The organism is Mycolicibacterium sichuanense (assembly GCF_033741125.1).
Taxonomy (GTDB): Bacteria; Actinomycetota; Actinomycetes; order Mycobacteriales; family Mycobacteriaceae; genus Mycobacterium.
The window spans coordinates 570,527-627,827 of sequence record NZ_JAWQPU010000002.1 but is presented as its reverse complement, the minus strand read 5'-3'; the positions used below and the strand labels follow the sequence as shown (position 1 = coordinate 627,827).

General features: G+C 69.5%; 53 protein-coding genes (2 of these 53 cut by a window edge). 15 read left to right on the top strand and 38 right to left on the bottom strand.

Translation table 11 applies throughout. The features are described from left to right. Together radA and disA are read left to right on the top strand one after the other, a co-directional pair. On the top strand, window positions 1-804 hold the 3' portion of the coding sequence (gene radA / locus SBI80_RS09880) for a DNA repair protein RadA (RefSeq protein WP_318974273.1). The gene continues 600 nt to the left of window position 1, outside the view; only the last 804 of its 1,404 coding nucleotides appear in the window; the start codon falls outside the window, past its left edge; its stop codon occupies window positions 802-804. Next, window positions 804-1,922: a DNA integrity scanning diadenylate cyclase DisA gene (gene disA / locus SBI80_RS09875; protein ID WP_318974272.1), complete on the top strand. Its 1,119-nt coding sequence runs from the start codon at window positions 804-806 to the stop codon at window positions 1,920-1,922. The genes radA and disA overlap by 1 nt, the downstream gene beginning before the upstream one ends. An 18-nt stretch (window positions 1,923-1,940) precedes the next feature. Here disA and SBI80_RS09870 read toward each other — a convergent pair whose 3' ends face one another. Next, a complete protein-coding gene (locus SBI80_RS09870; protein ID WP_318974271.1) occupies window positions 1,941-2,723 on the bottom strand; it encodes a hypothetical protein in 783 nt (260 codons plus the stop codon). A gap of 59 nt (window positions 2,724-2,782) precedes the next feature. Beyond that, a complete protein-coding gene (locus SBI80_RS09865; RefSeq protein WP_318974270.1) occupies window positions 2,783-3,403 on the bottom strand; it encodes a carbonic anhydrase in 621 nt (206 codons plus the stop codon). Window positions 3,404-3,431: 28 nt separating this feature from the next. On the opposite strand from SBI80_RS09865, the gene SBI80_RS09860 reads away from it, so the two are divergent. Then, entirely contained in the window at window positions 3,432-4,313 is an 882-nt protein-coding gene (locus SBI80_RS09860; RefSeq protein ID WP_318974269.1) for an iron-sulfur binding domain-containing protein, read from the top strand. Window positions 4,314-4,349: 36 nt separating this feature from the next. Beyond that, window positions 4,350-5,699 carry a bifunctional lipase/adenylate cyclase LipJ gene (locus SBI80_RS09855; RefSeq protein WP_318974268.1) on the top strand — a complete coding sequence of 450 codons (1,350 nt, stop codon included), beginning with the start codon at window positions 4,350-4,352 and terminating at the stop codon, window positions 5,697-5,699. A 13-nt stretch (window positions 5,700-5,712) separates the two neighbouring features. On the opposite strand, the gene SBI80_RS09850 is transcribed toward SBI80_RS09855, so the two are convergent. Beyond that, a complete protein-coding gene (locus tag SBI80_RS09850) occupies window positions 5,713-6,684 on the bottom strand; it encodes a helix-turn-helix domain-containing protein (protein ID WP_318974267.1) in 972 nt (323 codons plus the stop codon). A gap of 71 nt (window positions 6,685-6,755) precedes the next feature. Here SBI80_RS09850 and SBI80_RS09845 point away from each other — a divergent pair, with 71 nt between their 5' ends. Beyond that, window positions 6,756-6,977, top strand: a complete 222-nt coding sequence (locus SBI80_RS09845; RefSeq protein ID WP_318974266.1) for a hypothetical protein — start codon at window positions 6,756-6,758, stop codon at window positions 6,975-6,977. Here the strand turns inward: SBI80_RS09845 and SBI80_RS09840 are convergent. Continuing rightward, window positions 6,951-7,721: an alpha/beta fold hydrolase gene (locus SBI80_RS09840; RefSeq protein WP_318974265.1), complete on the bottom strand. Its 771-nt coding sequence runs from the start codon at window positions 7,719-7,721 to the stop codon at window positions 6,951-6,953. The genes SBI80_RS09845 and SBI80_RS09840 overlap by 27 nt on opposite strands. 57 nt (window positions 7,722-7,778) lie before the next feature. Between SBI80_RS09840 and mhuD the strand changes: the two genes are divergently transcribed. Together mhuD and SBI80_RS09830 are read left to right on the top strand one after the other, a co-directional pair. After that, window positions 7,779-8,090 (top strand): mycobilin-forming heme oxygenase MhuD, encoded by a 312-nt coding sequence (gene mhuD, locus SBI80_RS09835; protein WP_318974264.1) that lies wholly within the window; start codon window positions 7,779-7,781, stop codon window positions 8,088-8,090. A gap of 71 nt (window positions 8,091-8,161) precedes the next feature. Further along, on the top strand, window positions 8,162-9,469 hold the full coding sequence (locus tag SBI80_RS09830) for a serine hydrolase (protein ID WP_318974263.1): 1,308 nt from the start codon (window positions 8,162-8,164) through the stop codon (window positions 9,467-9,469). Between the two features lies 1 nt (window position 9,470). Here the strand turns inward: SBI80_RS09830 and SBI80_RS09825 are convergent, their stop codons facing one another. The 6 genes from SBI80_RS09825 to lysS form a co-directional block, all read right to left on the bottom strand. Further along, complete coding sequence (locus tag SBI80_RS09825) at window positions 9,471-10,022, bottom strand: histidine phosphatase family protein (protein ID WP_318974262.1); 552 nt, start codon at window positions 10,020-10,022, stop codon at window positions 9,471-9,473. Then, window positions 10,019-10,813, bottom strand: coding sequence for a CbtA family protein (locus SBI80_RS09820; protein WP_318974261.1), 795 nt, complete (start codon window positions 10,811-10,813; stop codon window positions 10,019-10,021). The genes SBI80_RS09825 and SBI80_RS09820 overlap by 4 nt, the downstream gene beginning before the upstream one ends. Before the next feature lie 23 nt (window positions 10,814-10,836). Further along, window positions 10,837-11,052, bottom strand: a complete 216-nt coding sequence (locus tag SBI80_RS09815; protein ID WP_318974260.1) for a CbtB domain-containing protein — start codon at window positions 11,050-11,052, stop codon at window positions 10,837-10,839. Between the two features lie 225 nt (window positions 11,053-11,277). Continuing rightward, window positions 11,278-13,824, bottom strand: a complete 2,547-nt coding sequence (clpC1, locus tag SBI80_RS09810) for an ATP-dependent protease ATP-binding subunit ClpC (RefSeq protein WP_318974259.1) — start codon at window positions 13,822-13,824, stop codon at window positions 11,278-11,280. A 266-nt stretch (window positions 13,825-14,090) separates the two neighbouring features. Next, window positions 14,091-14,432 carry a histone-like nucleoid-structuring protein Lsr2 gene (lsr2, locus tag SBI80_RS09805; protein WP_318974258.1) on the bottom strand — a complete coding sequence of 114 codons (342 nt, stop codon included), beginning with the start codon at window positions 14,430-14,432 and terminating at the stop codon, window positions 14,091-14,093. A gap of 109 nt (window positions 14,433-14,541) precedes the next feature. Beyond that, a complete protein-coding gene (gene lysS, locus SBI80_RS09800) occupies window positions 14,542-16,080 on the bottom strand; it encodes a lysine--tRNA ligase (protein ID WP_318974257.1) in 1,539 nt (512 codons plus the stop codon). Between the two features lie 23 nt (window positions 16,081-16,103). Here lysS and SBI80_RS09795 point away from each other — a divergent pair, with 23 nt between their 5' ends. After that, entirely contained in the window at window positions 16,104-17,348 is a 1,245-nt protein-coding gene (locus SBI80_RS09795) for an alanine racemase (RefSeq protein WP_318974256.1), read from the top strand. Here SBI80_RS09795 and SBI80_RS09790 read toward each other — a convergent pair. From SBI80_RS09790 to ftsH, 18 genes are all read right to left on the bottom strand, one after another. After that, window positions 17,345-18,154, bottom strand: a complete 810-nt coding sequence (locus SBI80_RS09790) for an IclR family transcriptional regulator (protein WP_318974255.1) — start codon at window positions 18,152-18,154, stop codon at window positions 17,345-17,347. The genes SBI80_RS09795 and SBI80_RS09790 overlap by 4 nt on opposite strands. Before the next feature lie 11 nt (window positions 18,155-18,165). Beyond that, on the bottom strand, window positions 18,166-19,962 hold the full coding sequence (locus SBI80_RS09785) for a putative nucleotidyltransferase substrate binding domain-containing protein (RefSeq protein ID WP_318974400.1): 1,797 nt from the start codon (window positions 19,960-19,962) through the stop codon (window positions 18,166-18,168). 35 nt (window positions 19,963-19,997) lie between these two features. Next, window positions 19,998-21,551 carry a GMC family oxidoreductase gene (locus SBI80_RS09780; protein ID WP_318974254.1) on the bottom strand — a complete coding sequence of 518 codons (1,554 nt, stop codon included), beginning with the start codon at window positions 21,549-21,551 and terminating at the stop codon, window positions 19,998-20,000. Then, a complete protein-coding gene (locus tag SBI80_RS09775; protein WP_318974253.1) occupies window positions 21,551-23,086 on the bottom strand; it encodes an APC family permease in 1,536 nt (511 codons plus the stop codon). Before SBI80_RS09775 ends, SBI80_RS09780 begins: the two co-directional genes overlap by 1 nt. A 26-nt stretch (window positions 23,087-23,112) precedes the next feature. Then, complete coding sequence (locus SBI80_RS09770; protein WP_318974252.1) at window positions 23,113-24,618, bottom strand: aldehyde dehydrogenase family protein; 1,506 nt, start codon at window positions 24,616-24,618, stop codon at window positions 23,113-23,115. Window positions 24,619-24,621: 3 nt separating this feature from the next. Further along, a complete protein-coding gene (locus tag SBI80_RS09765) occupies window positions 24,622-25,791 on the bottom strand; it encodes an aromatic ring-hydroxylating oxygenase subunit alpha (RefSeq protein ID WP_318974251.1) in 1,170 nt (389 codons plus the stop codon). Window positions 25,792-25,808: 17 nt separating this feature from the next. Continuing rightward, entirely contained in the window at window positions 25,809-26,948 is a 1,140-nt protein-coding gene (gene solA / locus SBI80_RS09760; RefSeq protein ID WP_318974250.1) for an N-methyl-L-tryptophan oxidase, read from the bottom strand. A 28-nt stretch (window positions 26,949-26,976) separates the two neighbouring features. Continuing rightward, window positions 26,977-29,460 (bottom strand): GcvT family protein, encoded by a 2,484-nt coding sequence (locus SBI80_RS09755; RefSeq protein WP_318974249.1) that lies wholly within the window; start codon window positions 29,458-29,460, stop codon window positions 26,977-26,979. Between the two features lie 134 nt (window positions 29,461-29,594). Beyond that, complete coding sequence (locus tag SBI80_RS09750; RefSeq protein WP_318974248.1) at window positions 29,595-30,410, bottom strand: type III pantothenate kinase; 816 nt, start codon at window positions 30,408-30,410, stop codon at window positions 29,595-29,597. A 5-nt stretch (window positions 30,411-30,415) separates the two neighbouring features. Then, window positions 30,416-31,360: a pantoate--beta-alanine ligase gene (panC, locus tag SBI80_RS09745; protein ID WP_318974247.1), complete on the bottom strand. Its 945-nt coding sequence runs from the start codon at window positions 31,358-31,360 to the stop codon at window positions 30,416-30,418. Next, the gene (locus tag SBI80_RS09740; protein WP_318974246.1) at window positions 31,357-32,289 is read right to left on the bottom strand and encodes a Rossmann-like and DUF2520 domain-containing protein; all 933 of its coding nucleotides are present in this window, start codon (window positions 32,287-32,289) and stop codon (window positions 31,357-31,359) included. The genes panC and SBI80_RS09740 overlap by 4 nt, the downstream gene beginning before the upstream one ends. Before the next feature lie 80 nt (window positions 32,290-32,369). Then, window positions 32,370-33,839: a DUF6779 domain-containing protein gene (locus SBI80_RS09735; RefSeq protein WP_318974245.1), complete on the bottom strand. Its 1,470-nt coding sequence runs from the start codon at window positions 33,837-33,839 to the stop codon at window positions 32,370-32,372. Between the two features lie 76 nt (window positions 33,840-33,915). Continuing rightward, window positions 33,916-34,389, bottom strand: a complete 474-nt coding sequence (locus tag SBI80_RS09730; protein WP_318974244.1) for a DUF3180 domain-containing protein — start codon at window positions 34,387-34,389, stop codon at window positions 33,916-33,918. After that, window positions 34,389-34,904, bottom strand: a complete 516-nt coding sequence (gene folK, locus SBI80_RS09725) for a 2-amino-4-hydroxy-6-hydroxymethyldihydropteridine diphosphokinase (RefSeq protein ID WP_318974243.1) — start codon at window positions 34,902-34,904, stop codon at window positions 34,389-34,391. Before folK ends, SBI80_RS09730 begins: the two co-directional genes overlap by 1 nt. Continuing rightward, complete coding sequence (gene folB, locus SBI80_RS09720) at window positions 34,901-35,281, bottom strand: dihydroneopterin aldolase (RefSeq protein WP_318974242.1); 381 nt, start codon at window positions 35,279-35,281, stop codon at window positions 34,901-34,903. The genes folK and folB overlap by 4 nt, the downstream gene beginning before the upstream one ends. Continuing rightward, window positions 35,274-36,119 carry a dihydropteroate synthase gene (gene folP, locus SBI80_RS09715; RefSeq protein WP_318974241.1) on the bottom strand — a complete coding sequence of 282 codons (846 nt, stop codon included), beginning with the start codon at window positions 36,117-36,119 and terminating at the stop codon, window positions 35,274-35,276. Before folP ends, folB begins: the two co-directional genes overlap by 8 nt. Before the next feature lie 8 nt (window positions 36,120-36,127). Continuing rightward, complete coding sequence (gene folE / locus SBI80_RS09710) at window positions 36,128-36,763, bottom strand: GTP cyclohydrolase I FolE (protein ID WP_318974240.1); 636 nt, start codon at window positions 36,761-36,763, stop codon at window positions 36,128-36,130. A 19-nt stretch (window positions 36,764-36,782) separates the two neighbouring features. After that, window positions 36,783-39,152 (bottom strand): ATP-dependent zinc metalloprotease FtsH, encoded by a 2,370-nt coding sequence (ftsH, locus tag SBI80_RS09705; RefSeq protein ID WP_318974239.1) that lies wholly within the window; start codon window positions 39,150-39,152, stop codon window positions 36,783-36,785. Window positions 39,153-39,312: 160 nt separating this feature from the next. Between ftsH and SBI80_RS09700 the strand changes: the two genes are divergently transcribed. After that, complete coding sequence (locus SBI80_RS09700) at window positions 39,313-40,305, top strand: alpha/beta fold hydrolase (protein WP_318974238.1); 993 nt, start codon at window positions 39,313-39,315, stop codon at window positions 40,303-40,305. A gap of 29 nt (window positions 40,306-40,334) precedes the next feature. Continuing rightward, window positions 40,335-41,069 (top strand): SIMPL domain-containing protein, encoded by a 735-nt coding sequence (locus tag SBI80_RS09695; RefSeq protein ID WP_318974237.1) that lies wholly within the window; start codon window positions 40,335-40,337, stop codon window positions 41,067-41,069. A gap of 6 nt (window positions 41,070-41,075) precedes the next feature. On the opposite strand, the gene SBI80_RS09690 is transcribed toward SBI80_RS09695, so the two are convergent. Genes SBI80_RS09690 through dacB form a run of 5 tightly spaced genes read right to left on the bottom strand, consistent with a single transcriptional unit; the run spans window position 41,076 to window position 47,393 of the window. After that, window positions 41,076-43,310 (bottom strand): molybdopterin-dependent oxidoreductase, encoded by a 2,235-nt coding sequence (locus SBI80_RS09690; protein WP_318974236.1) that lies wholly within the window; start codon window positions 43,308-43,310, stop codon window positions 41,076-41,078. Window positions 43,311-43,342: 32 nt separating this feature from the next. Then, a complete protein-coding gene (gene hpt / locus SBI80_RS09685) occupies window positions 43,343-43,930 on the bottom strand; it encodes a hypoxanthine phosphoribosyltransferase (RefSeq protein ID WP_413232684.1) in 588 nt (195 codons plus the stop codon). Between the two features lie 45 nt (window positions 43,931-43,975). Continuing rightward, window positions 43,976-44,950, bottom strand: a complete 975-nt coding sequence (tilS, locus tag SBI80_RS09680; protein WP_318974234.1) for a tRNA lysidine(34) synthetase TilS — start codon at window positions 44,948-44,950, stop codon at window positions 43,976-43,978. Next, window positions 44,929-45,981, bottom strand: coding sequence for an Rv3626c family coenzyme F420 biosynthesis-associated protein (locus tag SBI80_RS09675; protein WP_318974233.1), 1,053 nt, complete (start codon window positions 45,979-45,981; stop codon window positions 44,929-44,931). Before SBI80_RS09675 ends, tilS begins: the two co-directional genes overlap by 22 nt. Continuing rightward, window positions 45,978-47,393: a D-alanyl-D-alanine carboxypeptidase/D-alanyl-D-alanine endopeptidase gene (gene dacB / locus SBI80_RS09670; RefSeq protein ID WP_489685601.1), complete on the bottom strand. Its 1,416-nt coding sequence runs from the start codon at window positions 47,391-47,393 to the stop codon at window positions 45,978-45,980. Before dacB ends, SBI80_RS09675 begins: the two co-directional genes overlap by 4 nt. Before the next feature lie 136 nt (window positions 47,394-47,529). Here dacB and SBI80_RS09665 point away from each other — a divergent pair, with 136 nt between their 5' ends. From SBI80_RS09665 to alc, 3 genes are all read left to right on the top strand, one after another. Then, the gene (locus tag SBI80_RS09665; protein ID WP_318974231.1) at window positions 47,530-48,018 is read left to right on the top strand and encodes an inorganic diphosphatase; all 489 of its coding nucleotides are present in this window, start codon (window positions 47,530-47,532) and stop codon (window positions 48,016-48,018) included. 82 nt (window positions 48,019-48,100) lie between these two features. Next, window positions 48,101-48,616, top strand: coding sequence for a 2-oxo-4-hydroxy-4-carboxy-5-ureidoimidazoline decarboxylase (locus SBI80_RS09660; protein ID WP_318974399.1), 516 nt, complete (start codon window positions 48,101-48,103; stop codon window positions 48,614-48,616). A 23-nt stretch (window positions 48,617-48,639) separates the two neighbouring features. Continuing rightward, entirely contained in the window at window positions 48,640-49,668 is a 1,029-nt protein-coding gene (alc, locus tag SBI80_RS09655; protein WP_318974398.1) for an allantoicase, read from the top strand. A gap of 125 nt (window positions 49,669-49,793) precedes the next feature. On the opposite strand, the gene lhgO is transcribed toward alc, so the two are convergent. Next, window positions 49,794-51,005 carry an L-2-hydroxyglutarate dehydrogenase gene (lhgO, locus tag SBI80_RS09650; protein WP_318974230.1) on the bottom strand — a complete coding sequence of 404 codons (1,212 nt, stop codon included), beginning with the start codon at window positions 51,003-51,005 and terminating at the stop codon, window positions 49,794-49,796. Window positions 51,006-51,033: 28 nt separating this feature from the next. After that, window positions 51,034-52,323, bottom strand: a complete 1,290-nt coding sequence (locus SBI80_RS09645; protein WP_318974229.1) for an acyltransferase family protein — start codon at window positions 52,321-52,323, stop codon at window positions 51,034-51,036. 386 nt (window positions 52,324-52,709) lie between these two features. Here SBI80_RS09645 and SBI80_RS09640 point away from each other — a divergent pair, with 386 nt between their 5' ends. Continuing rightward, entirely contained in the window at window positions 52,710-53,690 is a 981-nt protein-coding gene (locus SBI80_RS09640) for a 2-hydroxyacid dehydrogenase (protein ID WP_318974228.1), read from the top strand. On the opposite strand, the gene SBI80_RS09635 is transcribed toward SBI80_RS09640, so the two are convergent. The 3 genes from SBI80_RS09635 to SBI80_RS09625 all read right to left on the bottom strand — a co-directional run bounded on the left by SBI80_RS09635 (window position 53,687) and on the right by SBI80_RS09625 (window position 57,045). Next, complete coding sequence (locus tag SBI80_RS09635) at window positions 53,687-54,937, bottom strand: HNH endonuclease signature motif containing protein (protein WP_318974227.1); 1,251 nt, start codon at window positions 54,935-54,937, stop codon at window positions 53,687-53,689. The genes SBI80_RS09640 and SBI80_RS09635 overlap by 4 nt on opposite strands. A gap of 39 nt (window positions 54,938-54,976) precedes the next feature. After that, the gene (locus SBI80_RS09630; RefSeq protein ID WP_318974397.1) at window positions 54,977-56,533 is read right to left on the bottom strand and encodes an aldehyde dehydrogenase (NADP(+)); all 1,557 of its coding nucleotides are present in this window, start codon (window positions 56,531-56,533) and stop codon (window positions 54,977-54,979) included. A 116-nt stretch (window positions 56,534-56,649) separates the two neighbouring features. Beyond that, the gene (locus SBI80_RS09625; RefSeq protein WP_318974226.1) at window positions 56,650-57,045 is read right to left on the bottom strand and encodes a hypothetical protein; all 396 of its coding nucleotides are present in this window, start codon (window positions 57,043-57,045) and stop codon (window positions 56,650-56,652) included. 153 nt (window positions 57,046-57,198) lie between these two features. Here SBI80_RS09625 and SBI80_RS09620 point away from each other — a divergent pair, with 153 nt between their 5' ends. Beyond that, on the top strand, window positions 57,199-57,301 hold the start of the coding sequence (locus SBI80_RS09620; protein ID WP_318974225.1) for a Pls/PosA family non-ribosomal peptide synthetase. It continues 3,821 nt past the right edge of the window; 103 of the gene's 3,924 nt are visible here — the first part of the coding sequence; it begins with the start codon at window positions 57,199-57,201; its stop codon lies beyond the right edge, outside the window.

Genomic DNA, 57,301 nt, shown 5'->3' with positions numbered 1-57,301 from the left:
GCGGCCCTGACGATGGCCGCCAAGACCACCGGGGTGGCAATCATCCTCGTCGGCCACGTCACCAAGGACGGCGCCATCGCCGGACCACGGTCGCTCGAACACCTCGTCGACGTGGTGCTGCACTTCGAGGGTGACCGCTCGTCGGCGCTGCGCATGGTGCGCGGGGTCAAGAACCGCTTCGGCGCCGCCGACGAAGTCGGCTGTTTCCTGTTGCACGACAACGGAATCGAGGGCGTGGCCGATCCGTCCGGACTGTTCCTCGACCAGCGGCCGCAACCGGTGTCCGGCACGGCCGTCACGGTGACCCTCGACGGCAAGCGGCCGCTGATCGGGGAGGTACAGGCGCTGGTCGCCGTGGCCTCCACCGGCATCCCACGGCGGGCCGTCAGCGGCATCGACTCCGCCCGCGCGGCGATGATCACCGCGGTGCTGGAGAAGCGCGCCAAGATGAAGATCGGGCAGAACGACATCTACCTCTCGACGGTCGGCGGCATGCGTCTGACCGATCCGTCGTCGGATCTCGCGGTCGCGTTGGCCATCGCCTCGGCGTACGCCGACATCCCGATGCCCACCACGGTCGTTGCCATCGGCGAGGTCGGCCTGGCCGGCGACCTGCGACGGGTGACCGGCATGGACCGCCGCCTGGCCGAGGCCGCGCGCCTCGGCTTCACGTGCGCCGTCGTGCCGCCCGGGGTGAAGGACGTCCCGGCGGGTTTGACGGTCAGGTCGGCAGACGACATCTCGGGGGCGTTGCGGGTGCTGAGGGCCATCGCGGACAATGGCGGCCGAAGCAAGGAGGCGTGATGGCCGTGAAGGCTGCCAGAACGGGGCGGGGAAACGTCGTGCAACTCGCCCGGCCGACGCTGCGGGAAACCTTGGGCCAGCTGGCGCCGGGTACCGCCCTGCGCGACGGGCTGGAGCGCATCCTGCGCGGCCGGACAGGTGCGCTGATCGTGCTGGGCTACGACGACGCCGTCGAGGCGATCTGCGACGGCGGCTTCGTCCTGGACGTCGCGTACGCACCGACGCGGTTGCGCGAGCTGTCCAAGATGGATGGCGCGGTGGTGTTGTCCAGCGACGGCACCCGGATCCTGCGCGCCAACGTGCAGCTGGTTCCCGACCCGTCGATCCCGACCGACGAATCGGGCACGCGGCACCGCTCAGCCGAGCGCACCGCCGTCCAGACCGGTTATCCCGTGGTCTCCGTTAGCCATTCGATGAGCATCGTGACCGTCTACGTCGACGGTGAACGGCACGTGGTGCCCGACTCGGCCACCATCCTGTCCCGCGCCAACCAGACCATCGCCACCCTGGAGCGCTACAAGGCGCGCCTCGACGAGGTCAACCGGCAGCTGTCGACCGCCGAGATCGAGGACTTCGTGACGCTGCGGGACGTGATGACGGTGGCTCAGCGGCTGGAGATGGTGCGCCGCATCAGCCTCGAGATCGACGCCGACGTCGTCGAGCTCGGCACCAATGGTCGCCAGCTCAAGCTGCAGCTCGAGGAACTCGTCGGCGACAACGACACCGCGCGTGAGCTGATCGTCCGCGACTACCACGCCAACCCCGATCCACCGTCCGCCGAGCAGGTGACGGGGACGCTGGACGAGCTGGACACGCTGAGCGACAACGAGCTGCTCGACTTCACCGCGCTGGCCAGGGTGTTCGGGTATCCCTCGACGCTGGAGGCCCAGGACTCGGCCATGAGCTCGCGCGGATACCGCGCCATGGCCGGCATCCCGCGCCTGCAGTTCGCCCACGTCGACCTGCTGGTGCGTTCGTTCGGTTCCCTGCAGGGCGTGCTGGCGGCCAGCGCCAATGACCTGCAATCAGTCGACGGGATCGGTTCGATGTGGGCCCGCCACATCCGCGAGGGGTTGTCACAACTCGCGGAGTCGACGATCGCGGATCAGCTGGCCTGACCCTCGCCTACGGCGTGGTCATCCCGCCGGGGCGGGAGCCGGGGTCTCCGCGGCCGGAGGTGACCCTGCGGGCGCCTCGCCCGCAGGCGGCGCGGCGGCCGCGGCGAGGACGAACGGAACCGGCGCGGAACGCAGATTCCCCAGCTGAACGACCAGGTTGTAGGTGCCAGGCCCAATGGGCTGACGCGGAAGCGGGCAGTTGGCGGCGGAGCCCATCCCGGTCCAGGTGACCTCGGTGGTCACCTGCTCGCCCGGGTTGAACGTCTTGACCAGCGTCTCGTTGGACGGTGCGCAGTCCAGATTGGACCAGAGCCGGTTGTTGTCCAGCCCGTAGACGTAGGCCGCCAGCACTGCGGCACCGACGTCGCGCTTGCACGCGACCAGCCCGATGTTGGTGACGACCATGGTGAACTTCGGCTGATCACCGACCACGTAGTCCGGCTGACTGGTGATGCCCTTGACCGCCAGGGTGGAGTCGGGGCAGTCGTCGCCCTCCTTCAACACCGGCGGCGGCGCGACTGCCTGCACCGGTGTGGGAGTCGGCGTGGGCGTCTGCGAGGCGGGAGGCAGGATCGGCGTCTTGACCTGAGGGTTCTCCCCCGGCAGCGCCGACGGCGGGGCGGCGCTGGCCGTCGAGGCCGGCGCGGCGTTGGTCGCGTCACTGCCCGTGCTGTTGCTTGCCACCACGATGACCACGACGATCACGATGACCAGGACGAGCGCTGCGACCCCGAGCGCAAGGAACCGCCTGCGCCGGTAGATCTCCGGCGGCAGGGGTCCATGCGGTTCTGTCTCTAGCACAACTCCACGGTAAGGCGAGGCCACGTCATGTCGTCCGACCCCGCTCGGCGTGTCGCCGGTTAGCTCACGCCGATGTCGCCGACGTGCTCGCGGAGCACCGCCCGGCCGTCGGCGAGGTGGTAGGTCACACCGGCGATCGCCAGCGCACCCGACTCGATGGCGTCGGAGACGGCCTTGGACCGGCTGACGAGCTGCTTGGCGGTCTCGGTGACGTGCCGCGCCTCGAACTCGTCCACCCGGGTGAGGCCCTCGTTGCGGCCGAGCAGGATCGACGGCGTCACGCGTTCGACGATGTCGAGCACGTACCCGCCGGGGACTTCGCCGTCCTCGAGCGCCGAGAGCGTCGCCTTGACGGCGCCGCAGCTGTCGTGGCCGAGCACGACGATCAGCGGCACCTTGAGCACCGTCACCGCGTACTCGATGGAGCCCAGCACCGCCGAATCCAGCACGTGGCCGGCGGTGCGCACCACGAACATGTCGCCGAGGCCCTGATCGAAGATGATCTCGGCCGCTACTCGGCTGTCTGCACAACCGAACACCACGGCCGTCGGCTTTTGCTCCTTGGCCAAGCTGGCGCGGTGCTCGATGCTCTGACTGGGGTGCTCGGGCGTACCGGCAACGAATCGATCGTTACCCTCGCTGAGTGCCTTCCATGCGGTTATCGGGCTCGTGTTTGGCATGGCCTCATTCTGCCTGGAGATTGGCTCGATGATCGAACTGGGCGAACTGCTCATGTGGTATTCACGAGAACAGCGCGATCTGCCGTGGCGGCGGCCAGGGGTCTCGGCCTGGCAGATCATGGTCAGCGAATTCATGCTGCAGCAGACCCCCGTCGCCAGGGTCGAACCGATCTGGCGTGACTGGGTGGCCCGCTGGCCGACCCCCTCGGCGACCGCGGCGGCCAGCGCAGCCGACGTACTGCGCGCCTGGGGCAAGCTCGGTTACCCGCGCCGGGCCAAGCGGCTACACGAGTGCGCCACGGTGATCGCGGCCCAACACGGCGACGTGGTGCCCTCCGAGGTCGACGCGTTGCTCGCCCTGCCCGGCGTCGGCACCTACACCGCGCGGGCCATCGCGTGCTTCGCCTATGGCAAGCGCGTTCCCGTCGTCGACACCAACGTGCGACGCGTCGTGGCCAGGGTGGTGCACGGCCGGGCGGACTCGCCGGCCAGCGTCCGGGATCTGGCCGACGTCGAGGCAATCCTTCCGAACGACGAACGGGCACCTCGGGTTTCGATCGCGCTGATGGAGCTCGGCGCCACCGTGTGCACGGCGCGCTCGCCGCACTGCGGGGTGTGTCCGCTGAGCACGTGCGCGTGGCGCGCGGCCGGTCATCCGCCGTCGGCCGAACCGGCCCGCCGCGTGCAGAAGTACGCGGGCACCGACCGACAGGTGCGCGGGCGACTCCTGGACGTGTTGCGCGCCAGCGACGCTCCGGTGGATCGGGCCCGGCTGGACCTGGCGTGGTCGACGGACACCGCGCAGCGAGACCGCGCACTCGGTTCGCTGCTGACCGACGGGCTCGTCGAGCAGACCGCCGACGGCCGGTTCGCCCTGGCCGGCGAGGGGGGCGAAGGTGGCGGCGAATGACGGGCCGCGAACCCGTCGGTGAACTAGCCTGAGACGGTGGCCGTACCCGTCTCACGGGCTCCTCGGACGCGCTATGCCTCCCGCGGGGACCTGGACATCGCGTATCAGGTGATCGGTGACGGCCCCGTCGACCTGATCGTGATGCCAGGGCCGTTCATCCCGATCGACTCGATCGACGCCGAGCCATCCATGTACCGGTTCTACCGGCGACTGTCCTCGTTCTGCCGCGTCATCCGCTTCGACCACCGCGGCATGGGCATGTCCTCACGCATCGGCGCCGACAAGATCACCCCGTCCTGCTGGGCAGAGGACGCGATCACCGTGCTGGACGCGGTGGGCTGCGAGCGCGCCATGATCCTGGGTTCGGGTTTCACCGCCATGAGCTCGCTGATCCTGGCCGGCGACCATCCGGAACGGGTGGCCGGCCTGATCCTGCTGAACGCCAGCGCCCGCGTGCTGTGGGCACCCGACTACGAACCGGGCGCTCAGCCCAGCGGCGCCGACGCCTTCACCACCGTGGCGATGGAACCCGACGCCGTCGAACGCGGGGTCGACGTGCTCGCGGCGGTCGCCCCCTCGGTGTCCGACGATCTGGCCTTCCGGGCCTGGTGGGATGCGGCGGGCAACCGGGCCGCCTCGCCGAGCATGGCGCGCCGGTCCAATCAGGCCCTCATCGCCGGCGACGCGCGCGCCAAGCTCGCGCTCATCGCCGCGCCCACCCTGGTGATCCACCGCGTCGACGCCACCTTCGTCGGGGTTGGCCACGGCCGGTACCTCGGCCAGCACATCGCGGGCGCGCGCTACGTCGAGCTCGCCGGCGCGGACACCCTCTACTGGGTCGGTGACACCACGCCAGTGCTCGCCGAGATCGAGGAGTTCGTCACGGGCAGGCGCGCGGGCGCCGACTTCGAACGGGTGCTCACGACGATCGTCTTCACCGACATCGTCGGATCCACGGAGAGGGCCGCAACCGTCGGCGACGACCGCTGGCGCGACCTGCTCGACGGCCACGACGCCGTCGTGCGCCGCGAGCTGCTCCGGTTCGGGGGTCGCGAAGTCAACACCGCCGGTGACGGTTTCGTCGCGACATTCCGCAGTCCCAGCGTCGCCCTCGACTGCGCCGAGGCGATCGTCGACGCCGTGCGCACCCTGGGCCTGGAGGTCCGCGTCGGCATCCACGCCGGCGAGGTCGAGATGCGCGGGCAGGACCTCGCGGGGATGGCGGTGCACATCGGCGCCCGCGTCGCGGCGCTGGCCGCCCCCGGCGAGGTGCTGGTGTCCTCGACGGTGCGCGAGATCGTGACCGGCTCGCACCGGCGCTTCACCGACCGCGGCGAGCACCGGCTCAAGGGCGTGCCCGGCAGCTGGTGCCTCTACGCTCCCTGAGCACTAGACCGACCTATGCCGTTGCTGCACAAGCGGATTCGTCACCACCGAAGCGGCGTCGATAGTCCGAGGGCGTGACGCCGACGACCCGGCGGAAATGGTGCCGAAGCAGGGTGGCGGTGCCGAAGCCTGCCTTGTCGGCCACCCTGTCGATGTCCAGGTCGGTCTCCTCGAGCAGCCGCCTGGCGTACAACACCCGTTGATCGGTGACCCACTGCATGGGCGTGCGGCCGGTCTCGTCGACGAACCTGCGGGCGAACGTACGTGCCGACATGCTGGCGCGCTTGGCGAGCGAGGCAACGGTGTGCGGCTCGTGCAGGTTGCCCAGAATCCAATCCAGATGCGGCGCAAAGCCGTCCGAGCACCGCACCGGAATCGGCTGATCGATGTACTGACGCTGGCCACCGTCGCGCTGCGGCGGGACCACCATGCGACGGGCGATGACGTTGGTGACCTCGCTGCCCAGCTCGCGCCGAACCAGGTGCAGACAGGCATCGATCCCCGCGGCGGTGCCCGCACTGGTGATCAGATTGCCGTCGTCGACGAACAGCACGTTGCGATCGACCTCGGCGGTGGGGTACCTGGCCGCCAGCGCGTCGGCGTGCATCCAGTGCGTGGTGCACTTGCGCCCGTCGAGCAGCCCGGCGGCGCCGACGACGAAGGCGCCGGAGCAGACCGTCAGGATGATCGATCCCGACGCGGCGGCGGCCCGCACCGCGTCCAGCACCTCCTGCGGATAGTCGTCCCGGTGAAAGGCGGGAATGGCCACCAGGTCGGCGCCGACCAGCGCGTCCAGGCCGCAGTCGGGCGTCAGATGCGCCCCGACCGACATCCGCAGTGGCACGCCCGATTCCGGCCCGCAAATCTTGAAGTCGAAGTTCGGTACGCCGTCGGCGCTGCGATCGATGCCGAACACCTCGCAGATGACGCCGAATTCGAATGGCGTCACCCCGTCGAGCACCAGCGCGGACACCGTCTCAAGCATGGCAGTATCTTAACGCATGGCGGCAGTGCTGCCACTGTTGGCGGAATATCGCACATCGAACAATTACTGCCATGAACGTGTTGCTCGCCTTCCTGGTCCTGTCGGCCCCCTTCGTCCTCTCCGCCCTGCTCAGCTGGGCCAGCCACCGCAACGACGCAACTCGCCGCGCCCTCTTGCGGGAATTCGGCAACCCCGACTACTACCGAGTGCTGCACGATGTCGAGGCGGTGCGGACCAGGTTCGAGCGGGAGCCCTCCTGGCCCGTCTCAGGTGCCATGGACGAACGTCGTTAAGAACGACTCGACCGCAGCGCGATATTCCTCGGGGGCATCATCGTGCACCAGATGACCGGCGCCTGGTACCTCCAGATACGTTGCGCTCAGCCCGGTTTCCCGCATCCGTCGCATCTGGCCGGGTGGGGTGACGGAGTTGCCAGCCTCGATCAGCAACACGGGCGCCCGCACCGCCCGCCATTGTTGCCAGTAGTCCCTGGTCCCCCACTGCGCCGCGATCTCGACCCAGCGCTGCGGCGATCCGTGCAGCCGCCAACCGGTGGCAGTCCGATCGAACGCCTCGAGGAAGTATCTCCCGGCCACCGGGCCGAACGCGTCGAGAACCTCTTGCCGAGAACCGAACTCGACCGGCAGCGCGTGCACCCACGGTTCCCACGGACCCGTCGTGCGGCCGCGGAAGTCCGGCGCCATGTCCTCGACCACTACGGCCCGAACCAGCTCTGGCCGGGCGGCCGCCAGGCACCAGGAGTGCAGACCGCCCATCGAGTGCCCCACCAGGATGACGGGGCGCGCCAGCTCGGCGAGCGCGTCGGTCAGATCCGCGACGAAGGTCTCGGTACCGGCGGGACGCGGGTCGGCGACGTCACGGCCGCGGTGCCACGGCGCGTCGTAGGTGTACACCTCGCCCCACTCGGCCAGCCACGGAATCTGCCGCGACCACGTGGTGCCGCGCCCCATCAACCCGTGCACCAGGACGATCGGAGTTCCCGTCCCTGCTCGTCGCGTCAGCAGTGAGGTGCCCATGCCCGACATCCTGACAGGACCGACCACACCAGATAACGAACCGGTAACCTTGGCTCCATGTCCGTGGTGAAGATCAACGCGATCGAAGTTCCGTCCGACGCCGGCCCAGAGTTGGAGAAGCGCTTCGCGAACCGCGCCCACGCCGTCGACGGCCAGCCCGGCTTCCTGGGCTTTCAGCTGCTGCGGCCGGTCAAGGGCGAGGATCGCTACTTCGTGGTGACCCAGTGGGAGTCCGAGGAGGCCTTCCAGGCCTGGGCCAACGGTCCCGCCGTCGAGGCGCACGCCGGTCAGCGCGCCAAGCCGGTCGCCACCGGCGCATCGCTGCTCGAGTTCGAGGTCGTGCTGGACGTTCAGCGGACCGGAGCGTAGCGACGTGGAGATTCGCACCGTTGCGGAGACCGGCTCTCGGGCATAGCCGGGTGGCTCGACGTGCGACTGCGATGGCAGTCTCGCTGACGCTCGTCGCCACCCTGGCTAGCGGATGCGCCCACACCGGCACGGCCCCTGCGGAGGCCGCGTACGGCACTCACATCAACACCAACACTCCCCAGGGTCTGCGCGCCAAGCAGACGGTGGACATGCTGAACTCCGACTGGCCCATCGGGACCGCCAGCGTGTCGACGCTCGCCGCACCCAAGCAGGTCGACGACGTCGCGTTCACCATGGACCGGATGTGGTGGGACCGGCCCTTCACGGTCACCGGGATCGACGTCGGCGCCGGGTCGGCGACGCTGCACCTGCTGACGTCCTACGGCGTCGGCCAGGACATCGAGTTGCGCACCGACGACGTCGGGCTGGTCGACCGATTCGAGGTGACGCTGCGCAAGCCCCAGATCACCCGGTGGTCCGACATCGACGCCGAGTTGATCAAGTCCGGTGCGCGCTACTCCTATCAGGTGTCCAAGGTGACCGACGGCAAGTGCACGTCGGTGGCCGGCAGCAACGTCGACGATTCGCTGCCGCTGGCCTCGATCTTCAAGCTCTACGTCCTGCTGGCGCTCGCGGATGCGATCAACGCCGGCACCGTCGGGTGGGACGACCAGCTGACCATCACCAAGGAGGCCAAGGCCGTCGGCTCGGCGGGCTTCGACCACCTGCAGCCGGGGTCCCGGGTGTCGGTGAGAGATGCTGCGCAGCAGATGATCTCGGCCAGCGACAACATGGCCACCGACCTACTCATGGCCCGGCTGGGGCCAGGCGCCGTCGAGCGTGCCCTCGTCCACGCCGGCCATCACGACCCGGCGAGCATGACGCCGTTCCCCAACACCCACGAGCTGTTCTCGGTGGGCTGGGGCAAGCCCGACCTGCGCGAGCAGTGGAAGACCGCGTCGCCGCAGGGCCGGGCGCAGCTCATCGCTCAGACCAACGCCCGGCACTACGAACCGGACCCGGAGCGCACCCACACGCCGGCGTCGCCGTACGGCGCCGAGTGGTACGGCACCGCGCAGGACATCTGCCGCGTGCACGCCACGCTGCAGTCGGTCGCCGTCGGTCCCGCCGCCCCGATCAGGGAGATCCTCGCCGCTACCCCGGGGATCGAACTCGACGAGGCGAAGTGGACCTACATCGGCGCGAAGGGCGGAAACCTGCCCGGCGACATCGGATTCAGCTGGTACGCCGTCGACCGCACCGGGCAGGCATGGGTGACGAGCTTCCAGTTGAACTGGCCGAAGTTCCGCAGTCTGACCGCGGCCAGCTGGCTGCTGTCGATCGCCCAGGGTGCGTTCCGGCTCGTCGAACCGACCTGAGTCAGCCGGTCGAACGCAGCGTCCACTGCCCGCCCCGCAGGTGCAGCACGGTGCGACTGACCGGTCCGACGTCGATGCGCCAGAACGCCTTTGGCGGTGCACCCAGGACCGCGGTGATCGCGGCGCGGACGACACCGGGATGCGTCACCGCCACCAGCCGGCCCCGGCGATCGGCAAGCGAGTCCAGCCAGCCGCGCACCCGCTCGACGAGCTCGACCACCGACTCCCCGCCGTGTGGCGCCTGGGCCGGATCGGTGAGCCAGGCCGTCAGCTCGGCGGGCCCCACGCCGCCGAGCACGCTGCCGCGCCAGGCTCCGCAGTTCAGATCTGCCAGCAGCGGCTCGATCTCGGCACGCAGGCCGAGTAGCTCGGCGGTCTGGCGGGTGCGGGTCTCCGGCGCACAGAGCGCAGCATCGACCACGCCCAGATCGATCGTCGCGTCGACCTGGCGCTGGCCGAGTGCGTTCAGCGGTTCGTCCCTGGCGAATCGTCCGGCTGCCATCGCATCCGTCATGGCATGGGAGACGAGGGTCAGCCGGACGATCTCGCTCACGCGGAGGTGGTCGCCTCCGCCGGGACGCGCCTACCGTCGAGGACCTTCGCGATCGACGCCGCGAACACCAGGCCGATCGTCGTCCACATCACGACCTGCACACCCAGCGAGTACAGCCGGAATTCGTACAGGTCATCGGCGGGGAAGCCACCGAAGATGATGTTGCCCGCATCGTCGCGCAACGGTCCTGGCGTCTCGTCGATCGTCGGGAGCACCAGCATCACGATGGCGATCGCGACGAGGTAACCGGCCGCGGCAGCCAGCGTCGCGTTCCAGGCGCCCAGCCGGGTGACCAGCCGCCGACCCGCGACCGCCGCCGCGACGAACAGCGCAGCCGACAGCACCACCATCAGCAGGTACAGCAGGGTGCGCTGACGGATGGTCTCGTCGAGGCTCACCGCCGGCGGGTTGGCCGGGTACTTGAGCGCGGGAATGACGTAGAGGCTCAGCAACATCGAGCCGGCGACGAGTACCGAGAGCACGCGGGCGGACACGTTGCCCACCCGGCCGTAGGCCACCGCGAAGACGACGGCGAACAATGCGCCCATCGCGATGCTGAACCCCAGTACGCCAAAGCCCATGCCGACGTTGGCCTGGATCCCGCGGGTGAACAGCTCGACGCCGTGCTCGTGGCCGCCGTGCCCGGTCGCCTCGTGGGCCGCACCGACCCCGTCCTCGTAGCCGATGGCCCGCTCGATGACGGGCTCGACGAAGATGCGCGCCGTACCGAAGGCGAGCACCCCAGCGAGGGCGCCGGCCAAGAGGCCGCGCCCGATGATTTGCCTTTCCATTGGGCGACTTGCTCCCTGCGCGTTCAGTGGCAGGGGAAGCCGAGGAGGTGGCGGGCGTCGTGCACGAATTCGTGGATGTACATGTTGTCGCCGAAGACCGACGTAGCGCCCTGGTCCATGCCGATGAAGTACAGCACCAGCAGCGCCAGGAATGCGGTGGCCGACAGCCAGACCGCTGCCTTCGTGCCGGAGAAGTCGATTGCGGGGGCCGAGAGCCGTTGAACCTTGGAAGTGGTCACGTCAGATTTCCTTTCGGGAGTACGCGTCCCGTATCACAGGTGTCGAACGTCGGGTCTGACTTTCACAGTGGCGCGACCGCTCTGGACTTTCACCAGCATTCCTTCGAACGACGATTACCCGAGCATCATAGGCACATACCGGCCCACCTGGAGGAGCTGAGGCCACCACGACGCAGAAGTGGGCGGTACCCACCGGGGTACCGCCCACTGCCGCGTGCGTCGTCGTTACTCGGTCGGGGTCGCCGTTCCCGGCGCTCCGGCCTTCGCCAGATCCGGCGTGTCGGCGTCGGCGATCGGACGCAGGGCACCGGAGAACGTGAACACCGCGTCCTCGCCAGCTCCCTCGCCGTCCCAGTTCTCGACGTCGACGGTGACGAGCTGACCGGGACCGACCTCGTCGAAGAGGATCTTCTCGCTCAAGGCGTCCTCGATCTCGCGCTGGATGGTCCGTCGCAGCGGACGGGCACCCAACACCGGGTCGAAGCCACGCTTGGCCAGCAGCGACTTCGCCTTGTCGGTCAGCTCCATGGTCATGTCCTTGGCCCTGAGCTGATTTCCGACGCGGGCGATCATCAGATCGACCATGCGGATGATCTCGTCCTGGGTCAGCTGGTGGAAGACGATGATGTCGTCGATGCGGTTGAGGAACTCCGGGCGGAAGTGCTTCTTCAGCTCGTCGTTGACCTTGAGCTTCATCCGCTCGTAGTTGTTCTCACCGCCACCCTGGGTGAAGCCGAGGCCCACCGCCTTGCTGATGTCGGACGTACCGAGGTTGGACGTGAAGATCAGCACGGTGTTCTTGAAGTCGACCGTGCGGCCCTGACCATCGGTGAGACGGCCGTCCTCGAGGACCTGCAACAGCGTGTTGTAGATCTCCTGGTGGGCCTTCTCGATCTCGTCGAACAACACGACCGAGAACGGCTTGCGGCGCACCTTCTCCGTGAGCTGGCCGCCCTCCTCGTAGCCGACGTACCCCGGAGGGGCACCGAACAGCCGCGACGCGGTGAAGCGGTCGTGGAACTCGCCCATGTCGATCTGGATGAGCGCGTCGTCGTCGCCGAACAGGAAGTTCGCCAGCGCCTTGGACAGCTCGGTCTTTCCGACGCCGGACGGGCCGGCGAAGATGAACGACCCGGAGGGACGCTTGGGATCCTTCAGCCCGGCACGGGTACGACGGATCGCCTTGGAGACCGCGCGAACCGCGTCCTCCTGGCCGATGATCCGCTTGTGCAGCTCGTCCTCCATGCGCAGCAGGCGCGTGGTCTCGGCCTCAGTGAGCTTGAACACGGGGATGCCGGTCCAGTTGCCGAGCACCTCGGCGATCTGCTCGTCGTCGACCTCCGCGACCACGTCGAGGTCACCGGAACGCCACTGCTTCTCCCGCTCGGCACGCTGAGCCACCAGGGTCTTCTCCCGGTCGCGCAGGTTGGCCGCCTTCTCGAAGTCCTGCGCGTCGATCGCGCTTTCCTTCTCCCGGCGCGCGTCGGCGATCTTCTCGTCGAACTCACGCAGGTCTGGCGGTGCGGTCATCCGGCGGATGCGCATCCGAGCCCCGGCCTCGTCGATCAGGTCGATGGCCTTGTCGGGCAAGAACCGGTCGTTGATGTACCGGTCGGCCAGCGTCGCCGCGGCCACGATGGCACCGTCGGTGATCGAGACGCGGTGGTGCGCCTCGTAGCGGTCGCGCAGACCCTTCAAGATCTCCACGGTGTGCTCGACCGACGGCTCGCCGACCTGGACGGGCTGGAACCGGCGTTCCAGCGCGGCGTCCTTCTCGATGTACTTGCGGTACTCGTCGAGCGTGGTCGCACCGATGGTCTGCAGTTCGCCGCGGGCCAGCTTCGGCTTCAGGATCGAGGCGGCGTCGATCGCGCCCTCGGCAGCACCCGCGCCGACGAGCGTGTGCAGCTCGTCGATGAACAGGATGATGTCGCCGCGGGTGTTGATCTCCTTGAGCACCTTCTTCAGGCGCTCCTCGAAGTCACCGCGGTAGCGGCTGCCGGCAACCAGGGACCCGAGGTCCAGAGTGTAGAGCTGCTTGTCCTTCAGCGTCTCGGGGACGTCGCCGTGCACGATGGCCTGCGCCAGACCCTCGACGACGGCGGTCTTGCCGACGCCGGGCTCGCCGATCAGCACCGGGTTGTTCTTGGTGCGGCGGCTCAGGACCTGCATGACCCGCTCGATTTCCTTCTCGCGGCCGATGACGGGGTCGAGCTTGCCCTCCATCGCGGCGGCGGTCAGGTTGCGGCCGAACTGGTCGAGCACCAGGGACGTCGACGGGTTGCCCGCCTCGCCACCGCGCCCGCCCGTGCCGGTCTCGGCGGTCTCCTTGCCCTGGTAGCCGGACAGCAGCTGGATGACCTGCTGGCGCACGCGCGTCAGCTCGGCGCCCAGCTTGACCAGCACCTGGGCCGCGACACCCTCACCCTCACGGATCAGGCCGAGCAGAATGTGCTCGGTGCCGATGTAGTTGTGGCCGAGCTGCAGGGCTTCACGCAGGCTCAGCTCGAGCACCTTCTTGGCGCGCGGGGTGAAGGGGATGTGCCCGGACGGCGCCTGCTGCCCCTGGCCGATGATCTCCTCGACCTGGCTGCGGACGCCCTCCAGGGAGATGCCGAGGGACTCCAGCGACTTGGCGGCGACACCTTCACCTTCGTGAATGAGGCCAAGGAGGATGTGCTCGGTGCCGATGTAGTTGTGATTCAGCATCCGGGCTTCTTCTTGAGCCAGGACGACGACGCGCCGTGCGCGGTCGGTGAACCGTTCGAACATGAGGTATTTACCTGCCCTCCGTAGATAGCGCAGCCGTGCGTACGGCGAACCGCGTTCTGCACCTGCCGTCCACTGTAGTGGTCGGTAGCCCGGGGTGCCCCGCTTGTCCTCTCTTGGTGAAAGAACCGACGGTCACGATTCCGGTGCTGCTCTAGGAGCCAACGCACCGCGGCCGGCTTTCGTTGCCGCGATTCGGCGTCGGCGGTACGCCCCTAGCGAAAGTCCGTCGCACCCCGGCCCGGCGGTGCAGAACTGGCAACCGGTGCCTACGTTGCCGAGTGGAAGGCGTCGATGACGTCGGCGGGGATGCGGCCGCGGGTCGAGACGCTGTGGCCATTGCGGCGCGCCCACTCCCGGATGGCGGCACTCTGTTCGCGATCGATGGTCGCGCGGCCCCGCCCGGAGGATGCCGAACGACCGCGACGCCTACCCCCGACCCGGCGGCCGGCCTCCACCCACTGCTTGAGATCGCCGCGCAACTTCTGCGCGTTCTTGGACGACAGATCGATCTCATAGCTCACGCCGTCGAGCGAGAATTCGACGGTCTCGTCAGCACTTTCCTCACCGTCGAAATCATCGACTAAGGTGACGATAACTTTCTTCGCCATTGGCTCACACAGACCCTTCTACCCGGGCGCGCAGTCGTACTTCGCTTCAAACCCGGGACAATGCTTGCATAAGAACCAAGGCAATTCAACACAAAAGTATGAAACTGCTTCAGCCGTGTCGGCGCGCGTCTCGTCGGACGAGCGGAAACAAAACCGTCTCGCGAATGGACAGACCCGTCAATGCCATCAACAAGCGGTCGACACCCATTCCGGTTCCCGTCGTCGGGGGCATGCCGTACTCGAGCGCCGCGAGGAAGTCCTCGTCGAGCACCATGGCCTCGTCGTCACCCGCTGCGGCCGCCCTGGCCTGCGCGGCGAACCGCTCGCGCTGCACGACGGGGTCGATGAGTTCGGAGTAGCCGGTCGCCAGTTCGAACTGCCGGACGTAGAGGTCCCACTTCTCCGTGACCCCGGGAATGCTGCGGTGAGCGCGGGTAAGGGGCGTGGTCTCGACGGGGAAGTCCCGGACGAAGGTGGGCGCCCACAGAGTGGCTCCGACGGTGTGCTCCCAGAGTTCCTCGACCAGCTTGCCGTGCCCGAAGCCGCGGTCCCGCGCGACCTCGACGCCGAGCGAGTCGGCGATGGCCCACAGCCGCTCGGCTGGGGTCTCGGGGGTGATCTCCTCCCCCAGCGCCGCCGACAGGGACGGATACATTTCCACCGTCGCCCATTCCCCATCGAGGTCGTAGGTGGAACCGTCCGGCAACGGCACGTTGCGAGTCCCAATGGCCTCGTCTGCCACTTCTTGAATAACCTCACGCGTCACTACCGCGGAATCGTCATACGTTCCGTAGGCCTGATAAGTCTCGAGCATCGCGAATTCCGGGGAATGCGTGGAATCGGCACCTTCGTTTCGAAAGTTGCGATTCAACTCGAAGACCTTCTCGAAACCTCCGACCAACGCACGTTTGAGGAACAACTCCGGCGCGATGCGCAGGAAGAGGTCGGCATCGAGTGCATTGGAGTGCGTCACGAAGGGTCGGGCCGCGGCACCGCCGGCGAGGGTCTGCAGCATCGGCGTCTCGACTTCCAGGAAGCCCCGCCGCTCATACGCCGAGCGCACCGCGCGGACGACGGCCACCCGCTGCCTGGCGATGGTGCGCGCCTCCGGTCGCACGATCAGGTCGACGTAGCGCTGCCGGACCCGCGACTCCTCGCTGAGTTCCTTGTGCGCCACCGGAAGGGGGCGCAGAGCCTTGGAGATGATTTGCCAGGAATCGGCAAGCACAGAGAGCTCACCGCGCCGCGAGCTGATCACCTCGCCGTGGACGAAGACGATGTCACCGAGGTCGACGTCGGCCTTCCACGCGTCCAGGGATTCCCGGCCGACGCCGTCGAGGCTGATCATCGCCTGCAGCTGCGTGCCGTCCCCCTCCTGCAGCGTCGCGAAGCAGAGCTTGCCCGAGTTCCGCGCGAACACCACGCGGCCGGCGATCCCGACGACCTCGCCCGTCGCCGTGTCGGCCGCCAGCCCCTCGTGCTGGGTGCGCAGCTCCGCCAGGGTGTGCGTACGCGCCACCTCGACCGGATAGGGGTCGCGGCCCTCGGCGATCAGCCGTTCACGCTTGGCCTGCCGGATCCGGAACTGCTCGGGGAGATCGGCATCGGCGTCGGGGGCATCGGTGCCGTGGGTATCTGCAGAGGTCACGACGTGCCAGCTTAAATGAACGAATGCCCGCACCCATCCACGCGACCGCGGTGGCCGCCCTGGCGGACCAACCGATCGACTGGCGATACAAGGGGTTGCCGTCCGCGTGGTGGGGGCGAACGGCGGCCCAGGTGCGCCGTGCTGCCCCCGATCCCTTCTCCGACGGAGCCGTCGGTCCGCTGTGCGTGCTGCGGGCGTCCGCGCTGGACCACAACCTCGCGACGATGGCCGGCTGGTGCCGCAGTCGCGGCGTCGAACTGGCACCGCACGGCAAGACTCACATGTCGCCGCAGCTGCTGGCGCGCCAGTTCGACGCCGGCGCCTGCGCGGTGACGGTGGCGACCATCAGCCAGGCGCGCACCTACCGGGCCTTCGGGGTGAACCGCGTCGTACTGGCCAACCAGCTCGTCGATGACGCCGGACTGCGTTGGCTGGCAGCTGAATTGGACGCCCATCCCGACTTCGACCTGGTCTGCTGGGTCGATTCGGTCGACGGTGTCGCGGCGATGACGGCGGCGCTGTCCGCCGCGGGTGCGAAGCGACCGGTCGAGGTGTGCGTGGAGGTAGGCGCGCCGGGCGGGCGCACGGGGGCCCGCGACGCGGACGCCGTCGACGCGGTGGCGCGTGCCGCGGCCGCATCCGATCGGCTGCGCCTGGTGGGCGTGGCGGGGTACGAGGCAACGGTCGCCGCCGAAACCGCCGCGGCCACCCGCGACGGCGTGCGAAACCATCTGCGGCGGATGCGCGCCGCGGCCGAGCGCCTGGTCTTCGAATCCGACGAGGTGATCGTCTCCGCGGGCGGCAGCAGTTACTTCGACCTGGTGGCCGACGAGCTGACCGGCTGGGCCGCCGGGCCGCGGGTGCGCACCATCGTCCGCAGCGGGTGCTATCTCACCCACGACGACGGGCTGTATCGCCGCAGCTCACCGCTGGGGGGACCGACCGGCCTGAGGCCCGCGCTGACGGTGTGGGCGCAGGTGGTGTCGTGCCCGGAGCCGGAGCTGGCACTGGTGACCATGGGGCGGCGCGACGTGTCGTTCGACGCCGGGCTGCCGGTGCCGTATGGCCTGGCCGACAGCCACGTCACCGCGCTCAACGACCAGCACGCCTATCTGCGGGTCGGGGCGGGCGACCGGGATCGGGTCCGCGTCGGGACGTGGCTCGAATTCGGCGTCTCGCATCCGTGCACGACGTTCGACAAGTGGCAGCTGATCCCGGTGCTCGACGATGATGGCCGGGTCGTCGACCTGGTCCGGACGTTCTTCTAGCGGGGTGACAGATCGAGCCAGCCGAGACGCCGGCTGATGCTCTCGGCCGCTGCGATCGTCAGCTTGGCGATGGCGTCGAACTCGTCCTCGCCGAGCCGGTAGGACGGACCGGACACGCTGAGCGCCGCGACCACCCGGGACTCCGCGTCGTAGACGGGCGCGGCGACGGCATTCAGACCGACTTCGAGCTCCTCGTGCACACTGGCCCAGCCGCGCCCTCGCACCACTTCGAGTTCGGCCTCCAGCGCCGAACGCGACGTGACCGTCTGGTCGGTGAACGATTCGAGTCGGCCGTCGAGGCGCTCGCGAAGTTCGGCGGTGGTCAGCGCGGCCAGCAGCACCTTGCCGCTCGAAGTCGCATGCGCCGGGCAGCTCTGGCCAACCCAGGTGCGCAGTGCGATGCCCGACGCGCCGTTGGCCTCGGCGATGTTGACGATCCGATCGCCGTCGAGCACCGCCAGATTCGTGGTCTCCCCGGAATCCACCGCCAGCGCATCGCAGGCGGCTTGGCTCTGCTTCACCAAATCCAGTTGGGCGCTGGTGGATCGGGCCAGCCGCGCGATCGTGAAACCCAGCCGGTACTTGCCCCGATCGGAGAGCTGCTCGACGTAACCCCTGGCCTCGAGCACCGAAATGAGCCGGGAGACAGTCGATTTGTGCACACCGAGCTCGGCGGCGATCTCGGTGACACCGGCCTGCCCGAGTGCCGCCAGGATCTCCAGCACCAGCAGCGCGCGGTCGACCGACTGAACGGTGGCAGACTTCGCACCGTCCTCGGCCTTGCCCGTGACTTCCGCTCTACCCATCGCAAGCGACCCTATACGGCGGGAATGCCGAAGTTGCCGACACGTCTCTGGACCGCCGCGATCTCCCGCAGTCCGTCGTTGAGCAGGCTGCGGTTCAGCGGTGATAGTTCCGACATCGTGATCACGTCACCGGGACGTTTCCCCGCGGCGAGTTGCTCGACCTGGTGGGTCATCCGCAGGCGCTGCAGCATGACGAAGACCTCGGCGAGCGTGCCGGCGTCGCGCTCGGCCAGCGCTCCGGTCGCGGCCGCGGCCGCCAACCGCGCCGGCGTCGACGCAGAGGTGACCTCCCCGGCCAAGCCACCCCACCTAGCCAGGTTGACGATCGGGGTGACCGCGTGGTTCTTCAGGTCGAACGTGCCACCGCGGCGGGAGAGTACGTCACGAAGCGAGCGGGCGCGGACCCGTCCGGACAGGGCGTCCAGCAGCTGCAGCCGCAACGCGTTCGGATGCTCGGCACGCATCCTGCGGTAGGCCGCGGGGACGGCGTGCAGTGCGCCATCCCCCCACACCACCCTGCCGTCGAGCAGCAGCGAGGACAGGATCAGGCCGCGGTGCACCAGCGGATCGTCGAGCCAACCCCTTGCCGCGGCGGCCCAATCCGACTGGGAGCGGCTGAAGTTGGGGCTCGACGCGATGGCGCCGTTGCTGTCCGACGGCAGGCCGCAACCGTCGAGGATGGCGTGGGTGCGACGGGCGACGGCCCGCAGCCGGGCACCCGCCGGGGCCAGGTCGTCACGCCACGACAGCGCGCTGTCCACGTCGGAGGACGGCATCGCCTCGCGCCGAGCGATGCTGCCGAGCGTCAGCCACGCGAAGCCCGCCCTCGGGGTGCCGTGTTCTTCCGCGGCGTCCTCGTGGGCGGCTGCGACCAGCGCGAGTTCGAGTGCCCGCCGGACCACGCTGTCGATGACCACCGAGAGGATGCCGCTCGTCGCGGCTGCCGTGGTGCCGCTGCGGTACAGCTCGCCGGCGACCAGGGTGACGCGCCGGGCGGCGGACTGCAGTTCGTCGGCGTCGGCGGCCAGCCCGATGGCGCGGCGCAACAGAAAGCTCTGTCTGGCGGAGGCGGCAAGCAGGTCGGCATCCTCGAGGACGCCGATCACCTCCCCGCGCGACGAGGTCACCGGCATGTGGCGAAGCCCGCTCTCGAGCATCTGCATCAGCACGGTCTCCGCGGTCAGGTCGGCGGTCACCCGCCGAGCCGGGGCGCTCATCACCAGGGTGATGGGAACCCGGACCGACAACCCCGCGGCGACCACGCGAGTGCGCAGGTCTCGATCGGTGAAGATGCCGAATTCACCGTCGGGCAGGGCGATCAGCGCGTACGAGACGTGGTGCTCGGTCATCTGGATGACGACGTCGCGCACCGAGGCGTCCGGCGCCACGATCAGCACGTCGCCGCGCACCAGCTCGCCGACCGGGCGGCCGTCGGCGGCGGGTACCAGAGCCGGCCGGGGTCTGGGTGGCACGCTCCACGCCGACGACGCCAGGAACGCCAGACCGGCGGGCTTGGCGAACTGCGCCCGGGTCAGGTCCCCCGGCAGCCGGACCAGGACGCTCGGCTCGGCGGCCCTGGCGACGAACTCCATGCCGCCGCCGGTCAACAGCGGGGTGTAGCCGAAGATGCCACCCGGCTCCACGGTGTCGATGGCCGCTCCGTCGGTCGCCTGCAGCGTGACTCGGCCCGTCCGGACGATCCAGACGTCGTCGGGAACGTGTGCCGAATAGTCGGCGATCACCGCGTCGGCGGCGAAGGCCACCGGCGTCGCGCCGGCGGCCAGCGCGGCGAGCTCGTCGGCCGGCATCGCCTGGAACGGCGTGTGTTCGGCGAGGAACTCCCTCAGGTCCCCCGGATCAGGTCCGCGCACTTCTCGGCCATGGTCATCACGGTGATGTTCGGGTTGACCGCTGGCAGTTTGGGCATCGCCGACGCGTCGACCACCCGCAACCGCGAGACCCCCTTGACCCGCAGCTCGGGGTCGAGCACGGCCATCGCGTCGGTGACCGCGCCCATCTTCGCGGTGGCCGCCGGGTGGTAGACGGTGTTGTGGGTCTGGTGCACGTAGTCGAGCAACTCGTCGTCGGTGGTCGCGTCCGGACCCGGCGCCAGCTCGCGGGCGATCCAGTCCTTCAGCGGGGCTTGCGCGCCGATCGTCCGGGCCAGCCGCAGACCGGTCAGCATGATCCGCTCGTCGTATCCCTCGGGATCGGTGAAGTACCGCGGGTCGACCTTGGGCCGGTCGCGGAAGTCCAAGCTGCGCAACCGCACCGTGCCGCGGGATCGGCCCTGGGTCACGTTGGGCGTCAGGCAGAATCCGTTGTCGGTGGTCGGATAGCCGCGGCGCAGCGTGTTCATGTCGAACGGCACGCTGCCGTAGTGCATCATCAAGTCCGGCTGCGCGATTCCCTCGTCGACCGTCGTGAACAGCCCGATCTCCCACCACTGCGTGGACGTGGTGACCATCGGGCGCGACGCCTCCCAGAACATCAGGCCCTCGACGTGGTCGTCGAGGTTGGATCCCACCCCCGGTGCGTCCACCCGGACCCGGACGCCGATCTCCCGCAGATGCTCGGCGGGCCCAATCCCGGAGAGCATCAACAGCTTCGGGGTATCGATGGCGCCGGCGGTGACGATCACCTCGCGCCTGGCCGACACGGTGTCGTACCCGGTCAGGTCGGGGCGCTGGTAGCGCACTCCGGTGGCCGCCTTGGCGTCGTCGAACAGGATCTCGGCGACCCAGCTGTTGGTGCGGACCTCCAGGTTCTTGCGGGTGCCCAGGATCGGGTGCAGGTAGGCGTGCGACGTCGACATGCGCGTGCCGTCCTCGCCGACGTTGATCTGGAACCACCCGGCGCCGTTGCGTACCGTCTCCCCCCGGTTGAAGGCCACCGTGGGCAGCCCGGCCAGTGCCGCGGCCTCCAAGACCGCCACCCCGCAAGGATCGTTGGGCGGCACGTCCTGCAACCGGACGGGGCCGGCGCGCCCGTGATCGCCCGGCGCGGTGTTGTTCTCCAATCGCCGGACCAGCGGCAGGATCTCGGCGGCGCTCCATCCGGTGGCACCCATCTGGACCCACTCGTCGAGGGCCTCGGCGGGCGGGTGGAACGCGATGCACGAGTTGTGCGACGAGCAGCCGCCGAGTACCTTCGCGCGGGCGTGCCGCATGAAGCTGTTGCCCTTCTCCTGCGGCTCGACCGGATAGTCCCAGTCGTAGCCCGAGTCGAGCAGGTGCATCCACTCCGACAGCGGCAGGATGTTCTGATCGCCGACGTCGGACGGGCCCGCCTCGACGAGACACACCGTCACGTCGGGGTCCTCGGACAGGCGCGCGGCCAGGACGCAGCCGGCCGTGCCGCCACCGGCGATGACGTAGTCGAACACGTCGTCCGCCATCAGAGTTGGGGATCCTTGACCGCCGCGGCGTGTGATTCCAGGGTGCCAATGTGGTGGCGGCCCTTGATGCCGTACCACAGCAGACCGAACCCGAGGATCACGCCGATGTAGACGAAGGCGCCCCAGGTGTTGTACCAGGGGTCGCCGTAGACGGCCACCCGCGGCCAGGCGAGGTTGATCGCCATGCCGACGCCCCACACCACCGCGACGATGTTGACCAGCATGCCCCAACGCCCCATGGTGAAGTAACCGCCCTCCTTCAAATCCCTTGGCGGCCACTGGCCTTGAAAGCGCTTCTTCAGCATCGGGCCGGTGACCATCAGGTAGGCCAGGTAGATCATGATGATCGCGATCGACGTCAGCACGGTGAAGATCTTGGGCTGACCGATGTTGATCACCAGGATGACCGCCGCGATCACGCCGATGACGATGGCCGGGACGATCGGGGTCTGGGTCTTGGGGTTGACGCGAGCCAGCTTCTCGCCGAAGGGAAGTGCGTTGTCCCGGGCCATGGCGAACGTCAGCCGGATCGCCGCGGTGTGCACCGCGAGCGTACACACCGTCACCGCGACCACGATGCAGACCAGGAACACCTTGCCCAGCGGGCCCCACATCACCTGCTCGACGATGTACTGCAGACCGCCGCTGCTCTCGCCGATCTTGGGATCGTTCAGGTCGGGCGCCGACATCACCGCGAAGACCAGGATGGCCCCGCCGATGACGAACGAGGCGAGGATGGCCCGCAGGATGGCCTTGGGTGCGGTGCGCCGCGGCTCGACGGTCTCCTCGCCGAGTGAACTGGCGGTGTCGAAGCCGTACATCACGTAGCCCGAGGCGAGTGACGCGATCAGGAAGGCGCCGAGGTAGCCGCCGGGCAGCCCGGCCCCGTATCCGTTGGTGGAGAAGAACACTCCGGGACCGCGGGTGCTGCTACACGCCAGGATGATCGCGATCAGCACGGCGGCGATCAGCTCGATGAACACGCCGGCGCTGTTGATCAGCGCCATCAGCCTCACGCCGAGCGCGTTGATCAGCGTGGTGAACGCGATCAGGATCGTGCCGAGCACCACGGCGTTGGCGGCGAAGTCGTACTCGCCGGTGCCGTCACCGATGATTTGGAACCCGCTCCACAACCGGGGCAGGTTGAGCTGGTAGGCCAGCACCACCGCCGAGATGGTCACGATGGACGCGGTGAGCATCAGCCAGCCCGAGGACCACCCCACGATGCGGCTGCCCAGCTTCTTGGACCAGTTGTAGACCGAGCCCGCGACCGGATACTTCGCGGCGAGCTCCATGAAGCACAGCGCGACGGCCATCTGCCCGACGAACACGATGGGCCAGGACCACAGATAGGCGGGACCCGCGGTGCCGAAACCGAAGTAGAACAGCTGGAAGGTACCGGTCAGGATCGAGATGTAGCTGACCCCGGCCGCGAAACTGGCGAACTTGCCGATGCTGCGATCCAAGGATTCCTTGTAACCGAAGTCGTCGAGGCCGCCGCTGTCGGCGTCCGTCGAACTCGTCTCCACAGCCATGATGACGTCCTCTCGAAGGGTCGTGGCTATTCGCCCTTGAACCAGCCTGCGGGTTTTGGCGCCGTGTTGTGCCAAATGTGTTTGATCTCTTGGTATTCCGCAAGGCCGGTGGGTCCGAGCTCGCGGCCGTTACCAGACTTTCCGAATCCGCCCCACTCCGCCGCGGCGGTGTAGTAGCCGAAGTCGTTGAGCCACACCGTGCCGTGGCGCAGAGCGCGCACCACACGTTCGCCCCGCGCCGGGTCGGACGTACGAACGCCCGCCGCGAGACCGTATTCCGTGTCGTTGCCGAGCGCGATCGCCTCGGCCTCGGTGGTGAATCTCTCGACCGTGAGGATGGGCCCGAAGGTCTCCTCGCGGACGATGCTCATCGACCGGTCGCACCGGTCGAAGATCGTCGGCAGGTAGAAGCTGCCGTTGGCAAGCGCCGGGTCGGTTGGTCGTGCGCCACCGGTGAGCAGCTTCGCGCCCTCCGAGATCGCCGCCGCGACATGGGCTTCCACCTTGGCGCGGTGCTGCTCGGACACCAGCGGGCCGGTCTCGCTGGCCGGATCCATCCCGTCGCCCATCCTGATCTTCTCGGCGCGCTCCACCAGAGCGGCCACGAAGTCGTCGGCGATGGACTCCTCGACGATCAGCCGGGTGCCCGCCGAGCACACCTGACCCGAATGCAGGAAGACTCCCGTCAGCACCTGGTCGACTGCGCTGTCCCAATCGGATCCCGCGCCGATGTCGGCGAAGACGAGGTGCGGATTCTTGCCGCCGAGTTCGACGGCGACCTTGGTGACGTGCTCGGCGGCCACCTTGGCGATCGTCCGGCCGGTGGCCAGGCCGCCGGTGAAGGAGATGAAGTCGACGCACGCGTTGTCGGTCAGGGCGGCACCCAGTGCGGCACCGCTGCCCTGCACCAGGTTGACCACGCCGGCCGGCACCTGCTTCTCTTGGAAGGCCTCCTCCAGCAGGCGCACGAACGCGATCGTCGACAGCGGCGTCACCTCGCTGGGCTTGGCGACCATGGTGCAGCCCGCCCCCAGCGCCGGTGCGATCTTCCACGACATCTGCAGCAGCGGGTAGTTCCATGGCGCGATCAGCACGCAGACACCGATCGGTTCGCGGACTACCCGGCTGATGATGGTCGGGTCGCCGACGTCCACCACCCGGTCGGCGGCGACTCCGACCAGCCGGGCGTAGTAGCGGAACACCGACGTCACGTCGTCGATGTCGATTCGGCTCTCCGCCAGGGTCTTTCCGGTGTCGCGGGTCTCCAGTTCGGCGAGGGACTCCCGGTCGCGCTGCAGCAGGTCGGCGATGCGGTCCAGTAGTTGGGCCCGTTCGCCGGCCGGCGTCGCGGGCCACGAGCCCTCGTCGAACGCCGCGCGCGCGGCCGCGACAGCGGCGCGCGCATCGGCGTCGGTGGCCTCGTCGACGACCGCGACGACGCTGCCGTCGGCGGGGTTGACGATGTCGCGCGTACCCCCGTCGGACGCGTGCACCCACTGGGCACCGATGTAGAGGTCGGGCTCACCGTTCACGTGTCACCTCGAGTCGTCGACGCCGGAGTGCGTGCCGACTCGGGACACTACCCACTCGTGGAACTCCGCGATGTGGTGTTCGGAGGGAACGAGTACCCCGCCCTTGCGATACGCCCGGGAGGACATCGCCGGCTGGGTGCGCTCGCAGGCCTCGAAGTCCTGCTCGTTGACGCGGTGGAACAGCTCGACCGAACGGGACACGTCCCGGCCCTGCGCCACGACGTCCGGGGTGTAGAGCCAGTCGCACTCCACCACGGTTCGATCAGCCGCCATGGGATACATCCGGTGGAAGATGATGTGGTCGGGCACCAGATTGATGAACACCGTCGGCTTGACCGTCACGGCGTAATAGCGGCGGTCCTGATCCTCGGTGACACCGGGCAGCGTCTCGAACCCCTCGCTGCCGTCGATGGTGAAACCCGATACATCCGAGCCAAACTCCGCACCGTGGCCGACGTAGTACTGCGCGGCCAGGCCCTTGGCGAACTCGGGCAGCACCTCGGTCAGCTCGGGGTGGATGGTGGCGCAGTGGTAGCACTCCATGAAGTTCTCGACGATGAGCTTCCAGTTGGCGGCCACGTCGTAGACGACCCGGCGACCGACGGTGAGGTTCTCGATGTCGTAGTGGTCGATGGCGGTGGGGTCGCCCAGCCGGTGGGTGACGGTGCCGATCACCTCGTCGGCGAAGGACGGCGGGTCATCCGCCAGGCAGACCCAGGCGTATCCCAGCCACTCGGTCAACGCGACCGGCACCAGACCGTAGGCGTACCGGTCGATGCCCTCACCCGACGCGTCCTTCAGGGCGGCCAGGTTGGGTGCCGCCACGAGCTTGCCGTCCAGCGCGTAGGTCCAGGAGTGATAGGGGCAGCGCAGGTTTCGCCGCACCTGCCCCTCGGACTCGGTACAGAGCGCGGCGCCGCGGTGCCGGCACACGTTCAAGAACGCGCGCAGTTCACCGTCGCGTCCCCGCACCACCAGCACGCTCTCCCGCCCGACCTGGACGTTCTTGAACTGGCCCGGGTTGGCCAGCTCGCCGGAACGGGCAGCGCAGAACCACATGCGCTCGAAGATCTGGTCCTGCTCGGCGGTGAACACCGCGGCGCTGGTGTAGAACACACCGCCGAGGGTGGGTAGCAGCGCCGGCGGGTGCTCGGTGCCGGGTGGGTGGAGCATGGGCGAAGGGGAGGTCGTCACGTCGTCACCAGTCTGCGTGGGTCGAAGAGGTCGATGGGATGGTCGGTCGAGCCGGTCATCGCGAGGTCGGCGAGGATCTCGCCCACGACGGGCACGAACTTGAAGCCGTGGCCCGAGAAGCCGCACGCCACGGTGACGTTCACCGATTCGGGATGCCGGGCGATGACGAAGTGCTCGTCGGGGGTGTTGGAGTACATGCAGGTCGCCGAGTGCACGCACGGGCCGTCCAGGGCGGGCAGCAATTCGCCGACGCGCTCCCGCATCTCGGCGATCTCGCGGGGGTGCACCGTCCGGTCGATCGTCTCCGGGGTGCAGACGATGCCCTTGCGGAAGAACGCGACCTTCACCCCGCCGGCCGGGCCGTCGATCGCCGGGAAGCCGTAGATCTGCTGCCCGGCGGCGTTCTCGTCGATGAAGATCGGCTGGTCCTCGAAGGCCGCCGTCCCGCCGACGGGGTCGAGCCAGTAGAGCACCTGACGCTCGACGGTGATGGGGATGCCGAACTCGGCGAGCAACTGGGGCGCCCAGGCGCCTGGGCAGATCACCAGCTGACCGGCCGCATACGTGCCGCGGTCGGTGGTCACGCGCACGCCGCCGGAGTGCTCGGACCACTCCAGGACCTGTTCGCCGAAGTTCAGGGTGGCGCCCTCGCGAATGGCGAGATCGATGTGCGCCTGCACCGTCAGCTCCGGGCGCGCGAAGCCGGCCATCGCCTCGTACAGCGCGACGTGGCCCTGCGCCAGCGTGAAGTTGGGGAAGCGGGACGCCACCTCGGCGGCATCGAGCAGGTCGTGCGGCAGCGACCATTCCTGCGCCGCGCGGCGGCTACCGGCCACCGTCAGGCAGTCGGGGGGACCGCTGAACAATCCTCCGGTGATCCGGTAGACCTCGCGACCGGAGTCCCTTGCCAACGTCTCCCACAGCTCGTAGGCCCGCAGCAGCAGCGGCACGTAGGCGGGATCCTCGAAGTAGGACTGCCGGATGATGCGGGACCCGCCGTGGCTGGAACCCTTGTCGTGCGCGGGGGTGAACTTCTCCAGGCCGAGCACCCGCTGGCCGCGGGCGGCCAGGTGGTAGGCCGCCGAGCTGCCCATGCCGCCAAGCCCGACGACGATGACGTCGTACGCCTCGCTCATCGCTGCCCTCTGCTCTTCGCGCGAGCGCTCATCGCCTGATCCTCGTCATCTCGGGATCCACCACCGGCTCCGCGTGCACGGTCGCGCCGTACCGGCTGCCGCGGTAGTCGACGGCGACGACGTCACCGGGCGTGGTCGTGGCGGGCAACCAGGCGTATGCGATGCAGCGCCCGACGGTGGTCGAGTAGGCCGCGCTGGTGACGTAGCCGATCCACTCGCCGGCCCCGCTGGCGCGGAACACCGGCTCCTTGCCGAGCACCACCGCAGTCGGATCGTGGAACACGATGCTGCACAACGTCTTCGCGGGCGGGGCAGCCTTCTCGAGCGCGGCCTTGCCGACGAAGTCGGCCTTGGTCATCCGGACGGCGAAGTCCAGACCCGCAGCGGCGGGGAGGTGCTCGGCGGTCATGTCGGTCCCCCACGACCGGTAGGCCTTCTCGATGCGCAGGCTGTTGAACGCGATCCGGCCCGCGGCGATCACGCCGTGCTGCTCCCCTGCCGCCCAGAGCAGGTCCCACAGCGCCGCGCCGTAGGCCGCATCGGCGTAGATCTCCCAGCCGAGTTCGCCGACGTAGGACACCCGCATCATGGTCACCGGGATGGCTCCGAGGTAGGTGCTCAGCGCCCGGAAGTACTTGAACCCCTGGTGCGAGAGGCCCTCCTTGCACAGTGGCTGCACCAGGTCGCGGGCGGCCGGCCCCCAGACCCCGACGCAGCACGTCGCACTGGTGACGTCGCGCACCGCCACGCTGCCGTCCTCGGGCAGGTGGCGGGTGATCCAGTCGAAGTCCATCGGTCCGTTGGCACCCACCTGGAAGCGCTCGGCGGCCAGCCGGGCCACGGTGAGATCGCTTCGCACGCCGCCATTCTCGTCGAGCAGCAGCGTGTAGGTCACCGATCCGACGCTCTTGTCGACGTCGTTGGTGGTGAGCCGTTGCAACAGTGCCAGCGCACCGCGACCGGTGACCTCGTAGCGCGTCAGGGGCGTCATGTCGTACATGGCGACGCGCTCGCGGGTCCAGTGCGCCTCGGCGATGGAGATGGGCGACCAGAACTTCGCCGCCCACTCGTCGCGTTCGGGGAAGGCCAGCCCGTCGTCCTCGAGCCGTTGCGCCAGAGCGCCGTTCGCCTCGTACCAGGCCGGGCGCTCCCAGCCGCCGCCCTCGAAGAAGAACGCGCCCAACTCGAGTTGGCGCGGATGGAACGGGCTGGTGCGCAACCCGCGCAACGCCTCGCGGTACTGGTGCGGGTGGACGATGTCGTACACCTCGACGAAGGCCTGGGAACTGGTGGTCATGATGAACTCGTCGCTGCGTGCCACGTCCTCGAACCGATACAGGTCGCACTCGTGGACGTCGGTCGCCGGGATTCCGTCGACGATCCACTCCGCGGTGGCCTTCGCGACCCCGGCCGAGTGGGTCACCCACACCGCCTCGGCCACCCAGAATCCGCTGAGCTCGCGATGCTCGCCCATGATCGAGAAGCCGTCGGGCGTGAAGGAGAAGATTCCGTTGAAGCCCTGCTCGATCTTCGAATCATGGAGCACGGGAAGCAATTTGACCGATTCGCGCCAGGCGGGGATGAAGTCCTCGTCGGTGAACGGAAGCATCGAGGGCATCTGCTCGCCCGCCGTGTCGGCGGCCAGGGTGGAGACGTCGACCGGCATCGGACGATGCCCGTAGTAACCGATGCCGATGCGGTCGACGTGCTCGCGGAAGTAGAGGTCCTGGTCCTGGTGCCGCAGGATCGGCAGCCCGGCCTCGGCGGTTTCGGTGTTGCGACCGACGAGCGGTTCGATGCGGCCGGTGGTCGCGTACTGATGCGCCATCGGCACCAGCGGCACCACCAACCCGACCTGCTTGGCCAGCTGGGCGCCCCAGAAGCCGGCGCAGCACACGACGACGTCGGCGGGGAGCACGCCGTCGGCGGTCTGGACGCCGGTCACCTTCCTGCCGTCGTCGAGCACGCCGAGCACCTCGGTGTGGGGCAGGAACCGCGCCCCGCGCGCGACCGCGGTCTGCGCCTGCGCCTCGACCGCGCGGACTGCCTTCACCAAACCATCGGTGGGAGTGTGGAATCCACCGAGAATGCGGTCGGCGTCGATCAGTGGATGGAGTTCGGCGCACTGGCCCGCGGTGAGCAGTTCACCGGAGATGCCCCACGATTGCGCCCAGCCGGCCTTGCGGTGCAGGTCCGCCCAGCGCTCGGGGGTCGAGGCAACCTCGAGGCCGCCGGTCGGGTTGAAGGCCCAGCCGCCGCGGTGCTCGAGGCGGCTGAACTTCTCGGTGGTGTACTTGGCGAACTCCGACATGGTCTTCGACGGGTTCGTCTGGAAGACCAGACCGGGGGCGTGCGACGTCGATCCACCGGTGGCGAAGAGGGGTCCGCGATCGACGACGGTGACGTCGGTCCAACCGCGAGCGGTGAGTTCGTCGGCCAGCGAGCTGCCGACGATGCCCGCACCGATGACGACGACCTTGGGGGCTGCCAAGAGATCCTCCGACTGTTGCATGATGCGCAACTAGCGTGCTGTACGCAACACATGATTCTCCCGCGCGCGCCCCTCGTCAACAGGAAGACGTGATTCGGGCGCGGTAACGCCTCCGAGGCGACCGAGGAAGCGCCGAACCCGCGGGGTGGGCAGGGCTAGCGGGGCTGGCGGCCCTTGCCGCGGGTGTCGTTCAGGTTGCGCTCGAACACGAGCCGCAGGCCCTCGAGCGTCAGGTGCGGCTCGTGGTGGGCGACGGTCTGCAACTCCGGCAGCAGCAACGGTGCACTGTGCCCGGTGGCGACCACCACGACGTCGGCGCCCCCGAACCCGTCGACGTTCTCGCGGACCCGCCTGACCAGGCCGTCGACCAGGCCGGCGAAGCCGAACACGGCACCGGATTGCATGCATTCGACGGTGTTCTTGCCGACCACCGACCGCGGCCGGGTCAGCTCCACCCGGCGCAGCGCCGCCGAGCGGGCGGCCGCGGCATCGGAGGACACCTGGATGCCGGGCGCGATCGCCCCGCCCAGGAACTCACCCTTGGCCGAGACCACGTCCACGCAGATCGACGAGCCGAAGTCCACGACGATGGCGGCTCCCGCATGGCGCTGATAGGCCGCCAGGCAGTTGACGATGCGGTCGGCGCCGACCTCCTTTGGATTGTCGACCAGCAGCGGGATGCCGGTGCGCACGCCCGGCTCGATCAGCACGTGCGGCACCGACGGCCAGTACTGATCGAGCATCACCCGGATCTCGTGCAGCACCGACGGCACGGTCGACAACGCCGTCGCGCCCGTCAACCGCTCGGAGTCGTCACCGATCAACCCGTCGATCGTCAACGCCAACTCGTCGGCGGTGACTTCGGCCTCGGTGCGAATGCGCCAGTGCTGCACTACCTTTGCGTGGTTCCCCGTGCCCGAGATGAGCCCGACCACGGTGTGGGTGTTACGAACGTCGATCGCGAGGAGCACGGCGTTCAGTTCCTCCAGGGCAGTTCGTGGTTGGGGCCGTCGGCGACCCGCGAGTGCCCGTCGATGCCGCCGGCGGCGCCGACGTCGATGGCGATGTTGTCCAACAACCTGGTCCGGCCCAGCCGGGCGGCCACCAGCATGCGCGCCGGGCCCTCGGCAGGTGCCGGCCCCAGCCAGTTGTTGCGCACCTCGAGGTAGTCGACCTCCAGCGCGGGCACCTCGTCGAGGACCGCATGCGCGGCGTCCACCGCCTCGGCGGCCCCGCGGGACGCGGCGTACATCCCGGCCAGCAATGCCGCCGAGAGCGCCCCGGCCTGTTCACGCTCGTCGTCGTCGAGATACCTGTTGCGCGAGGACATCGCCAACCCGTCGGCCTCGCGGACGATCGGCACGCCGACGATCTGGATGCCGAGGTCGAAGTCGTCGGCCATCTGCCGGATCAGCACCAGCTGCTGGTAGTCCTTCTCGCCGAAGTACGCCCGGTCCGGCCGGACGATCTGCAGCAGCTTCAGCACCACCGTCAGCATCCCGGCGAAGTGCGTTGGCCGAGAAGCGCCTTCGAGCTCGGTCCCCAGCGGGCCGGGCTGCACCGTGGTGCGCGGTCCATGCGGGTACATCTTCGCCGCGGTCGGCGCGAACACGACGTCGACGCCTTCTGCCCGCAGCGCCGCCAGGTCGGCGTCCAGCATGCGCGGGTAGGCGTCGAGGTCCTCACCGGCGCCGAACTGCAAGGGGTTGACGAAGATCGAGACCACCACCACCGAACCTGGCACGCGCTTGGCGGTGCGCACCAGCGCGAGATGACCGTCGTGCAGCGCACCCATCGTCGGCACCAGGACGACGCGCCGGCCGGTGGCCCGCAACGCCCGGCACACGTCGGACACGGCCTGCGGGTCGTGGTAGAGGTTGAGTTCGCCGGCGTTGAATGCGGGCGGTTTGCGGACCGTCACGTGCGTCCCCCTTCTGTCGGTCCGGTGAGCACTGCGAACACATCGGCGGGGGCGTGTGCTCGCTGTGCGGTACGGCGGGAATCGGCCCGATAGGCTTGCGCCAGTTCGGGGTTCACGGCCTCGAGCGCGTGCAGATGGGCGGCAACGGCGGCCGCGTCCCCTCTGGCGACGGGTCCGGTGAGCGCGGCCTGGCCGCGTTGCAGCGCGTTCTCCAGCGAGGCCCGCGCCAGCGGACCGAGAACCCGCTCGGCAATGCCCCCTGGCGCTTCACCGACGACCTCCTGGCCGAGGAGTTCCTGCCCGGCAAGCGCGGTCCGCAGCGCTTCGACGGCGTCGAGCACGACGGTGATCAGATGATTGCCACCGTGGGCGAGGGCCGCGTGATAGAGCTGGCGGTCCTCCTCGCCGACGCCGAAGGGTTCACCACCGATCTCCAGCACCAGCGACTGGGCGATAGCGCGACCGACCTCGTCGGCCGCGGTGATGCCGAAGCACGCACCCGAGAGCCGGCTGACGTCCTCGTCGGAACCGGTGAACGTCATCGCGGGGTGGATCGCCAAGGGGATGCAGCCCAGCCCGGTCAGCGGCGCGAGCACGCCGATGCCGTTGGCTCCCGAGGTATGCACGACGATCGTGCCCGGCCGGACTGACCCGGTGGCGGCGAGACCGGCCACCAGAGCGGCGAGTTCGGCATCCGGGACGGCCAGGATCAGCAGCTCGCAGTGGGCGGCGACGTCGGGAACGGGCAGGATTCGGGTGTCGGGGAGCCGCCGTTCCGCGCGCAGGCGGGAGGCGTTGGAGATGGCGCTGCACGACACCACGACGTGTTCGGCACGTTCCAGAGCCACACCGAGGGCGGTGCCGACCCGGCCGGCGGAGATGATGCCCACCGTGAGCCGAGCCGGACGCAGTCCGTCGGGCTGCACCATCGCAGACGACCTCGCATGTCGATCGAGAAGCGTTGCGGTCCCGGCTGGAGCGGGTACCGCACGGTCGCGTCGAGACTAACTCACTCCTCGCGGCGGCGACGACGGCCGCCTCCGGTGGAACTGGCCTGCAGTCGGGCCATCAACTCCGAGACCGGCTGACCGCCGATGTGCTGCCCGGCGGACTCCTCGGAATCCTCCGCGCCGCGGTGCCGGGCGGCTTGGCGCTCCTGCGCCTCGGACGGGGCTGGCGCCGGGCTGGCCAGCGTCGGTGCGGTGCGGCGGCCGGGGTCGGCCTCCGATGGCGCCGAATGGCGGGCCCGCCGGGCCGATTCGGCTGCGGCGGCGGCCGCCGTCTCGGCCGTCTCGACCGAGTAGTGCCGTCCCGGCCTTGGCGACTCGGGCGCAGACGGTGGGGTCATCGCGGGGGGCGGCGGGGTCGGCTCCGCGGGCGGTGCCGGCGCGGGCTGAGCAGCTGGTCCGGCCATGGCTGGCTCGGGCGCAGCTGGTTCGGCCATGGCTGGCTCGGGCCCGGCCGATCCGGCCGGGTTCGGTTCGCCCCGTTCGACGACGGGGGACGCCCAGTTGCTCCCCGGCGCGCCGGCCGGGATGAACTGGCCCTCGGCAGGCGCGGGCCGCCAGCCGTTGCCCGCTGGAACGTGCCGACCGGGCTCCTCGGGCTGCGAGGGCGGGGGCTGAGGCGGCGGGGCCGGTGGCGGCGAGCCTTCGACCGGCGCCCAGGGCCGCCGGGGACCCGACTGCGTCGTGGGCTCGCGCTGTGGCGGAGCCGGGGGTTGGCCGGGTTGACGCCACCCGGCGTCGACGGGCTGCCCCTCCGACGCGCGGCGGTGGGCACCACCCGGCACCTGCGGAGCCCAGGGATCCTCCGGCGGCTGCGGTTCGACGGGCACGTCGATGATCGGACTCTCCTCGGTGTTGGGGTCCGAATCCTCCCGAGCCTCGGTGTCGATGCGGCTGCTGATCACCCGGCCGGGACCGAAGGACCGATCGCGCTCCTCGCCGGGGCCGCCCCCCTTGGCAGACGTCCCGGCTGCGAAGGCGTCCCAGTCACCGAAGTGGTGCACGGTGGTGCGTTCGGTCTCCAGTGCGGGCCTGCTCTGCAGATCGGTGTCGAAGATGATCTCCAGGTTGGTGCGCAGCGCGGCGAGTTCGGCCCGCAGATTGGCCACCTCGTCGGATGCCTGGGCCCGCAATTCCGAGGCCAGCTCGCGGCGCAGCTGCGCCTCGACCGACAGCTCGTACTCCCGGCGGGCCGCGATCTCGCGATCGAGCTGCAGGTCGTAGACCAACTTCAGGTCCCGCGACTTGGCCTGATCGATGTCGGACTGCCTGCGGTAGATGAACGAGACGAAGGCAGCCGCCACGGCCGCCCACAGCGAGACGATCACGGCAAGTTTGAGGAGTTCGACCTTGTTGGTGAAGACCAGCGCCGAACTGGCCACGATGGCGAGCACCAGCAAAGCCGTCAACAGCAACGAGCCCGGCCTGCGGTTGCCGCGGCGCGCGCGGGTTCCACGGGTCGGATCGGTCATGGGCCGACTGTACCTGCGGGAGGTCTCATCGCCCACCGTCCACACCGGCGATTCTCCTGGTCAGCTGCTCGCGACCTCATCCGGGCGCGCCGTCGGCGTCCTCCGGCGGCTCCTCGGGCGACTTGCAGCAATGCTGCAGCCACAGCGCCGCGAGCACCAGCGCCAGCGCACTCGCCGCAGCCACCACCGAACCCGGGATACTCCCGCCCGCGAAGGCTTCGCTTCGCCTGGGTAGCAGGTAGACCAGCACGCCGACCCACCAGCCCAGCACCAGCGCCCCCACCCAGGCAGACGCCTTCGCGATCATCACCGCCCTGGCCACCGCCAGGGGATGCAACCAGCCGGGACCGTCACCGATCTTGCCGTTGCCAATCTTGGACCTCACGTAGAACGCCCAGCCCGCCTCACCGGCGGCCACCACCAGCAACGAGAGCCCGGTCCAGACGGTGATTGGCGGAAGCCACCGGTAGGTCAGCCGCACCACGACGTAAGCCAGTAACGCGACGAGTACCGTCGCACCCGTCAGGTCGCGCCTGCGCGTCGGCCCCATCAGATCCCCACGGCGAGGTCGACCGGCCGGACCCCGGCACGCTCGGCGGCATCCAGTTCGGCCAGCAGACTCGCGACCGGACGGCTCGCGCCGTCGACGGTGAGGGTCGCCGCGGGATCGACCGCCAACCACGGCACCAGTACGAAGGCGCGCTGGTGCGCGTACGGGTGGGGCAGTGTCAGTACCTCGTCGGTGCTGCGCACCTCGGCCCCGCCGTCGTGACAGCAGATCAGATCGACATCCAGAGTCCTTGGGCCCCAATGCAACTCACGGGTGCGATGCGCCGCCCGCTCGAGTTCCTGGGCCCGGTGCAGCCAGCCGTGGCAGTCCAGTGCGGGATCGTCGGCGATCAGCACGGCGTTGAGGAACGGACCCTGTTCGACCCCACCCCAGGCTTCGGTCTCATAGACCGGCGACACCGCGCGGACGGCCGGACCGAGGCCGTCGGCCACCGATTGCAGATGCGCGAGCCGGTCCCCGACGTTGGAGCCGATCGACAGCACGACTCGGGTCACGTCGCCGAACCCCCCCTGCGCCGCGAGCGCCGCGCCACCACTGCCACGTCGGCGAACGTCAGCGGGATCGGGGCGTCGGGCTTGTGCACGACGACCTCGACGGCGTGCAACCGCTCGTCGGCCATCACGTCGTCGGCGATCTCCGCGGCCACCGTCTCGATCAGGTCGCGCGGCGGCCCGGCCACGATCGCCGCGGCGCGCTGCGCCAGCACCCCGTAGTCCACCGTGTCGGCCAGGTCGTCACTGGCAGCCGCCGGCGCCAGGTCGATCCACACCGTGACGTCGACGACGAAGTCCTGACCGTCGCGCCGCTCGTGCTCGAAGACACCGTGATGGCCACGAACAACCAAGCCGCGCAACTCGATTCGGTCAGCCACTCTCGCCCTCCCACGGCGGGGCGGCCTCCCACGCCTCGACGACCCGCAGCGCGTCCACCGAGGCGCGCACGTCGTGCACCCGCACTCCCCACGCCCCGTGCATCATGGCCAGCGCCGAGATCACCGCGGTCGCAGTCTCCCTGCCGTCGGGCGGCCGGGGCGTCCCGTCGGCGTCGGCCAACAGGGCCCCTAGGAAGCGCTTCCTGGAGGCTCCGACCAGCACGGGGATGCCGGTGTCGACGAATTCCGGCAGCGCCGCGAGCAGCGTCCAGTTGTGCTCGGCCGACTTCGCGAAACCGAGCCCGGGGTCGATGATCAGCAGGCCCGGGTCCACGCCCGCCGCCACCGCGGTGTCCACCGCGGCCAGCAGTTCGTCGCGGACGTCGACCACGACGTCGTGGTAGTCGGGCACCTGGTGCGGCCGGGCGGGGTCGACCGCGCGCCAGTGCATCAGGATCCACGGCACGCCGGCCTCGGCCACCAGCGGCGCCATGGCGGCATCGACCCGGCCGCCGGACACGTCGTTGACGATCGTCGCACCGCTCTCGAGTGCCGCCCGCGCGACCGCGGCGTGCATGGTGTCGATGCTGACCGTGATTCCTTGGGCGGCAAGATCCTCGATGACCGGGACGACCCGGCTGATCTCGACGGCCGGGTCGACACGGGTGGCACCGGGGCGCGTCGACTCCCCGCCCACGTCGACGATGGCGGCACCGGCGGCGACGAGCGCCAAGCCGTGTTCGACGGCGCGATCACGATCGAGGTAACGGCCACCGTCGGAGAAGGAGTCCTCGGTGACGTTGACGACGCCCATCACCCGCACGCGCGTCGAAGGCATGGATGGGTTCACTTGCGCAGGATGAGATCCAGCGCCTCGGCCCGCAACGTGGAGTCGGTCTTGAACTGCCCACGCACTGCCGAGGTCGTGGTACTGGCGCCTGGCTTGCGGATGCCGCGCATCGCCATGCAGAGGTGTTCGGCCTCCACGACGACGATCACGCCGCGGGGGTCGAGCTTGCGCATCAGTGCATCGGCGACCTGCGCGGTGAGGCGTTCCTGCACCTGCGGCCGCTTGGCGTAGAGGTCGACCACCCTGGCGAGCTTCGACAATCCGGTGACCCGGCCGTCCGCCCCGGGGATGTAGCCGACGTGGGCCACCCCGTGGAAGGCGACCAGGTGGTGCTCACACGTCGAGTACATCGGGATGTCCTTGACCAACACCAGCTCGTCGTGCTGCTCGTCGAACGTCGTGTTCAGGACGTCGTCCGGATCGGCGTAGAGCCCGGCGAACATCTCCTGGTAGGCCCGCGCCACCCGGGCCGGGGTGTCGGCCAGGCCGGACCGGTCGGGGTTCTCGCCGATGGCGTAGAGCAGCTCACGCACCGCCTTCTCGGCCCGAGCCTGATCGAAGGCGGCCGGCACGAAGGCGGCCGAACCCGGCTTGACCGCCGAGTCGGGTTCGAGTGAATTGGGCTTCGTCATCGGAGCCTCCTGTGTCGTCTCAGCCGCGATCCGGCGGCGTGGACCGCTCATCGCGGCCCCGCTCATCCTGCTGGCCCGGTCCCGGCGTTCCACCGCGGGGTGCCTGATGACCGGGGTACGGCTGATACGGCGGATACGGCTGCTGATGCGGCGGCGGGTAACCACCCTGCTGCGGCGGACCCCAAGCCGGTGGCGGGGGCGGCGGCGGGTACTGACCCGGTCCCTGCGGAGGCCAGCCCGGCGCGTGCCAACCGGCGGGGGCACCGTAATTCGGCTGAGTGCTTGCCGGGGCGCCATTGGGGCCACCGGCATGGGAGCCATTGCCGTTCCCGCCGTTGTTGCCGTTGCCGTTGCTGCCGTTGACGTTGCCATTGCCGTTGACGTGGGCGTTCTGGGCCTCGGCGGCGCGGCTCGCTGCGGCGATCGCGGCCTTGAACGCGGGTTCCTGCACCGGCGGCGGCCACGGCTCACCACGTTCGATGGCCAGCTCGCCAGGGGTCTTGATCGGCGGCTTGTCCGACGGCACCCGGCCCCCGAAGTCGTCGAACATGGTCAGCCGGGGTCGCTTCTTCACGTCGGCGAAGATGGCCGTCAGCTCGGCGCGGTGCAGCGTCTCCTTCTCCAGCAGCTCCCCGGCCAGGGTGTCCAGGACGTCGCGGTACTCGGTGAGCACCTCCCACGCCTCGGTGTGCGCGGCCTCGATCAGCTTGCGTACCTCGTCGTCGATGATCTGCGCGACCTCGTGGCTGTAGTCGGCCTGCGTGCCCATCGACCGGCCGAGGAACGGGTCGCCGTGCTCGGTGCCGTAACGCACCGCACCGAGCTTGGAGCTCATGCCGTATTCGGTGACCATGGCGCGGGCGATCTTGGTGGCCTGCTCGATGTCGGACGACGCACCCGTGGTGGGCTCGCGGAACACCAGCTCCTCCGCGGCGCGGCCGCCCATGGCGAACACCAGGCGCGCGATCATCTCCGAGCGGGTCATCAGGCCCTTGTCGTCCTCGGGCACGGCGACGGCGTGACCGCCGGTGCGCCCGCGCGCCAGGATGGTGACCTTGTAGATCGGCTCGATGTCGGGCATCGCCCAGGCCGCCAGCGTGTGGCCACCCTCGTGGTAGGCGGTGATCTTCTTCTCGAGCTCGCTGATGATGCGACCCTTGCGGCGCGGGCCACCGACGACGCGGTCGACGGCCTCCTCCAGCGCGGCGCCGGTGATGATGGTGCCGTTCTCGCGCGCGGTCAGCAGCGCGGCCTCGTTGATGACGTTGGCCAGGTCGGCGCCGGACATGCCGACCGTGCGCTTGGCCAGCCCGTCGAGGTCGGCGTCGTCGGCGATCGGCTTGCCGGCCGAGTGCACGCGCAACACGGCGCGCCGGCCCGCGATGTCGGGGTTGGACACCGGGATCTGCCGGTCGAAGCGGCCGGGGCGCAACAACGCCGGGTCGAGGATGTCCGGGCGGTTGGTGGCGGCGATGAGGATGACGCCCTGTCGTTCACCGAAGCCGTCCATCTCGACCAGCAGCTGGTTGAGGGTCTGCTCCCGTTCGTCGTGGCCACCGCCCAGACCGGCGCCGCGCTGGCGTCCCACGGCGTCGATCTCGTCGACGAAGATGATGCAGGGGCTGTTCTGCTTGGCCTGCTCGAACAGGTCGCGAACCCGGGAGGCGCCGACGCCGACGAACATCTCGACGAAGTCCGAACCCGAGATCGTGAAGAACGGAACCCCGGCCTCGCCGGCGACCGCGCGCGCCAGCAGCGTCTTGCCGGTGCCGGGCGGGCCGTAGAGCAGCACGCCCTTGGGGATCTTCGCGCCGAGCGCCTGGTAGCGCGTGGGGTTCTGCAGGAAGTCCTTGATCTCGTAGAGCTCCTCGACCGCCTCGTCGACGCCGGCGACGTCGGCGAACGTGGTCTTGGGCATGTCCTTGGACAGCTGCTTGGCGCGGGACTTGCCGAAGCCGAAGCCCATCCGGCCGCCACCGCCCTGCATGCGGGAGAACATCACGAACAGGCCGACCAGCAGTAGCAGCGGCAGCAGGTAGATCAGCAGGGAGCCGAACACGCTGCCCTGGTTGACGACGGTGTTGGTCTTGACGTTCTTCGCGGTCAGCGCGTTGAACAGGTCGACGCCGTACCCGGTCGGGTACTTGGTGATGATCTTGTCGCTGTTCTCGGTGTCGCCGTTGCCGTTCTTCAGATCCAGACGGAGCTGCTGTTCGCGGTCGTCGATCTGCGCCGAGTTCACATTGGCCGCGTTGATCTGGCTCATCGCCACCGACGTGTCCACGGGCTTGTAACCGCGGGTGTCGTCGCTGAAGTAGAAGAAGGACCAACCCAGGAGCAGCACCACCGCGATCGCGGTGAGCGTGCGGATGACGTTCTTACGGTTCATACGTTGTCTTCGGCCAGCAGAGCTCCCCCGGATCGGCACAGAGGGAGAATCGAGCCGGCCACGTCCTTCCGATTTGCACAGGTTGAGTTCGTTCAGGCTACCGCTAGACCAACGATCGGCAGTTCCCGACTGCGCGCGGACCCGTGGTTGGCTGGAACGCATGGCCTCCTCGAACATCGCCACGACCGAGCGCTTCGTCGACACCAACGGCGTGACGTTGCGCATCACCGAGGCCGGAGACCGCGGCGCGCCCGTGGTCGTCCTGGCCCACGGCTTCCCCGAGCTCGCGTTCTCGTGGCGCCGACAGCTCCCCGTACTCGCCGCGGCGGGCTACCACGTCCTGGCCCCCGACCAGCGGGGGTACGGCGGGTCGTCGCGGCCGCAGGCGATCGAGGACTACGACATCCAGCGGCTGACCGGCGACCTCGTCGGCCTGCTCGACGACGTCGGCGCCGAACGTGCCGTCGTCGTGGGGCACGACTGGGGTTCGGTGGTCGCCACCAACCTTCCGCTGCTGCATCCCGATCGGGTGGCGGCCTGCGTGGGGATCAGCGTGCCGCCGGTTCCCCGCTCGCGGGTGCGGCCCACCGAGGCATGGCGCAACGCGTTCGGCGAGAACTTCTTCTACATCCTGTACTTCCAGGAGCCGGGGCTCGCCGACGCCGAGCTCGGGGCCGACCCCGCCCGCACCATGCGCCGGTTGCTGGGCGGCGTCCACACCACCGACGGCGACAACGTGTTCGTCCAGATGGCCACGCCGGGACCCGCCGGCTTCATCGAGCGGCTGCCCGAGCCGAACGCCCTGCCGGACTGGCTCACCCAGGAGGAGTTGGACCACTACGTCGCAGAGTTCACCAGGACCGGTTTCACCGGGCCGCTGAACTGGTACCGCAACTTCGACAGGAACTGGGAGCTGACGGAGACGACGGCGGCCCCGACCATCTCGGTGCCGACGCTGTTCATCGGCGGTACCGCGGACCCGGCACTGGCGATGACCCCACGCGACCGGGTGGGCGACGTGGTGTCCGGGCCGTACCGCGAGGTGCTGATCGACGGTGCCGGGCACTGGTTGCAGCAGGAACGGCCCGACGAGGTCAACGCCGCGCTGTTGCAGTTCCTCGGCGGGCTGGAGCTCGATCGAGCGCCCCGGTGAGCACGGGGGTGGCCGGTAGGGTTTCGAACATGCCGAAGTCGACGATGACCCGCCTGCTCCTTCTCGCATCGGCGGCGGTCGCCGTCGTCGGCGTAGTCGGTTGCGACTCCCGGGCAGCGGCGCCGGCGAACGTCGCGGGCACGTCGGCACCCCGGCAGGTGACGGTCGTCGGCGAGGGCAAGGTCGACGGCACGCCGGACCTGCTGACGATCAGCCTGTCGATCGCCGCCACCGCGCCCGACGCCATCGGCGCGTCCAACCAGACCAGCAGCCGCGCCAACGCCGTCACCGACGCGCTGGCGGGTCAGGGCATCGACCGCAAGGACATCAGCACCACGACGGTCACCCTGCAGCCTCAGTACGGCTCCGATGGCACCAACGTCATCGGGTACCAGTCGAGCAATTCGATCGACGTCAAGGTGCGCAAGATCGAGTCGGGACCGCAGGTGCTCGGCGTCATCACCAGCACCGGCGCGGACGCCACCAGGATCAACTCGGTGACCTACTCGATCGAGGATGACTCCCAGCTCGTCAAGGACGCCCGCGGCCGGGCCTTCGACGACGCCAAGAACCGAGCGCAGCAGTACGCCCAGCTCTCGGGTCTCGAGCTCGGCAAGGTGCTCTCGATCACCGAGGCGGGCGCCACCACCCCGCCGCCCACGCCGTCGCCGGTGCGCTACGACGCGGTGGCCGGAGCCGTACCGATGTCACCGGGCCAACAGACCGTCGGGTTCTCGGTGACCGTCGTATGGGAGCTGGGCTGACCCGGCTCAGACCACCGCCGCGATCTGCACGGGGATGCCGTTGAGCACCGCCGTTCCGGACAGCGGGTCCAGCGTCGTCCCGTCGTTGAGCTGATTGACGTTGACGCCGGGCTGCCCGGTCGCCACCGACTGCCCGGTGCCGCCGAGGTCGTGGCCCCAGCCGTGCGGCAGTGACACCACGCCGCGGCGAATGCGGTCGGTGACCTCTATCGGCGCCACCAGCTCGCCGCCGGGTCCCTTGACCCGGGCGGTGTCGGTCAGGCCGAGCTCGGCGGCGTCGTCGGGGTGGATCTGCAGCGTGCAGCGGTTGGTTCCGCCGGCCAGCGCGGGCAGGTTGTGCATCCAGCTGTTGTTGGACCGCAGGTGACGACGTCCGATCAGCACGTACCCGTCGGGCTCGTCGGTCAGCGCCGTGCGCAGCCGGTGCGCGTCGGCGATCAGGGCCGCTGGTGCGAGCTCAACCTTGCCCGACGGGGTGCGCAGCACTTCGGCCAGCCGCGGGCGCAGCGGCCCGAGGTCGACACCGTGGGGAGCGTCCTTGAGCGCCTGCAGCGTTAGGCCGCCGGGGTGCGCGCCGAAGGCGTCGCCGTAGGGCCCCAGCCGCAGCATCATGTCCAGGCGCCGCTCGTAACCGGGGCCAGCCGGCAGCATCGCCGTCAGCTCGTCGACCGAACGCCCCGCCACGGGCGAGTCCGGGTCCTTGGTCTCCTTGCCCAGCGTCGCGGCGATCACCTGCTCGTCGACCAGCGCGGGATCCGCGTCTAGGCCGAGACCGGCGACCATCAGCGCCAGGCGCGACAGGATCCGGGGCTCGTCGGGGCAGCCGTCGGCGAGCGGCAGCACCGGCGGTGAGTACCGCGCGTTGTTGCGCACCGACGCCCCCGCCAGGGCGACGTCGTAGTGGGCGCTGCGAGACGGCGGCGGTGGCGGCAGGATCACGTCGGCGTGCCGGGTCGTCTCGTTGAGGTAGGGGTCGACGCTGACCATGAAGTCCACCCGCTCCAGCGCGCGGCTCAACCGGTCCCCGTCGGGTGCGGACAGCACGGGGTTGCCCGCGATGGTGAGCACCGCCTTGACCTGGCCATCCCCGGGTGTCTCGATCTCCTCGGACAAGGCGGTCACCGGCAGCTCGGAGAGCACCTCGGGAAACCCGGAGACCCGGCTGTGCCAGCGACCCGTCAGGAAGCCGCGCCCGGGGCGCGGCGGTCGCGGCGCCGCGCCGACGGCCGACTGGGGGAACATCACCCCGCCGGGACGGTCCAGATTGCCGGTCAGCACGTTGATCACGTCGATGAGCCAGCTGCCGACGGTGCCGAACTCGACGGTCGAGGTGCCCATCCGGCCGTAGACCGCGGCCACCGGGGCCGCGGCGATCTCCCTGGCGACGGCCCGGATCTCCGCGGCGTCGACCCCGCAGTGCCCGGCCACCTGCTCCGGGGCGAATTCCCGTGCCAGCGCCCGTACTTCGTCGACCCCGTCGACGAAGTCGGCCAGCTCACCGAGCGCGACGAGGTCTTCGTCGAACAGCGTGTGCACGATGGCGAACAGCAGCGCGGCGTCGGTGCCCGGGCGGGGGGCGACGTGCCGGTCGGCCAGTTCGGCGGTGCGGGTGCGGGCCGGATCGATCACCGTCAGGCGGCCGCCGCGCTTCTTCATCGCCTTGAGCTTGCCGCCGAAGTCCGCGGCGGTGGCCAGGCTGCCGTTGGACACCAGCGGGTTGGCGCCGATGACGACGAGGTGCTCGGCGCGGTCGAGGTCGGGCACCGTGAACGCCACCGGGTTGCCGAATAGCAAGCCGAGCGCGACGTGCTTGGGCATCTGGTCGAGCGTGCTCGCCGAGTACACCTGGCGCGTGCCGAGGCCGCGCATGATCAGCGGCACGTACAGCGCACCGGCGATCGTGTGGGCGTTCGGATTGCCGGCGTACACCGCCACCGACGTGCCGCCGTGTTCGGCCAAGACCGCGCCAAGCCCCGCTGCGACGGCCGCGAAGGCCTCGTCCCAGCCGACCTCGACGAGTTCACCGTCACGGCGCACCAGCGGGCGGGTCAGCCGGTCCGGATCGTTGTCCAATTCAGGGAAGCTCGCCCCCTTGGGGCAGATGAACCCGGCGCTGAAGACGTCCTCGCGGTCTCCGCGGGCGCCGACGACCACCCCGGCGTCGTCGTCGACGGTCAGGGTGAGCCCACAGGTGGCCTCGCAGAACGGGCAGATCCTCAGCGCGGTGCGGGTGTCGACCATGACTGCATTCTGCGCTGCCGACGCCCGACGGCTCAGCGGTTCTCGTAGACCTTGGGGTCCAGGGTGCCGATGTAGGGCAGATCGCGATAGCGCTCGGCGTAGTCCAGGCCGTAGCCGACGACGAATTCGTTCGGGATGTCGAACCCGCACCAGGTGATGTCGACGTCGGTGCGCACCGCCTCGGGCTTGCGCAGCAGCGTGCACACCCGCAGTGAGCGCGGATGCCGGCTCGCAAGGTTGCGCAGCAGCCAGGACAGCGTCAGCCCGGAGTCGACGATGTCCTCGACGATCAGCACGTCGCGGTTCTGGATGTCGCGGTCCAGGTCCTTGAGGATCCGCACCACGCCCGACGACGACGTCGCCGAGCCGTAGGAGCTGACGGCCATGAACTCCAGCTGCGTCGGCAGCGGGATGGCGCGGGCCAGATCGGTGACGAACATGACCGCACCCTTGAGCACCGTGACGAGCAGGAGGTCCTCGCCGTCCTCGCCGATCGCCTCGCGGTAGTGCTCGCCGAGCGTCGCCCCGAGTTCGGCGACGCGCGCCTGGACCTCGGCTTCGGAGAGGAGTACCGACTTGATGTCACCGGGATACGGGTCCACGGCAGATTGCTCGGGCACGGCAACAGCGTGCCACGTCCGCGGGTCGGCGACCAACCCGCGGCGCTAAACCGGTTCCGTCCGAAGGACGATCAGGCCGTCGGCCCGCTCGGCGAAGAGCCGCTGACCGCGCAGCGCGGACCCCACCGCCACCCCACCGCGGCCGCGCCAGTCGATCGCCAGCCGGTCCACGCCGCGGATCTGCCCGTCGGTCAGGTTCGACGCGCCACCGTCGAGCAGCCAGCGCCTGATCAGCCTGCCACGGAGGGCGGCCGGCAGCTCCGCCAGGCGCGCCACGTCCAGCTGGGCCCCAGGCCCGGTGCCGACGGCGACCGAGCCAACCGCGCCGACCGCGAGGGCGTCGAGCGCGTCGGTGTCCTCGCGCAGCGCGACGGCCGTGCGGGCGAGCGCCTCGGCGACACCCCCGCCGAGCACGTCCTCCAGCAGGGGCAGCACCTCGGTGCGCAGCCGCACCCTGGTGTAGCGCGGGTCGGCGTTGTGCGGATCCGACCACGGGGTGACGCCGAGTTCGGTGCAGGCGGCCACGGTCTCGGTGCGGCGCACGCCGAGCAGGGGCCGGCCCCATGGCGGGTCGGACGGGCGCATGCCGGCGATCGAGCGCGCACCCGAGCCGCGCCCGAGCCCGAGCAGGACGGTCTCGGCCTGGTCATCGAGGGTGTGGGCGATCAGCACCGGAGCCCCGTCGCGCGCGGCGTCGAGCGCGGCGTAGCGGGCCGTCCTGGCCGCCGCCTCCGGGCCACCCGTCGCGCCGACCTCGACGCGTAGCACCCTGGCCGCGACGCAGCCGAGGGCCATCGCCTGCCCACGGGCGGCGTCGGCGACGGCGGCCGAATCCGCTTGCAGGCCATGGTCGACGACGAGCGCGATCGTGGGACGCAGGGAGGCGGCGGCGGCGGTCAGCGCCAGCGAGTCGGCCCCGCCCGACAGCGCAACGCACCAGCGGTCCCCGGCCGCGTCGTGGGTGCGGGCGAACGACTCGACCGCGCGGCGCACCGCGGCTAGAGGACCCGGTCGATCCATCGCTGGGGCTCGTCGACTTCCGTTGGCAGCGGCAGTGTTTCGGGACTGGTCCACACCGTGTTGAAGGCGGTCATGCCGACCCGGTCCACCACGTGGTCGACGAAGGCCTTGCCGCGGGTGTACTGGTTCATCTTCGCGTCGAAGCCGAGCAGCGTCCGCAGCAGGCGCTGCAGCGGCGGTTGCTTGCGTTGCCGCCGTTCGTCGAATCTGCGCCTGATGGTCGCCACCGACGGCACCACCTTGGGGCCGACCGCGTCCATCACGTGGTCGGCGTGACCCTCGAGCAGGGTGCCGAGCACCAGGAGCTGGTCGAGCGCCTGGCGCTGCGGCTCGGACTGGATGGCGCGCAGCAACCCCACCACGCCCTCGCCGTTCGGATTCGGGTCGGAACCGGCGCGCTTGGCGCGGACGAACTCGCCGAGCCGGCCGATGACGTCGGTCAGCTCCTGGCCACCGTCGTCGGTGACGGTGGCCAGCGACTGCGACATGTGTTGGCTCAGCCAGGGATTGGCGCGGAACTGCACGCGGTGGGTGACCTCGTGCAGGCAGACCCAGAGCCGGAAGTCCGTCGGGGAGACGCGCAGCTGGCGCTCGACGGCGATCACGTTGGGGTACACCAGCAGCAGCTCGCCACCGTCGGAACCGAAGGGGTCGTACTGGCCGAGGATGCCCGAGGAGACGAACGCCAGGACGGCACCGGTCTGCGCGCCGGTGACACGGCGCCCGAGCCGCAGCCCGGTCCCGGCACCGGCCTCCCCGCCGGTCATGACGCGCATGGATTCGGTTGCGGCACGCACCCATTCGGCCCGGTCGACGATGCGCGCGTCGGTGATGGCGACGTCCTCGGCGAGCCCCGTCACGTCACGCACCGGCCCCTCGGCCTTGCGGGCGGCCTCGGCAAGCTCGTCCATCGCCTGGCGCCGGGTGTACTCGGTGACCGGCGCCGCGGAGCGGACGAGCTTGGCCCCGACGGTGGCGGCGAACTCCCAGTCGACGGTCCGGCCGACCGTCACCGACGACGACGCGTTCACGCGCTGCACCCGCAGGACGCGATGGCGGCGGCCAGCGCGTCGATCGCGGTGCGCCCCGTGGGACCGGCATCGTTGGAGATCAACGAGAACGTCAGCACCCGGCCGCTGCCGTCGGTGACGAAGCCCGCCAGTGCGTTGGTGCCCGTGAGCGAGCCCGTCTTGGCGCGCAGCAGACCGGCGGTCGCCCGGCCGGCGTCGGTGTCGAGGAAGCGGTTGGACAGCGTGCCGCTGCCGCCGGCGATGGGCAGCAGGTCGACGAGCGGACGCAGGTCGTGACCGTCGCCGAGACCGTCGTTGGCGGCCGCGGCGCCGATCACCTCGTCGAGGGTCTCGGCGGTCAGCCGATCGTCGACCGACAGGCCGCTCGAGTCGTTCAAGGTGGCTCCGCCCGTATCGATTCCGGCCTTGGACAGCTGACCGAGCACTGCTTGGACGCCGCCGTCGAAGTTCTGCGGTTTGCCGACCGCGGCGGCGACCTCGCGTCCGATCGACTCGGCCATCACGTTGTCGGACTCGCTCATCATCTGCCGCAGCCGTTCGATCAGCGGGGGCGACTGCACCGAGGCGAGCTGCCGTCCGGTCACCGGCGTTTGCCGCACGGTGACGGTCGCGGGGTTCAGCCCGAGGGCGACCGCCAGCGCGCGGCCCGCGTCCAGCGCCGGCGTCCTGGAGCGGGCCGAGTCGACGCTCACCGGCTGGGTGCGCCCGCCGTCGAGCATCACGGCCTCCATCGGCGCGATGTCCCCGCCGTCGATGTCGGCCGGGTCCCAGCCCTTGGCGAACGTCGGCCCGCTGAAGGCGCTGGTGTCCACCTGGACGACCGTCGGCGTGACGCCGGAGCGGCGGACCTGGTCGGCGAGGTCGACGATGCGGGCGGCCCCGCGGTACCAGGTGTCGACGCCCTTGGCCGCCGCCGACAGCGTCGGATCGCCGCCGCCCTCGAGCACCACCAGGCCCGGTGACGCACCCTGATCGGGGGCGATCACCGTCGTCGTCAGGCGGGCGTCCCGGTCCAGGGTCAGCAGCGCCGCCGCCGTGGTGAGCACCTTGTTCGTCGACGCGGGTTGCATCGGCACGTGCGCACCCTGGGCCCACAGCTCGCGGCCCGTCACGGCGTCGGTGACACGGCCCGTCAGCGCACCGAGATCGGGGTTGGCGACGAACGGCGCCAGCGTCGCGCGCAGGCCGGCCGGCGTCGGGGCGGGAGCCGAGTCGGCGAGCGGAGTCACCGCGGGCTGAGCGGTGACCAGCGCGGGCCGGGGCGCGACGGCGACCTGCGGCTGGGGTGGCGCGCTACCGCTGGAGGTGGCGATCGCACCGACCGCGACGACGACGGCCACCAGGACCAGCACGGCCACGCCGACCCACACGTGGGTCGAACGGCGCCACCGAGTGGGTCGCGTGAGTCCGATGGTCGCGCTCCTGGGTTCCGGGGTGGAGCGGGCCCGTGCCGAGCCCGCATAGGGAAGGGTAATCGCTCGTCTAAGGTGAACCGCGTCGTCACCAGACGACCCCAGGATGCTGTGCAAACGCGAAGGAGCCGCGGCGGTGGAGTTCGACGTCGTCATCGAGATCCCGAAGGGGTCGCGCAACAAGTACGAGGTGGACCACGAGACGGGCCGGGTCAAGCTCGACCGCTACCTCTACACGGCGTTCGGCTACCCGGCCGACTACGGCTTCTTCGAGAACACCCTCGGCGAGGACGGCGACCCGCTGGACGCCCTGGTGCTGCTGCCCGAGTCGGTGTTCCCGGGCTGCATCGTCGAGGCGCGGCCGGTCGCGATGTTCAAGATGACCGACGAGGCCGGCGGCGACGACAAGCTGCTGTGCGTGCCCGCGGGCGACCCCCGGTGGGATCACATCCAAGACCTCGCCGATGTGCCGCCGTTCGAGCTCGAAGCCATCAAGCACTTCTTCGTGCACTACAAGGACCTCGAGCCGGGCAAGTTCGTCAAGGCCGCCGACTGGGCTGGTCGCGAGGAGGCCGAGGCCGAGCTGCAACGGTCGATCGAGCGATTCGAGGCCACCGGCCACTGACCCGTCCCGACGGGAAGTTTGCACCGACGTAACACGCGGTAACGCAGCCGTGCCATCGGGCTTCCATCCTGGGTGTGTGTTGATGCATCAGGGGATCGGCCTCGACGCGTTCAATGCGTTGGCCGAGCGCAAGGCCGTGCACGCGCTCTACGAGTGCTGCAACAGCATGACGACGGCCCGCCACCTGGCCTACGGCCGGCCTTACGCCGACCACGACGCCCTGTTCCGGCGCGCCGACGCCCTGCTCTTCGCGCTGCCGGAGTCCGCGATCGACCAGATGCTCGACGCTTGCCCCGAGCTCGGCCGCCGGCCGCGCAGCGAGAAGAGCCAGGCAGAGCAGTGTGCCCTCTGGGACGACGACCCCGCCCTGATGGCCGAACTCGCGGACGCCGCCCACGGCTACGGCGCGAACTTCGGCTTCGGCTTCGTGATGTACGTCGGCGGGCTCGACGCCAAGGCCGTGCTCTCGACCATCGGCGACCGCATGCACAACGACCTGGAGACCGAACGCAAGGTGTTGCGCAACGAGCTGGCGAAGATCAACCGCTCACGCCTTGAGCGCATGCTCGGACCCGAGGGCGGCTACCAGAACTGGTAGTGCCTAGGCTTCTCTGAGTGAGCATCCCGTCGGAGAAGAACCGCACGCAGTCGCACTTCCTGTCCCTTCCCGATCTGGCGGCCCGCCCCGCCGGTGGCGCGGTGCTCTGGGCCAACGACGATCTGTTCGCCGAGAAGGAGAACCTGATCAAGCCCGGTTCGGCCGAGTTCCGGCCGGCCACCTTCGGGCACAAGGGCCAGGTCTACGACGGCTGGGAGACGCGCCGCCGCCGCGACCTCGAGCCCGATTCGCACGACGCGGCCATCGTCCGGCTCGGCGTCCCGGGGATCGTCCGCGGCGTCGTCGTCGACACCGCCTGGTTCACCGGCAACTACCCGCCGCAGATCTCCGTCGAGGGCACCTACCTCGCCGGCCACCCCTCGGTGGCGGAGCTCGTCGAGAAGGCCACCTGGACGACGCTCGTCCCGCGCTCGGTCGTCAACGGCGACACCCGCAACCCGTTCTCGGTCGATTCGTCACGCCGCTGGTCGCACGTGCGGCTGTCGATCTATCCCGACGGCGGCGTGGCGCGCTTCCGGGTGCACGGCGAGGGTCTGCTCAACCCGGACTTCGCCGAGGGCATGACCCTGGACCTGGCTGCACTGGAGAACGGTGGCCGTATCACGGCCTGCTCCAACATGTTCTACAGTTCGCCGAACAACCTGCTGCTCCCCGGCACGGCGCGAACCATGGGCGACGGCTGGGAGACCTCCCGGCGCCGCGACTCCGGAAACGACTGGGTGCAGGTGCATCTGGCCGGCCGCGGCACCCTCGACGCCGTCGAGCTGGATACGTCCTACTTCGTCGGCAACGCCCCGGGCGTCGGCCGGCTGTCCGGCCGCGACGGGGACGGCGAGTGGTTCGAGATCCTGCCGCGGACCGCCCTGCAGCCCGACACGCGGCATCGCTTCGTGGTGCGCGACGACCGTCCCATCACCGAGGCGCGGCTCGACGTCTACCCCGACGGCGGCATGGCGCGGCTGCGGCTGTTCGGCAGCCTGACCGCCGACGGCCTGGACCGCATCCGCGAAAGCTGGTCCGACAGCTCGTAGGGCTCAGAACGCCCAGGCGCCGAAGCGTCCCCAGGCCACCACGATGGCGATCACCAGCAACGCCACGGCGGGCAGCGCCCCGGGAGTGTGACTCGACTCTCTACGTCACAGGGTAGGCGGTTCGCCTAGCCACCACCGGGGAGATCGACTCCGGTCGCCAGACCCGCGAGATGCCGCCCGATGGGCAGCGCGGCCGTCGCCGCCGGCGACGGCGAGTTCAGCACGTGGATCATGCGCTCGGTACGCTCGATGACGAAGTCGTGCACCAGCGTGCCGTCCCGTCGCACGGCCTGAGCCCGGATCCCCGCCTCGTACGGCAGCAAATCCTCGGCGACCAAACCCGGTGCGTACTTCCGACATTCGCGCAGATAGCTCCGCTTGGACAGTGAGTTGCGAATCTCGTGCATGCCGGTGCGCACGTTGGCCTTCGCGACGCGCCACAGCCCCGGGAAGCGTGCCATTCTGGCCACGTCGCGGACGTCGACGGAGAACTTCGGATACCCCTCGCGGGCCAGGCCCAGCACCGCGCTCGGCCCTACCGTGATGGCACCGGCAATGGTGGGGCTCAGGTGCACGCCGAGGAACGGCAGGTCCGGGTCGGGCACCGGGTAGATCAGCCGGCGAACGAAACCCGAACGGCTACTTGGCAATTGGAAGTACTCACCGCGGAAGGGAACGATCTGGACGTCGATCGGAACACCCGCCAGCTCGGCCAGTCGGTCGGCCTGCAAGCCGGCGCAGACCACCAGCCGGTCGCAGGTGATGGTCTCCGACGGCGTCGAAACCGAGACGCCCGAGGCGGTTTCGGTGATCGCCACCACTCGCTGACCGGTGCGCACCGCGCCACCAGCGGCCTCGATCGTCTCGACGAGCCGACGGGCGACCTCCCGGTAGTCGACGATGCCCGTCCGGGGCAGGTGCAGGGCGCCAAGACCGGTGACGTTGGGCTCGAGCTCGACGAGCTCCGCCCCGTCGATCCGTCGGCAGGCGATGCCGTTGACGGCGGCCCGCTCCTCGAGGGCACCCATGCGGGCCAGCTCGGCCCCGGTGGTGGCAACGATCAGCTTGCCGCACTCGTCGAATGCGATGCCATGGCGCTCGCAGAACTCCTTGGTGGCCCGCTCCCCCGCCTTGCAGAATCGCGCCTTCAGGCTCCCGGGTTCGTAGTAAATGCCCGAGTGGATGACGCCGCTGTTGTGCCCGGTCTGATGGGTGGCCACCGACGCCGCGGCCTCGAGCACGACGACCGATGCGTCCGGCTCGGCGAGCAGCAGCTGATGGGCCGTCGCCAGCCCGACGATGCCTGCGCCGACGACGCAGTAGCGCTGGCTCTTCATGCGTTCACGCGTCGACGGCAGATGGGGTTCAGGCGGCAGCCACCGCAGCCACCGCGGCCTTCTTCTTCGAGCGGACGCGCTTGGCGTAGTTCATCGCCGGCTTCTCGATGAGGTAGTAGGTGACCGATCCGAGGGCGATGGTGACCGCGAGCACGAACACCGTGTTCATCAGCATGCCCGGCAGCGTGTCACCGGCCATCAGACCGAACCGGCCCAACATCAGCAAGACCGGGAAGTGCCACAGGTAGGCCGACAGCGAGATCTCACCGACGAAGCGGATCGGCCGGAAGTCCAGCGCCGTCGCCAACCGCGACTTGCGGTGCCGCGCCAGCGGGGTCACCACGACCAGGATCATCAGCGCCGCAACGACCGCGACCGCCGCGGTGACGAACTGGCTGGCGAACACCAGGAGCAGGCCGGACACGATGAGCATCGGCAGGATGGCCAGCGCACTGATCACCCGCAGCCGGCGGGTCAGCCCCTCGGGCAGCGCGCCCTTGTCGATGGCGACGAAGAGGATGGCCGCCGCCATGCCGAGCGCGAAGTTGTCCGCGTTGGTCAGGAAGCTCTTGGTGAATACTGCCGCCCAGTTGGGACCCCAGTTCAGCAGGAAGAAGTCCTTGGTGTCGACGTGGGCGAACACCAGCGGGATGAACGCCCGGCCGATCAATCCGATGGCCAGCAGGACCGCCGGCACGATCGCCGCCAGCACCCACGGGCTCGTCGACACCCGCTTGCGCAGCCGGAACACGATCAGGAACAGCACCGGCAGCGAAGCGTAGAACGCGTACTCCAGCGTCAGTGACCACGACGGGTTGATGCCGGTCTGCACGTAGGCGGGGAAGTAGGACTGCAGCAGCGTCAGGTTGGCCGCCAGCATGCCCGGGTCGGTGATCATGCCGGTGCCGTCGTCGGTGCCGAGCGGCTGCAGCGCCGGGTTCTGCACGTAGGACACCTGCAGCACGAAGTTCACCAGCAGGAAGATGACCAGGTAGGCCGGCATGATCCTGGCGAAGCGATGCACGGTGTAGTCGGTCACGTTGGGCAGGAGCGCCGAGGAGCGGTCCTTGACGAGGTTGCGGATGAACGGCAGCGACAGCAGGAATCCACTGAGGACGAAGAAGTAGACCAGCGAGAAGCCGAACACGTTGGTCTGCCAGGTGGCCGCCGTCTTCGGCGAGTAATGGGTGGTCACGTGGGTGACGGCGATGCACAGGCACAGCAACCCGCGGACGCCGTCGAGCCCGATGATGCGTGCCCGAGGCGGCGGTGCGGCCGGAGCGCTTGCCGTGTTGCCTGCCGTCAAGTCCTGGGTCATTCGTTCGTCTCGCCTTGCCGTTCACGTGGTGTCGCGACGTCGCCGGTGCGCCGCCGAGGCTGCGACCAGCAGCGTTGCAAATCGACCAGGAGCTCGCCGAAGTTGCTATGGCAAACTCGAATTCGATGGTGCAATGCGGTGGCCAGTTTCTCGGTTGGTCGCGCCAGGGCAGGATATCCCACCGAAATGACCCGCGCACCCGTGTCGGTGTGAAGGCTGACACCGCGTACGAGGCAAATAGTTCATCGCGAATTTGGGCAGAAATGGCTATCTCCGACGCGGGCGGAGACTAGTCATCTGCATGGTAGTCGATGACGGGCTCGGATTTGGGCCAAGCGCGTCGGCCTTGAACGGCCGCGCGGCGGGCGTCGTACCGTGGTGACACCATGAGCACCCCACGTCGTGACCCCCGGAGCCGGACGGTGCTTCGGGTCGGACCGCTGAAGCCCTCGCTCGAGCAGACCCTCACCGAGCGCTATGGGGCGCTCGACCTGCCCGAGGAGCCGGGTGAGCGGGCGACCTTGCTGTCCGCGCACGGTGCCGACGTCGCGGCCGTGGTCACCTCGGGACGCACCGGGGTCGACGACGGGTTGATGGGCGCGCTGCCAAACCTGGGCGCGATCGTCAACTTCGGCGTCGGTTACGACACCATCGACGTCGACGCCGCCGCGGCCAGGGGCATCGGCGTGAGCAACACCCCCGACGTGCTCACCGACTGCGTGGCCGACACCGCGGTAGGACTGGTGATCGACGTGGTGCGCCAGTTCTCCGCCGCCGACCGCTATGTGCGGGCCGGTCGGTGGGTCGCCGATGGCAACTATCCCTTGACCCGGCAGGTCAGCAACAAGCGTGTTGGCATCATCGGCCTGGGGCGCATCGGTTCGGCGATTGCCAAGCGACTCAACGCCTTCGGTTGCCCGATCTCCTATCACAATCGCAACGCCATTCAGCATTCGCCCTACGCCTACGTTGGGTCAGCGGTCGAGTTGGCGCGGGGCGTGGACGTGCTGGTGGTCGCTGCCGCCGGAGGAAGCGAGACCCAGCATCTGGTGGACACCGAGGTGCTCGCCGCCCTCGGCCCGTCGGGATACCTGGTCAACATCGCCCGTGGCAGCGTGGTGGACGAGACGGCACTGGTGCAGGCCCTGGCCGACGGCCAACTGGCCGGCGCCGGGCTCGATGTGTTCGCCGACGAGCCGAACGTGCCGGAAGCGCTGCTGACCATGAACAACGTCGTGCTGCTGCCGCATGTCGGTAGCGCCACCGTCGAAACGCGGGCGGCGATGGAGCAGCTCACCCTCGACAACCTCGACGAATACCTAACCAACGGTCGGCTGGTGACGCCGGTCGTCGAGCCTGCAGGCTAGCGGTCCGGCGGTTCGTAGGGGTCGTACCACCACCGGTCGGCCTTTTCGCCGAGGGGTCCGCGGCATGGCGGGACGTCCGGCGGAGGTGTGGTCGGCGGGCGGGCCAGCGAGGCGTTGGTCAACGGGGTGCCGTCAGCGTCGGTCACCACCAGGTCGTCGGCGGTGCCGGCGATCGTGATGCCGCCCCGGTGGTGCAACCGATGGTGATAGGGGCAGAGCAGCACGAGGTTCTCCAGCTCGGTGGGACCGCCGTCCTCCCAGTGCCGAACGTGATGAGCGTGCAGCCCGCGGGTGGCACCGCACCCCGGGACCACGCAGCACCGGTCGCGGTGTTCCAGGGCTCGGCGTAGGCGGGGGCTGATCTGGCGGGTCTCCCGGCCCGCGCCGATGACCCGACCATTCTGCTGGAGCCAGACCTCACAGGTGGTGTCACAGAGCAGCATCCGGCGTTCATCGTCGGAGAGCAGACCACCCAAATGCCAGGCCGCCGAACGGCTCTCCACGTCCAGATGCACCACCACCGTGGTCCGCTGCCCGTGCGGGCGCTGGGCCACGTCGGTGTCCCAGCCGGCCTGCACCAAGCCCAGGAACGCATCGACCCGATCCGGGAACGGCGGCACCCGCACGTCATCACCGCCGGCATCATCAACGTCGCCATCACCGTCCCCGCCGTGGTCGCGTCTCCATTGCGCGATCAGCGCGTCGTGGTGCGACTGCACCGCGGCGTCGAACACCGCCGCCTCCGCGGGTGGCAGGGTGATCTTCCACGTCGTACCCGCCTCACCCTCCCTCCGAATGAAGGAACGCTCAACCTCCGGTGAGGGTCCGGGTTCGGGTTGGGGTTCCAGCTTCACCGCGGTCCGCAGCTGGGTCACCGTCGCGACCACGGCCAACTCGGCGTAGTGATCGTCGGAGCCCGATGCCGCCCCGGCGGCGATCACCCCGATCTGATCCAACGAGAGGCGGCCTGACACGGTGGCGGCTGCGAGGCGGGGGAATTCGTGCAACCGGCGCGCCACCGTCACCAGGTTCACCGCGTTGTGCGGGGAGATGCCCAACTTCCACGCCACCAGCGCAGGCACCGAGCGGGCGCCGGTGGAACCCCAGATGCCGTCGCGGTCGATCTCGGCGGCGATCTGCGCCAGCCGGCCGTCGATCGCGTTGCGCTGCCCCGCCAACTCCTCCATCTCGGCGAACAACACCTCCAACCGCTCCTGAGGAGCCAAAGACGTTGCCGCCGTGGACATACCATCATCGAAGCATAGGGGTACGACAAGTGGCGGCGATCAATCCCTGGTGAGTTCTCCGTCGACGCGCCGCCACAGGCCGTCGGGATTTCCGTCGGCAATCGGGCTGGGCAACAACGACTTCGGCGCGTTCTGGTAGCAGACCGGCCGGAGGAAGCGCTCGATGGCACGGGCGCCGACCGACGTGGTGCGCGAATCGGAGGTAGCCGGCGACGGACCACCGTGCACCATCGCATGACAGACCTCGACTCCGGTGGGCCAGCCGTTGAACAGGATGCGGCCCGCCTTGAGCTCGAGCACCGGTAGCAGAGCAGCGGCGTCACCGTGGTCGGAGTCCGCGACGTGCAGGGTCGCGGTGAGCTGACCTTCGAGATCGGCTGCCAGCGCTTTCATCTCGGCGACGTTGGCGCATCGGACGATGAGGCTGGCTGCGCCGAACACCTCGGCCTGCAGCGCCTTCGAGCCGCGGAAGGTGTTCGCGTCGGTGGTGAACAGGGCGGCGCGACACGTCGTGCTGCCCTCACCCGGTTCCCCGCGGACGACGAGATCGGCGCGCGCGTCGAGCCCGGCGACTCCCTCGGCGTAGTTCGCGGCGATGGCCGGGGTCAGCATCGGCGTCGCCGCGGCGTTGCTCAGCGCAGCACTCGCCGCGGTGACGAACGCATCCAGTTCCGGGCCGTCGACGGCGATGACGAGGCCGGGGTTGGTGCAGAACTGTCCGGAGCCCATCGTCAGCGAGGCGACGAAGGCGCGGCCGAGGTCGTCGGCGCGGTTGGCCAACGCTCCACCGAACAGGAACACCGGGTTGATCGAGCTCATCTCGGCATACACCGGGATGGGCTCCTGGCGAGCCGCCGCGGCGGCGACGAGGGCCATTCCGCCCGAACGGGATCCGGTGAATCCGACCGCCTTGATCCGCGGATCGCTGACCAGCGCGGTGCCCAGCCCCGGGCCGGAGCCGAAGAGCATCGAGAAGGTCCCTGGCGGCAGGCCGGCGCTCGCGACGGCGGCGCTCACCGCACGGCCGACCAGCTCGGAGGTGCCGGGATGGGCGTCGTGGGCCTTGACGACGACGGGGCATCCCGCCGCCAGGGCCGATGCCGTGTCGCCCCCGGCCACGGAGAAGGCCAGCGGAAAGTTGCTGGCGCCGAACACCGCAACTGGCCCCAGCGGCACCGCGCGCTGGCGAATGTCGGGACGCGGCAACGGCGTTCGGTCGGGCTGGGCCGCATCGATGCGCGCGCCGTTCCAACTACCCTCGCGCAGCACCGCGGCGAAGAGGCGCAGCTGTCCGGTGGTGCGGCCGACCTCGCCCTCGATGCGGGCCCTTGGCAGGCCGCTCTCGGCCGACGCCCTGGCGACCAGCGCGTCGCGCAGCGCTTCGATCTCGTCGGCGATGGTCTCCAGGAACCGGGCCCGACGCTCGGCGGAGGTGGCGCGGTACTCACCGAAGGCCGCAGCGGCCGCGGCGCAGGCGGTGTCCACGTTGGTGGTGTCGCCGTAGCGGTAGGCGGGGTCCAGCTCGACCCCGAGGGACGGATCGAAGGCCCGGAGCTCGACGCCGGTACCCGCGACGGGTTCACCGGCGATCACCATGCTTCCGGTCAGCGGGGCCGCAGGATCGATCGAGGTGCTGAACTCAGCCGCATGCGTCACGGAACCCACGCTAACGGGTGGTCGAGCCTGGACGGGCAGCGTCCGCAGAGAACGGCTCAGGCGGACTTGCGGCCCTGTAGCGCCAATCGCGCCAGCACGTCGCAGCCCAGCCGGCGCACGTCGACCTGCGGGGAAGCCGAGATCAGCGTCACACCGTCGGCCACGCCCGCCACCTCGATGTCGGCGATCAGACCGGCCAGCCCGTGCACGGTGCCGACGTAGCGCAGGGTGCCGTCGTCGATGACCGCCAGTTCGCGGACGGAGTGAAAGTCCCCCGCGACCGCCACGGTGAGATCCAAGATCACCGCGACCTCACCCCGGTCCGCGCGGATCCGCGCCCGCCCACGCTGGGCGCGCTGCAGATCGGAGGCCGCCAACCGCACGGTGTCCTCGCCACCGGAGGTCAGCTCACTCCAGTCGCCTTCGGCACCGTCCACCACGAAGAGTCGCACCCGGCCGACGGTAATCGCGCCCACCCGGGAGCGCGACGGTTGCGATCACGCCGAATCGATTGAGATGACCTCGCGAAGACCGGGAACCAATTCGTGATCTCGACCCCGTGCGGCGGCGCGAAGTCCACCACGCAGGGTTAGTAGTTTGTATCCGTGACGACGGACCATCGCCCGGACATCCCCGCGCAGTACCTGTTGTCGTCGTCGGCGCCCGAGCCCCGCACGCTGATCGACATCCTGCACGCGACCGCCGCGC

Excerpts from the sequence above, each read along its gene's own strand:
- SBI80_RS09740 (WP_318974246.1), bottom strand. The coding sequence starts at position 32,289 with ATGGTGCAGCCCGACGGACTGCGTCCGGCTCGGCTCACGGTGGGCATC.
- solA (WP_318974250.1), bottom strand. The coding sequence starts at position 26,948 with ATGAGCGAGGCGTACGACGTCATCGTCGTCGGGCTTGGCGGCATGGGC.
- folE (WP_318974240.1), bottom strand. The coding sequence starts at position 36,763 with ATGACGAAGCCCAATTCACTCGAACCCGACTCGGCGGTCAAGCCGGGT.
- SBI80_RS09660 (WP_318974399.1), top strand. The coding sequence starts at position 48,101 with ATGCATCAGGGGATCGGCCTCGACGCGTTCAATGCGTTGGCCGAGCGC.
- SBI80_RS09820 (WP_318974261.1), bottom strand. The coding sequence starts at position 10,813 with ATGGAAAGGCAAATCATCGGGCGCGGCCTCTTGGCCGGCGCCCTCGCT.
- lsr2 (WP_318974258.1), bottom strand. The coding sequence starts at position 14,432 with ATGGCGAAGAAAGTTATCGTCACCTTAGTCGATGATTTCGACGGTGAG.
- SBI80_RS09830 (WP_318974263.1), top strand. The coding sequence starts at position 8,162 with ATGGCAGTCTCGCTGACGCTCGTCGCCACCCTGGCTAGCGGATGCGCC.
- mhuD (WP_318974264.1), top strand. The coding sequence starts at position 7,779 with ATGTCCGTGGTGAAGATCAACGCGATCGAAGTTCCGTCCGACGCCGGC.
- SBI80_RS09690 (WP_318974236.1), bottom strand. The coding sequence starts at position 43,310 with ATGGTCGACACCCGCACCGCGCTGAGGATCTGCCCGTTCTGCGAGGCC.
- tilS (WP_318974234.1), bottom strand. The coding sequence starts at position 44,950 with ATGGATCGACCGGGTCCTCTAGCCGCGGTGCGCCGCGCGGTCGAGTCG.
- SBI80_RS09640 (WP_318974228.1), top strand. The coding sequence starts at position 52,710 with ATGAGCACCCCACGTCGTGACCCCCGGAGCCGGACGGTGCTTCGGGTC.
- SBI80_RS09735 (WP_318974245.1), bottom strand. The coding sequence starts at position 33,839 with ATGACCGATCCGACCCGTGGAACCCGCGCGCGCCGCGGCAACCGCAGG.
- clpC1 (WP_318974259.1), bottom strand. The coding sequence starts at position 13,824 with ATGTTCGAACGGTTCACCGACCGCGCACGGCGCGTCGTCGTCCTGGCT.
- SBI80_RS09695 (WP_318974237.1), top strand. The coding sequence starts at position 40,335 with ATGCCGAAGTCGACGATGACCCGCCTGCTCCTTCTCGCATCGGCGGCG.
- SBI80_RS09850 (WP_318974267.1), bottom strand. The coding sequence starts at position 6,684 with ATGCTTGAGACGGTGTCCGCGCTGGTGCTCGACGGGGTGACGCCATTC.
- disA (WP_318974272.1), top strand. The coding sequence starts at position 804 with ATGGCCGTGAAGGCTGCCAGAACGGGGCGGGGAAACGTCGTGCAACTC.
- SBI80_RS09755 (WP_318974249.1), bottom strand. The coding sequence starts at position 29,460 with ATGCAACAGTCGGAGGATCTCTTGGCAGCCCCCAAGGTCGTCGTCATC.
- SBI80_RS09780 (WP_318974254.1), bottom strand. The coding sequence starts at position 21,551 with ATGGCGGACGACGTGTTCGACTACGTCATCGCCGGTGGCGGCACGGCC.
- SBI80_RS09790 (WP_318974255.1), bottom strand. The coding sequence starts at position 18,154 with ATGGGTAGAGCGGAAGTCACGGGCAAGGCCGAGGACGGTGCGAAGTCT.
- SBI80_RS09775 (WP_318974253.1), bottom strand. The coding sequence starts at position 23,086 with ATGGCTGTGGAGACGAGTTCGACGGACGCCGACAGCGGCGGCCTCGAC.
- SBI80_RS09840 (WP_318974265.1), bottom strand. The coding sequence starts at position 7,721 with ATGGGCACCTCACTGCTGACGCGACGAGCAGGGACGGGAACTCCGATC.
- SBI80_RS09630 (WP_318974397.1), bottom strand. The coding sequence starts at position 56,533 with ATGGTGATCGCCGGTGAACCCGTCGCGGGTACCGGCGTCGAGCTCCGG.
- SBI80_RS09645 (WP_318974229.1), bottom strand. The coding sequence starts at position 52,323 with ATGACCCAGGACTTGACGGCAGGCAACACGGCAAGCGCTCCGGCCGCA.
- SBI80_RS09700 (WP_318974238.1), top strand. The coding sequence starts at position 39,313 with ATGGCCTCCTCGAACATCGCCACGACCGAGCGCTTCGTCGACACCAAC.
- SBI80_RS09765 (WP_318974251.1), bottom strand. The coding sequence starts at position 25,791 with ATGCTCCACCCACCCGGCACCGAGCACCCGCCGGCGCTGCTACCCACC.
- SBI80_RS09845 (WP_318974266.1), top strand. The coding sequence starts at position 6,756 with ATGAACGTGTTGCTCGCCTTCCTGGTCCTGTCGGCCCCCTTCGTCCTC.
- SBI80_RS09795 (WP_318974256.1), top strand. The coding sequence starts at position 16,104 with ATGCCCGCACCCATCCACGCGACCGCGGTGGCCGCCCTGGCGGACCAA.
- lhgO (WP_318974230.1), bottom strand. The coding sequence starts at position 51,005 with ATGAAGAGCCAGCGCTACTGCGTCGTCGGCGCAGGCATCGTCGGGCTG.
- SBI80_RS09860 (WP_318974269.1), top strand. The coding sequence starts at position 3,432 with ATGATCGAACTGGGCGAACTGCTCATGTGGTATTCACGAGAACAGCGC.
- SBI80_RS09785 (WP_318974400.1), bottom strand. The coding sequence starts at position 19,962 with ATGCCGGCCGACGAGCTCGCCGCGCTGGCCGCCGGCGCGACGCCGGTG.
- folP (WP_318974241.1), bottom strand. The coding sequence starts at position 36,119 with ATGCCTTCGACGCGCGTGCGGGTGATGGGCGTCGTCAACGTCACCGAG.
- SBI80_RS09635 (WP_318974227.1), bottom strand. The coding sequence starts at position 54,937 with ATGTCCACGGCGGCAACGTCTTTGGCTCCTCAGGAGCGGTTGGAGGTG.
- ftsH (WP_318974239.1), bottom strand. The coding sequence starts at position 39,152 with ATGAACCGTAAGAACGTCATCCGCACGCTCACCGCGATCGCGGTGGTG.
- SBI80_RS09865 (WP_318974270.1), bottom strand. The coding sequence starts at position 3,403 with ATGCCAAACACGAGCCCGATAACCGCATGGAAGGCACTCAGCGAGGGT.
- SBI80_RS09730 (WP_318974244.1), bottom strand. The coding sequence starts at position 34,389 with ATGGGGCCGACGCGCAGGCGCGACCTGACGGGTGCGACGGTACTCGTC.